The 55,974-nt window shown below is 66.9% G+C and carries 55 protein-coding genes and 4 tRNA genes (1 of these 59 only partly in view); 36 read left to right on the plus strand and 23 right to left on the minus strand.

The annotated features are described in order from the left end of the window. Positions 1–197 (minus strand): DUF4287 domain-containing protein (locus V7082_RS05200; RefSeq protein ID WP_334146560.1); only part of this gene is annotated, 197 nt, incomplete at its 3' end. Between the two features lie 13 nt (positions 198–210). Continuing rightward, positions 211–699, minus strand: coding sequence for a methyltransferase family protein (locus V7082_RS05205; protein WP_334146561.1), 489 nt, complete (start codon positions 697–699; stop codon positions 211–213). 185 nt (positions 700–884) lie between these two features. Here V7082_RS05205 and V7082_RS05210 point away from each other — a divergent pair, with 185 nt between their 5' ends. Continuing rightward, positions 885–1,181: an SH3 domain-containing protein gene (locus tag V7082_RS05210; RefSeq protein WP_334146562.1), complete on the plus strand. Its 297-nt coding sequence runs from the start codon at positions 885–887 to the stop codon at positions 1,179–1,181. Positions 1,182–1,211: 30 nt separating this feature from the next. After that, the gene (locus V7082_RS05215; RefSeq protein ID WP_334146563.1) at positions 1,212–2,015 is read left to right on the plus strand and encodes a YdcF family protein; all 804 of its coding nucleotides are present in this window, start codon (positions 1,212–1,214) and stop codon (positions 2,013–2,015) included. Between the two features lie 32 nt (positions 2,016–2,047). Here V7082_RS05215 and V7082_RS05220 read toward each other — a convergent pair whose 3' ends face one another. Then, the gene (locus V7082_RS05220; protein ID WP_334146564.1) at positions 2,048–2,518 is read right to left on the minus strand and encodes a hypothetical protein; all 471 of its coding nucleotides are present in this window, start codon (positions 2,516–2,518) and stop codon (positions 2,048–2,050) included. Positions 2,519–2,631: 113 nt separating this feature from the next. On the opposite strand from V7082_RS05220, the gene V7082_RS05225 reads away from it, so the two are divergent. From V7082_RS05225 to V7082_RS05240, 4 genes are all read left to right on the plus strand, one after another. Next, positions 2,632–3,213: a hypothetical protein gene (locus V7082_RS05225; RefSeq protein ID WP_334146565.1), complete on the plus strand. Its 582-nt coding sequence runs from the start codon at positions 2,632–2,634 to the stop codon at positions 3,211–3,213. Positions 3,214–3,228: 15 nt separating this feature from the next. Continuing rightward, positions 3,229–3,663 carry a DUF1489 family protein gene (locus V7082_RS05230; protein ID WP_334146566.1) on the plus strand — a complete coding sequence of 145 codons (435 nt, stop codon included), beginning with the start codon at positions 3,229–3,231 and terminating at the stop codon, positions 3,661–3,663. A 123-nt stretch (positions 3,664–3,786) separates the two neighbouring features. Then, positions 3,787–4,911 carry a pyridoxal phosphate-dependent aminotransferase gene (locus V7082_RS05235; protein ID WP_334146567.1) on the plus strand — a complete coding sequence of 375 codons (1,125 nt, stop codon included), beginning with the start codon at positions 3,787–3,789 and terminating at the stop codon, positions 4,909–4,911. A gap of 78 nt (positions 4,912–4,989) precedes the next feature. Next, positions 4,990–5,403, plus strand: coding sequence for a hypothetical protein (locus V7082_RS05240; RefSeq protein WP_334146568.1), 414 nt, complete (start codon positions 4,990–4,992; stop codon positions 5,401–5,403). 174 nt (positions 5,404–5,577) lie between these two features. On the opposite strand, the gene V7082_RS05245 is transcribed toward V7082_RS05240, so the two are convergent. Beyond that, complete coding sequence (locus V7082_RS05245) at positions 5,578–6,087, minus strand: hypothetical protein (protein ID WP_334146569.1); 510 nt, start codon at positions 6,085–6,087, stop codon at positions 5,578–5,580. A gap of 172 nt (positions 6,088–6,259) precedes the next feature. Next, positions 6,260–6,619 (minus strand): YkgJ family cysteine cluster protein, encoded by a 360-nt coding sequence (locus tag V7082_RS05250; RefSeq protein ID WP_334146570.1) that lies wholly within the window; start codon positions 6,617–6,619, stop codon positions 6,260–6,262. A 355-nt stretch (positions 6,620–6,974) separates the two neighbouring features. Between V7082_RS05250 and V7082_RS05255 the strand changes: the two genes are divergently transcribed. Together V7082_RS05255 and V7082_RS05260 are read left to right on the plus strand one after the other, a co-directional pair. Then, a complete protein-coding gene (locus tag V7082_RS05255; protein WP_334146571.1) occupies positions 6,975–9,026 on the plus strand; it encodes a pentapeptide repeat-containing protein in 2,052 nt (683 codons plus the stop codon). Positions 9,027–9,416: 390 nt separating this feature from the next. Continuing rightward, the gene (locus V7082_RS05260; RefSeq protein ID WP_334146572.1) at positions 9,417–9,932 is read left to right on the plus strand and encodes a single-stranded DNA-binding protein; all 516 of its coding nucleotides are present in this window, start codon (positions 9,417–9,419) and stop codon (positions 9,930–9,932) included. A gap of 43 nt (positions 9,933–9,975) precedes the next feature. Here the strand turns inward: V7082_RS05260 and V7082_RS05265 are convergent, their stop codons facing one another. Then, positions 9,976–11,139 carry a cation diffusion facilitator family transporter gene (locus V7082_RS05265; protein ID WP_334146573.1) on the minus strand — a complete coding sequence of 388 codons (1,164 nt, stop codon included), beginning with the start codon at positions 11,137–11,139 and terminating at the stop codon, positions 9,976–9,978. Positions 11,140–11,276: 137 nt separating this feature from the next. Beyond that, on the minus strand, positions 11,277–11,921 hold the full coding sequence (locus V7082_RS05270; RefSeq protein ID WP_334146574.1) for a PRC-barrel domain-containing protein: 645 nt from the start codon (positions 11,919–11,921) through the stop codon (positions 11,277–11,279). A gap of 364 nt (positions 11,922–12,285) precedes the next feature. Here V7082_RS05270 and gyrA point away from each other — a divergent pair, with 364 nt between their 5' ends. From gyrA to V7082_RS05290, 4 genes are all read left to right on the plus strand, one after another. Next, on the plus strand, positions 12,286–15,051 hold the full coding sequence (gyrA, locus tag V7082_RS05275) for a DNA gyrase subunit A (protein WP_334146575.1): 2,766 nt from the start codon (positions 12,286–12,288) through the stop codon (positions 15,049–15,051). Between the two features lie 616 nt (positions 15,052–15,667). Further along, on the plus strand, positions 15,668–18,010 hold the full coding sequence (locus V7082_RS05280) for a TonB-dependent receptor (RefSeq protein ID WP_334146576.1): 2,343 nt from the start codon (positions 15,668–15,670) through the stop codon (positions 18,008–18,010). Positions 18,011–18,188: 178 nt separating this feature from the next. Next, complete coding sequence (locus V7082_RS05285) at positions 18,189–18,872, plus strand: Fe2+-dependent dioxygenase (RefSeq protein ID WP_334146577.1); 684 nt, start codon at positions 18,189–18,191, stop codon at positions 18,870–18,872. 4 nt (positions 18,873–18,876) lie between these two features. Next, complete coding sequence (locus tag V7082_RS05290; RefSeq protein ID WP_334146578.1) at positions 18,877–19,980, plus strand: alpha-hydroxy acid oxidase; 1,104 nt, start codon at positions 18,877–18,879, stop codon at positions 19,978–19,980. On the opposite strand, the gene V7082_RS05295 is transcribed toward V7082_RS05290, so the two are convergent. Further along, positions 19,966–20,673, minus strand: coding sequence for a Crp/Fnr family transcriptional regulator (locus V7082_RS05295; protein WP_334146579.1), 708 nt, complete (start codon positions 20,671–20,673; stop codon positions 19,966–19,968). The two genes, V7082_RS05290 and V7082_RS05295, sit on opposite strands and share 15 nt — an antisense overlap. 267 nt (positions 20,674–20,940) lie before the next feature. Here V7082_RS05295 and coaD point away from each other — a divergent pair, with 267 nt between their 5' ends. The 8 genes from coaD to tgt all read left to right on the plus strand — a co-directional run bounded on the left by coaD (position 20,941) and on the right by tgt (position 26,179). Then, positions 20,941–21,447 (plus strand): pantetheine-phosphate adenylyltransferase, encoded by a 507-nt coding sequence (gene coaD, locus V7082_RS05300; protein ID WP_334146580.1) that lies wholly within the window; start codon positions 20,941–20,943, stop codon positions 21,445–21,447. A gap of 252 nt (positions 21,448–21,699) precedes the next feature. Then, on the plus strand, positions 21,700–22,140 hold the full coding sequence (locus V7082_RS05305) for a peptidylprolyl isomerase (protein ID WP_334146625.1): 441 nt from the start codon (positions 21,700–21,702) through the stop codon (positions 22,138–22,140). Positions 22,141–22,224: 84 nt separating this feature from the next. Next, positions 22,225–22,701 carry a peptidylprolyl isomerase gene (locus V7082_RS05310; RefSeq protein ID WP_334146581.1) on the plus strand — a complete coding sequence of 159 codons (477 nt, stop codon included), beginning with the start codon at positions 22,225–22,227 and terminating at the stop codon, positions 22,699–22,701. An 11-nt stretch (positions 22,702–22,712) separates the two neighbouring features. Further along, positions 22,713–23,165: a DMT family transporter gene (locus V7082_RS05315; RefSeq protein WP_334146582.1), complete on the plus strand. Its 453-nt coding sequence runs from the start codon at positions 22,713–22,715 to the stop codon at positions 23,163–23,165. Between the two features lie 42 nt (positions 23,166–23,207). Next, positions 23,208–23,591 carry a DUF423 domain-containing protein gene (locus tag V7082_RS05320; protein ID WP_334146583.1) on the plus strand — a complete coding sequence of 128 codons (384 nt, stop codon included), beginning with the start codon at positions 23,208–23,210 and terminating at the stop codon, positions 23,589–23,591. Positions 23,592–23,657: 66 nt separating this feature from the next. Next, on the plus strand, positions 23,658–24,767 hold the full coding sequence (queA, locus tag V7082_RS05325) for a tRNA preQ1(34) S-adenosylmethionine ribosyltransferase-isomerase QueA (RefSeq protein WP_334146584.1): 1,110 nt from the start codon (positions 23,658–23,660) through the stop codon (positions 24,765–24,767). Further along, entirely contained in the window at positions 24,760–25,029 is a 270-nt protein-coding gene (locus V7082_RS05330) for a hypothetical protein (RefSeq protein WP_334146585.1), read from the plus strand. The genes queA and V7082_RS05330 overlap by 8 nt, the downstream gene beginning before the upstream one ends. Then, a complete protein-coding gene (tgt, locus tag V7082_RS05335) occupies positions 25,022–26,179 on the plus strand; it encodes a tRNA guanosine(34) transglycosylase Tgt (RefSeq protein ID WP_334146586.1) in 1,158 nt (385 codons plus the stop codon). Before V7082_RS05330 ends, tgt begins: the two co-directional genes overlap by 8 nt. A 13-nt stretch (positions 26,180–26,192) precedes the next feature. On the opposite strand, the gene V7082_RS05340 is transcribed toward tgt, so the two are convergent. After that, on the minus strand, positions 26,193–27,125 hold the full coding sequence (locus tag V7082_RS05340) for a DMT family transporter (RefSeq protein ID WP_334146587.1): 933 nt from the start codon (positions 27,123–27,125) through the stop codon (positions 26,193–26,195). A gap of 208 nt (positions 27,126–27,333) precedes the next feature. Here V7082_RS05340 and V7082_RS05345 point away from each other — a divergent pair. Further along, positions 27,334–27,408, plus strand: a tRNA-Lys gene (locus V7082_RS05345). A gap of 80 nt (positions 27,409–27,488) precedes the next feature. Here V7082_RS05345 and V7082_RS05350 read toward each other — a convergent pair. The 9 genes from V7082_RS05350 to V7082_RS05390 all read right to left on the minus strand — a co-directional run bounded on the left by V7082_RS05350 (position 27,489) and on the right by V7082_RS05390 (position 37,495). Continuing rightward, positions 27,489–28,715: an acyl-CoA reductase gene (locus V7082_RS05350; protein ID WP_334146588.1), complete on the minus strand. Its 1,227-nt coding sequence runs from the start codon at positions 28,713–28,715 to the stop codon at positions 27,489–27,491. A gap of 14 nt (positions 28,716–28,729) precedes the next feature. Further along, positions 28,730–29,794 carry a LuxE/PaaK family acyltransferase gene (locus tag V7082_RS05355; RefSeq protein ID WP_334146589.1) on the minus strand — a complete coding sequence of 355 codons (1,065 nt, stop codon included), beginning with the start codon at positions 29,792–29,794 and terminating at the stop codon, positions 28,730–28,732. Continuing rightward, positions 29,787–31,250 (minus strand): AMP-binding protein, encoded by a 1,464-nt coding sequence (locus V7082_RS05360; RefSeq protein ID WP_334146590.1) that lies wholly within the window; start codon positions 31,248–31,250, stop codon positions 29,787–29,789. Before V7082_RS05360 ends, V7082_RS05355 begins: the two co-directional genes overlap by 8 nt. Positions 31,251–31,283: 33 nt before the next feature. Further along, entirely contained in the window at positions 31,284–32,027 is a 744-nt protein-coding gene (locus V7082_RS05365) for a glucose 1-dehydrogenase (RefSeq protein ID WP_334146591.1), read from the minus strand. Further along, entirely contained in the window at positions 32,014–32,250 is a 237-nt protein-coding gene (locus V7082_RS05370; protein WP_334146592.1) for an acyl carrier protein, read from the minus strand. Before V7082_RS05370 ends, V7082_RS05365 begins: the two co-directional genes overlap by 14 nt. A 17-nt stretch (positions 32,251–32,267) precedes the next feature. Further along, positions 32,268–32,792 carry a GNAT family N-acetyltransferase gene (locus tag V7082_RS05375; protein WP_334146593.1) on the minus strand — a complete coding sequence of 175 codons (525 nt, stop codon included), beginning with the start codon at positions 32,790–32,792 and terminating at the stop codon, positions 32,268–32,270. 180 nt (positions 32,793–32,972) lie between these two features. Then, positions 32,973–33,875: a universal stress protein gene (locus V7082_RS05380; RefSeq protein ID WP_334146594.1), complete on the minus strand. Its 903-nt coding sequence runs from the start codon at positions 33,873–33,875 to the stop codon at positions 32,973–32,975. A gap of 13 nt (positions 33,876–33,888) precedes the next feature. Then, positions 33,889–36,621 (minus strand): cation-transporting P-type ATPase, encoded by a 2,733-nt coding sequence (locus tag V7082_RS05385; RefSeq protein ID WP_334146595.1) that lies wholly within the window; start codon positions 36,619–36,621, stop codon positions 33,889–33,891. 106 nt (positions 36,622–36,727) lie between these two features. Then, positions 36,728–37,495 carry a hypothetical protein gene (locus V7082_RS05390; RefSeq protein ID WP_334146596.1) on the minus strand — a complete coding sequence of 256 codons (768 nt, stop codon included), beginning with the start codon at positions 37,493–37,495 and terminating at the stop codon, positions 36,728–36,730. Positions 37,496–37,859: 364 nt separating this feature from the next. Here V7082_RS05390 and sseA point away from each other — a divergent pair, with 364 nt between their 5' ends. Then, positions 37,860–38,726: a 3-mercaptopyruvate sulfurtransferase gene (sseA, locus tag V7082_RS05395; protein WP_334146597.1), complete on the plus strand. Its 867-nt coding sequence runs from the start codon at positions 37,860–37,862 to the stop codon at positions 38,724–38,726. A 21-nt stretch (positions 38,727–38,747) separates the two neighbouring features. On the opposite strand, the gene V7082_RS05400 is transcribed toward sseA, so the two are convergent. Next, complete coding sequence (locus tag V7082_RS05400) at positions 38,748–40,358, minus strand: glucan biosynthesis protein (protein WP_334146598.1); 1,611 nt, start codon at positions 40,356–40,358, stop codon at positions 38,748–38,750. A 500-nt stretch (positions 40,359–40,858) separates the two neighbouring features. Between V7082_RS05400 and V7082_RS05405 the strand changes: the two genes are divergently transcribed. The 13 genes from V7082_RS05405 to V7082_RS05465 all read left to right on the plus strand — a co-directional run bounded on the left by V7082_RS05405 (position 40,859) and on the right by V7082_RS05465 (position 52,582). After that, positions 40,859–40,943 (plus strand) — tRNA-Leu (locus V7082_RS05405). Between the two features lie 82 nt (positions 40,944–41,025). Beyond that, positions 41,026–42,381 carry a trigger factor gene (gene tig, locus V7082_RS05410; RefSeq protein ID WP_334146599.1) on the plus strand — a complete coding sequence of 452 codons (1,356 nt, stop codon included), beginning with the start codon at positions 41,026–41,028 and terminating at the stop codon, positions 42,379–42,381. Between the two features lie 252 nt (positions 42,382–42,633). Further along, positions 42,634–43,281: an ATP-dependent Clp protease proteolytic subunit gene (locus V7082_RS05415; protein WP_334146600.1), complete on the plus strand. Its 648-nt coding sequence runs from the start codon at positions 42,634–42,636 to the stop codon at positions 43,279–43,281. Between the two features lie 399 nt (positions 43,282–43,680). Further along, positions 43,681–44,934, plus strand: a complete 1,254-nt coding sequence (gene clpX, locus V7082_RS05420) for an ATP-dependent Clp protease ATP-binding subunit ClpX (protein WP_334146601.1) — start codon at positions 43,681–43,683, stop codon at positions 44,932–44,934. Positions 44,935–45,220: 286 nt separating this feature from the next. Further along, the gene (gene lon / locus V7082_RS05425) at positions 45,221–47,647 is read left to right on the plus strand and encodes an endopeptidase La (RefSeq protein ID WP_334146602.1); all 2,427 of its coding nucleotides are present in this window, start codon (positions 45,221–45,223) and stop codon (positions 47,645–47,647) included. Between the two features lie 318 nt (positions 47,648–47,965). Beyond that, the gene (locus V7082_RS05430; RefSeq protein WP_334146626.1) at positions 47,966–48,265 is read left to right on the plus strand and encodes an HU family DNA-binding protein; all 300 of its coding nucleotides are present in this window, start codon (positions 47,966–47,968) and stop codon (positions 48,263–48,265) included. A gap of 197 nt (positions 48,266–48,462) precedes the next feature. Beyond that, positions 48,463–48,537: transfer RNA gene (locus tag V7082_RS05435), tRNA-Val, on the plus strand. A gap of 209 nt (positions 48,538–48,746) precedes the next feature. After that, positions 48,747–48,823 (plus strand) — tRNA-Asp (locus V7082_RS05440). 420 nt (positions 48,824–49,243) lie between these two features. Continuing rightward, positions 49,244–49,609 carry an NADH-quinone oxidoreductase subunit A gene (locus tag V7082_RS05445; RefSeq protein ID WP_334146603.1) on the plus strand — a complete coding sequence of 122 codons (366 nt, stop codon included), beginning with the start codon at positions 49,244–49,246 and terminating at the stop codon, positions 49,607–49,609. Then, positions 49,600–50,181, plus strand: coding sequence for a NuoB/complex I 20 kDa subunit family protein (locus V7082_RS05450; RefSeq protein WP_334146604.1), 582 nt, complete (start codon positions 49,600–49,602; stop codon positions 50,179–50,181). The genes V7082_RS05445 and V7082_RS05450 overlap by 10 nt, the downstream gene beginning before the upstream one ends. Before the next feature lie 79 nt (positions 50,182–50,260). After that, complete coding sequence (locus V7082_RS05455) at positions 50,261–50,854, plus strand: NADH-quinone oxidoreductase subunit C (RefSeq protein WP_334146605.1); 594 nt, start codon at positions 50,261–50,263, stop codon at positions 50,852–50,854. Continuing rightward, a complete protein-coding gene (locus V7082_RS05460; protein WP_334146606.1) occupies positions 50,851–51,306 on the plus strand; it encodes a thioesterase family protein in 456 nt (151 codons plus the stop codon). Before V7082_RS05455 ends, V7082_RS05460 begins: the two co-directional genes overlap by 4 nt. Before the next feature lie 85 nt (positions 51,307–51,391). Next, positions 51,392–52,582, plus strand: a complete 1,191-nt coding sequence (locus V7082_RS05465; protein WP_334146607.1) for an NADH-quinone oxidoreductase subunit D — start codon at positions 51,392–51,394, stop codon at positions 52,580–52,582. On the opposite strand, the gene V7082_RS05470 is transcribed toward V7082_RS05465, so the two are convergent. Next, positions 52,583–52,933: a DUF6968 family protein gene (locus V7082_RS05470; protein WP_334146608.1), complete on the minus strand. Its 351-nt coding sequence runs from the start codon at positions 52,931–52,933 to the stop codon at positions 52,583–52,585. Between the two features lie 18 nt (positions 52,934–52,951). Beyond that, a complete protein-coding gene (locus V7082_RS05475; protein ID WP_334146609.1) occupies positions 52,952–53,713 on the minus strand; it encodes a glycerophosphodiester phosphodiesterase family protein in 762 nt (253 codons plus the stop codon). A gap of 231 nt (positions 53,714–53,944) precedes the next feature. Between V7082_RS05475 and V7082_RS05480 the strand changes: the two genes are divergently transcribed. Then, positions 53,945–54,829 carry a cell envelope integrity EipB family protein gene (locus V7082_RS05480; RefSeq protein ID WP_334146610.1) on the plus strand — a complete coding sequence of 295 codons (885 nt, stop codon included), beginning with the start codon at positions 53,945–53,947 and terminating at the stop codon, positions 54,827–54,829. Positions 54,830–54,836: 7 nt separating this feature from the next. On the opposite strand, the gene V7082_RS05485 is transcribed toward V7082_RS05480, so the two are convergent. Further along, entirely contained in the window at positions 54,837–55,760 is a 924-nt protein-coding gene (locus tag V7082_RS05485; RefSeq protein WP_334146611.1) for an ROK family protein, read from the minus strand. Then, positions 55,757–55,974, minus strand: partial view of a DUF3572 family protein gene (locus tag V7082_RS05490; protein WP_334146612.1) — the 3' portion only. Its footprint extends 85 nt past the window's final position; only the last 218 of its 303 coding nucleotides appear in the window; its start codon lies off the right edge, out of view — the gene reads right to left on this strand; it ends in the stop codon at positions 55,757–55,759. The genes V7082_RS05485 and V7082_RS05490 overlap by 4 nt, the downstream gene beginning before the upstream one ends.

A 55,974-nucleotide genomic window follows, 5' to 3' on the forward strand; every position in this document is an offset into this window, starting at 1 on the left:
CCGTTGTTGTGGATGCGCTCGATCCAGGATGCCTTCGAGAACATGAAGCCCTCGCGGCGCAGCCAGTCGATGATGTCGTTCCTCTGCGTCAGGCCCTCGGCGGCGATGGCGGTCATCCACTCGTCGAGCGCGCGGCCGGTATCGCTCTTCAACGTCTCGAGGAACTGGCGTTCCCGCTCGCCGTAGTCGATGCTCACGGCCGCTCCCTCGTCAGATCCATCGGCGTGTCTGCGCCTTGTAGCCGCGATAGGCGTCGCCGAAGCGTGCCTCGAGGTGGCGCTCCTCCGGCAGGACGGCAAGCCAGGTGACGAGGGGGATATAGGCCGCGGCGAGGATGACGAACCAGATGTTGTGCGTGATCTCGGCAAGGCCGAGCAGGATCAGGGCGTGAGCGAGGTAGATCGGGTTGCGGCGGAAGCGGTACGGGCCATCTGTGACCAGCACGTCGGCCGCCGCGTCGGGCCGGATGGTGGTGCCGTGGCGCTTGAGCGTCCAGGCCGCCCAGGCCATGAGCACTAGTCCTGCAGCTCCGAGGCTCAGCCCTGCGACATGGGCCATCGGGTCGTCCTGGCCGGGCCAGGAGAGCGGGGCCAGATAGCTTGCGGCGACAGCGGCCGCGACGATGGCGGCCAGCAGGATGGGCGGCCACGGGCGTGCAGCGGGCGGGGCGAGGGGACCGGGTTCAGAGGCGCTGGTCATGGCTCGATCTCGGCAAGGGTTCGCGACCGGTGATAACGGGCTCGGGTCCGCCAGGCAAATTCGTGTGCGGCAAAGCCATACTTTTATCCGTAAGCGGCATTACGAGTGCGCGGGGATCAGCGGTTCATCGGCAGTTCAGGCCGGGCGCGCTATCTGCGGTCCGGTGCATCAGGAGGGGAAACATCATGACGACCAAGTCCATGTTCGCGCTTGCCGTCGCCGCTGCGCTCGCCGTCGGGGCCGGAGCTCCGGGCGAGGTGCAGGCCGCCAGCTACGGCTGCTTCAAGGTCACCGCAAGCCATCTCAACATCCGCGACCGTCCGTACAGCTCGGCCGAGGTGATCGGCGTCGTCAACCGTGGCGACATCCTCGAGCAGCGCAAGCTCATCTGCACGCCGCGCGGCTTCTGGTGCGCGGTTCGAAAGGGGTCGCTCGAAGGCTACGCGGACAAGGCGAACATGCGGAAGATCGCGTGTCCGTAACCGCGTTGCGCGCGCCTTGAGCCTATAGGGATGCCGTTCACGCTCGCCAAGATCCTGGCGCTCCTCGTGCAGCCGTCGTCGCTCGCCATTCTCGCGATCGTCGCGGGTCTCGTGATGATGCGCGGCGGGCGGGCGAGCCGGCTCGGACGCGGGCTCGCCTGGGGCGGCGTGCTGGTCTTGACCGTGGGCGGGCTCACGTCCGTCGGCAACCTCCTGGTCCTGCCGCTCGAGCAGCGCTTCGCCTCCGTGGCGCCGCCGGCCGCCTCGGAGCGTGTCGACGGGATCATCCTGCTCGGCGGTTTCGAGGACGGATGGGTCTCATCGGGGCGCGGCGGGCTCGGCCTCAACGAGGCGGCGGAGCGGGTGAGCGAAGGCTTGCGGCTCGCGCTACGCCACCCCGAGGCCAGAGTAGTTTTCACCGGCGGCGCCGGCACGCTCCTGGCTCCCGGCGTCGAAGCGACCGGGCCGGTTGCCGATTTTCTGGCGGAGGCGGGCGTCGCGCGCGAGCGGCTGATCCTGGAGGGCCGCTCGCGCACGACATTCGAGAACGCGATCTTCACGCGCGATCTCGTCGCGCCCCGGGCGGGCGAACGCTGGTATCTGGTGACGAGCGCCTATCATATGCCGCGTGCGATGGGGCTCTTCCGCAAGGCCGGGTTCGACGTGATCGCCTATCCGGTCGACTATCGCACCCGCGGGCCCGAGGACGCGCTGCGGCTCTTCGAGCGCATTCCGCAGGGACTCATGCGGCTCGACCTTGGCGTCAACGAGTGGGTCGGGTTGCTCGCCTATCGCGCGCTCGGCAGGACCGACGCGCTCTTTCCCGCGCCCTAGACTCGTGACCTCACAGCGTTCGCTCCGGCACGTCAGGATTTCTTGAGCGGGCGCGTGTGCGGCGGGTCCTTGGCGCCGGGGGCCAGCTCGGCCTCCAGGTCGAAGTTGGGGCAGTTCTTCTCGGCCAGGCGCTGGTTGTAGGCTTCGAGCTGGGCGCGGTCGCGGGCATAGCGCGCGTAAGGGTCGCTGCCTTCTCCGGAGCCGCCGTAGACCGGCTTGGCCGCAACCTGAAGATTGCGTGACAGGCTCGTCGCCTGCGTGCGTGTCTGGAAGTCGCGGATCTGCACGATGCGCACGGCCATGCGCCCCGTGAGCTTGCGGCAATCGAGGGCCTGCTCCTCGGGGCTCAGCGTGTAGCCGCCGGCGGACGGGAGTCGCGCCACGGTCTCCGCGGCAGGTGTGACCGAGGACGTCGGCGGTGCGATGCTGGCGGTCTGCGAGGCGCAGGCGCCGAGCAGCGCCGTTGCGACGGCCAGGCCGAGAGCTCTCGATGGGCGTATCATTCAGGGCCGGATATCGTTGTGTGGCCGTAGTCTATAAAGGTTCACCCGCTGGGTGGCGACATTTCGGACCCGGTCCGGCAAAAAGGCGGCGTTACGAAGTTTTTTCCGACGGCGTGGCGTGGACGACAAAGCCGCTCCAGTTGACCCCGATCCGTCCGGCGGGCTACGCCTCGTCTCTCCTGATGTCGGGTGCGGCCCTTCCGGCGGCGACCCTGTGGAAAGAGGCGCGCATGAAGCTTGGCTCGGTTCTCCGCGATGGTTGGGGGCGCGCCGCCGCCCCGCTGGTTGGAGCGGCCCTGGTCCTCGGCGTCGCCGTCTTGCCGGCCGGCGCGGAAGAGGCTCCGAAGAACCTGTCCTGCTCGTTCGAGGAGGGTGCAGCGTGGACCTACGATGCGGGCAAGTTCCAGTCCAAGCCGTCCACCCCGCTGAGCTTCGGCATCGCCGACATCGATCTCGAAACGCAGACGGCGACGATCAAGGCGGCGCCCGACGCCAAGCCCGGAAAGCTCAGCGTCGTGCGCGCCATCAACGCCAACCACTTTATCGAGGCGGTCAACGAGGGATTCCTCAACCTCACGACGGTCTACGACAAGGACGCAGCGAGCGGACGCTATCCGGCCGTGCATTCGCGTCACGGCGGCGTTCTCGGAAGCCCCGTGTTCGGCCAGTATACGGGCTTCTGCACGGATGAGTGAGGCGCGTGCCCTCGCATGAAATTGCACATCGTCAAACTCTGCGTCGGAGCCACCTCGATCGAGGATCTTGCCCAATGGCAGGAGGAGCGCTTCCGCGCGCGGACGGCGCGGGGCGAGGCGGCGCGCATCTATCACGCCACGCTGCAGACGCCGAAGCGCCAGGCGGAGCTCGAGGGCGGCTCGCTCTACTGGGTGATCAAGGGGGTCATGCAGGTGCGCCAGAAGCTTCTCGGCTTCGAGGAGGGCACGAAGGAGGACGGCTCGCCCTGCTGCCTGATCCTGCTCGACCGGACGCTCGTGCCCGTGCGTCCCGTTCCGCGGCGCGCGTTCCAGGGTTGGCGCTATCTTACCGAAGACGATGCGCCGGAGGATCTCGGCAAGGCAGGCGGGGATTTCACCGACCTGCCACCCGAAATGCGCCGCGCGCTGATCGAGCTCGGCTTGATTTAGGCGCGGCATTCAGGGCGCGTCGGGTTCCGAGGGAATCGGTGCGCGCCCGGGGTTCCGGTGAGACTCATCAACCTCGGGCTGACAGGAGCCCGGTGCGACCACGATCCGGAGGTACCCCGATCCATGACACGGCCCCCTCTCACGCGCATCATTCGCGAGCTTCCGAAGCTCGTCCCGTTCGTCGGGCCGGAGGCGCAGGAACGAGCACGCGGGCGGCCGTTCAAGGCCCGGCTCGGCGCCAACGAGAGCCTGTTCGGGCCGAGCCCGGCGGCGGTCCGCGCGATGGCCGGGGCAGCGGCGGAAAGCTGGATGTATGCGGACCCCGAAAGCCATGATCTGCGCGCGGCGCTGGCGCGCCATCACGGCATCGGGGCGGACAACGTGGTGATCGGCGAAGGGATCGACGGGCTCCTGGGGCTTGCGGTGCGAGCGGCCGCCGAGCCCGGATCCGTCGTCGTCACGTCGGACGGGGCGTACCCGACCTTCAATTTCCACGTTGCGGCCCAAGGCGCGACGCTGGTCAAGGTCCCCTACCGCGGCGACCGGGAGGACCTCGAGGCCCTGGCGGAGGCGGCGCGACGGCATGGCGCATCGATCCTCTACGTTTCCAATCCCGACAACCCGATGGGCTCGTGGTGGGAGGCCGGCGACATCGCCCGTCTGATTGCTGCGCTTCCTGGCGGCGTGCTGCTGCTGCTCGATGAAGCCTATTGCGATACCGCGCCGCCCGGCGCCGTCCCGCCGGTCGACGTGTCCAACCCGCAGGTGCTGCGGCTCAGGACATTCTCCAAAGCCTACGGGCTCGCGGGCGCGCGGATCGGGTACGCCATGGGGGAGGCGGATCTGATCGCCGTGTTCGACAAGGTGCGGAACCATTACGGGATCAACCGCGCCGGACAGATCGGGGCCCTGGCGGCGCTCAACGACCAACCCTATCTAACGCAAGTGGTCGGCAGGATTGGCCGCGCGCGCGACAGGATCGCCGACATCGCCCGGCGCCACGGGCTTGCGCCGCTTCCGTCGGCGGCCAATTTCGTGACCATCGACTGCGGTGCGGACAGCGCCTTTGCGCGCGCCGTGCTGGACGAGCTTCTGGCGCGGGACGTGTTCGCCCGCAAGCCGGGCGTGGCGCCACTCGACCGGTGCATCCGGGTTTCCTGTGGGCGCGATGAGGATCTTGCGATCTTCGAAAGCGTTCTATCGGAGGCGCTCCCGGCGGCCCGGGAGAAGGTGCACAGAAATAGTTGAGCCGGCCTCGGTCCGGCGCATGAATTCGGCCGTATACCTAGGGAACTGCCGGCCGAGGCCGGTGTGCGAGGAGAGGAAATGGGGAGACCGATGCAGAAAGCCACACGTAGCATGCTTCTCTCTTCAGGATTGGCCGGTCTCTTGGCCGCCCTCACGCTGACGCCGGCTGCCGCCGATACGGATCTGGCCGGATCGTGGAAGGGTGGCGGAACGGTGACGTTCAGCTCGGGTGCGAAGGAGCAGGCCCGCTGCCGCGCGCGGTTCAGCCCCAGCGGCGTACGTGCCTACGACGTCAGTGCAACGTGCGCCACGCAATCGGGCACTGTCTCCCAAACGGCGTTCGTGCGCGGACGGGGCGGCTCCTACCGGGGCACGTTCTACAATCCCGAGTTCGACACCTCGGGTAAGATCCAGATCTCGGTCAGCGGGCAGAGCCAGGTCGTGCGACTGACCAGCAGCAAGGGCTCGGCGGTCATCCGGCTTTCGCGGTAGCCGGCCCTTTCATCCTGTCCATGCGAGGCATGTCTTCGCCTCTCCCTGCGCAGCGCGGCACTTCCATGGCCGTGACGCGGAAAAGGTCGCGCGGGGGAGCAGGATTGGGCTCCGCCTCGGTTGAGCGGCTTCAGGGAGCGCGCACCTTTTCGGGCACGCTCCCTTTGGGCCGACTTATTTGCCGGGCCCTTCGAACAACAACTGGAACGAGCCGGCGGAAGGAGTCTTCTTGTTCGCCTGCCGCTGAGCCGGGCGGCGCGGCCGGGACGTGCGCTTGGCCCGCTCGGGCCGTGCGGCGGGCGCGGCTGCCGGCTTGACCGGCTCTGCAGCGTCGGCGGTCTCGCCGGCGGGGTTTTGCGGGACGAGGCCCTGGGTCTTGGCGGCCTGAGCCGGGGCAGGGAGACCGGCGGTCACGAGCGAGCTGCCGTCCGTCTCGATGGTGGCGTTCTGTGCGACGAGGCGCGAATAGCCCCACGGGCCGGTGACCGCGCAGTCGGCAGTGCAATCCTGTGTTACCTCGACTGAGCCGCCGGCCGGGATCTTGTAAACGGCCTCCTCGGTGCCGGTATCGACGCCGATCGACACCTCGTCGGACGACGTGTTGTGGACGGTCAGGGCGGCCACCGGAATGGCCGCCACGGACAGCAGGGCGCAGGCGGCGATGGCGCGCGTCATCAGGCTCATGGTCGTCTCCCTCGAGTCTCGGATCATGGCTGCGGCTCGCGACGCGCCTCGCCACGTGTGGGGTACATGGCAATCAGCATAAATAATGTATGCTTAATAATTTACTTAAAATTACTGCGTTTGCAACTTAGATATACAATTTATGTAGCTGATTTGCCTTATTTTTCCCAGATCACCGATGCGTGGTGACGGCGACCCACTCCGGATCCTCCTGCGCTCGCCGCTCGAACGACAGGAAGTCGTAGTAGCCGCACCGGCCCTTGCCGGGGAACGAGCGGCAGACGGCGGGGCGCGCCTTGTAGATCGTGCAGCAGCGCTTCTCGGTATCGAAGAAGCGGCAGATGGCGCCGAAGTGGCGGTCACGCTTGCGTTTCATGGCGTATTTGCGGCCGTGGGCCTCCCGCGTGAAGGCGCGCCGCGCCTCCTCGAACGCCATGCCGTGATGGCGGGCGAGGCGCTCGACGTCGCGCTTGTCGAGGGCGATCAGCGGATAGGAGCAGCAGTAACCGGGACACTTCTTGCAATCGTACACGCAGGCAAACCCGTCTCGAGGATATGGCTCAGAGCCTGAGCTCGCGGCGGCGCCGCGGTGTGGCTCGCAGCGGTGTCCGCCGTGGTGCGGAGAGGCTCGCGCGCGGTCCGTCGGCAATCCCGCCGTCCGCGCGTCTCCCTCGGCTTCTGTTAGCTTCCATTGCCGCCGGGGGCAATGCCAAAGCCTGTGCTTTGGTCAAGGATAGGGGCGACGTGCGACAAGGCCCTGGGCGAGGCAGGGCGCGGACAAAGGGCGGGTGCGGTGAGATACGCCCCCGCGCCTCTCCGCGCGACACACTTTCTCCTTTAATGTCGGCGCATGTCAGGGCGCTCTGATCGTGTCGAGGGATCCCGAAATGACGGAATTGGCCCGTGGCGCGCCCGAGGGGGAAACGCCCGTCAACCCGTATAGTCTGCTCGAAGCCGTCAACCGTTCGAGCGACACGGCGCATACGAGCTGGCTCATCTTCCTCGCCATCATGGCCTATTTCGTCATTGCGGTGGCGGGGGTCACGCACAAGGACCTGCTGCTCGAGACGCCGGTCTCGCTGCCGATCCTCCAGGTCGACATCCCGCTTGCGCAGTTCTTCCGCTTCGCGCCCATCGTGCTCGTGCTGCTGCACGTGGGCGTCGTGTCGCAGCTTGCGCTGCTCGCGCGCGAGACGCTCGAGTTCGACCATGCCATCCGGCTGCTCGAGGCGACCGACAAGCGCACGCATCCGCTCCGCCTCGAGCTCAATACCTTCTTCTTCGTGCAGGCGATCGCCGGGCCCTCCCGCAGCCGCGTGATGAGCGTGCTCCTGTACGGCATGAGCTGGCTGACGCTCGTCGTGCTGCCGGTGTTCCTGCTCATCTACATCCAGGTCGTGTTCCTGCCCTATCACGATGTGCGCATCACGTGGACGCATCGCTTGGCGCTCCTCGTCGACATCGCCATGCTGGTATCCATCGGGCTCTTCCTCATACGCGCCGAGACGAGCTTCAGGCAGGCGTTCCTGCGTGCCACGTCGGCGTATCCGGGGAGTTTCCTCGCCACCGTTCTCGTGCTCCTGGCCGTGTGGGTGGCTTCGTTCTTCGTCGCGACCATTCCCGGCGAGATGGCCGACCGCTTCACGCAACGCGCGCTCGGGTTCGACAACGATGACGAGACCGGGCAGCCGCGCTTCGTTTCCGGCTTTGCGGTTCCGTTCCTGACGTTCGGCTCGGACGGATCGCTGCTCGGACTCTTCAAGCGCAACCTCGAGGTGGTCGATGCCGATCTCGTGCCGGACAAGGACCTGACGCCCGGCGAAACTTCGATCAGCCTGCGCGACCGGGATTTGCGGTTCGCGACGCTCGACCGTTCGGATCTGCATCAGGCGGACTTCACGGGCAGCGATTTGCGCGGGGCCTCGTTTGTCGGTGCGGACCTGCGCGGCGCCTCGTTGCAGTGCTCGGACATCACGCAGCTTGTCCTGACGGACGATCGCGACGCGCTCAATTGCACGACGGCGCGGCGTGCGCGGTTCACGCGCGCACGCCTCGACGGGGCGCGCCTCACGGGCACGGACCTGCGCGGAGCCAGGCTCGACGAGGCCAGGCTCGAAGACGCCGATCTCAGCTACGCTCTGCTCTACGGCGCCAACTTCGCGTCCGCGCGCCTCGACAAGGCCGATCTCACGGGCGGCGTCGCGGCGCAGGGCGCGAACTTCATCGTCGCCAACCTGGAGGGCGCCGATCTGACGGGCGCGGCGCTCACGGGGGCGGACCTCTCGAACGCCGATCTCACGGGTGCCGTGCTGGCCCATGCGCAGCTCGACGCGGCCAACCTCAGCGATGCCAAGCTCGACGGGGCTTCGCTCTATCGCGCATCGCTGCGGGGCGCGGCGCTCGGCGGGGCCAGCGTGGCCGGCGCCGACCTCAGGGACGCAAAGGTCTGGCGGACGGTTGCGCCGCTTCCGGATCCGGACGCGGTCGCCGATCTCAGCGGCCTCCGCATCGTTGCCATGACCGAAGCCGACGCCGGCGATCTCAAGGCCGCGGTCGCGCGCATCCCCGGCCGCCGCACGAGGGCGCGCGTGGGGGAAGCGATCGCGCCGCTAATCGAGGCTTCCGAAAGTGCGGCCTGGGAAGGATCGGCGGACGACGCGGCCTGGCGCGACCTCGCCGTGGCCGGCGCGCAGACCTCCCCGGACCTCTACAAGTCGCGGCTTACCGACTATCTCGTGCGCCAGTCGTGCCGTCCGCGGTGGAGCAACGGGTCGGTGGCGACGGGGCTTGCGCGACGCGCGCAGCGGCCGGAGTTCCAGGGCGATCTCGTGGCTGTCTACGATCGGCTCGTCGATCGATCGTGTCCGGCGTCTGGGACGATCGCGCCGAAAGTGCTCAAGGATCTCTCTGTGGCGGCCGACATCGCGCGGGGCGGGTAGCCTCGTCGTTCGCGCTTGCTTGCGTTGCTGTATGGCTGTAGAACATAACACGAACATTACGTGCGCCTGCAGCCGTGTCGAGAGGTTTGCATGTCCGTGAGACGTATGAGCCACGCTGGCCAAGCCGGTGCAGATGCGCCGGAATTTTGAGAAAGCTTGGGACAACGATGGCGCTGGGCACCGGCCCCGTTCGCGTCCGGGGGCCGATGCGGGTAGGGTGCTGCAACTTGAGTCGCCCGGCCGGCGGAGCCGCGCCGGGCAGATCTCCATCGCCACGGCCGTCGGGCCTGTCGCCAGCCGACGTGCGGACGCCGGACAGGCGCGGACACGGGCGCAGGGGCCAGACGCGGATGCCAGACAGGGCGCGAATACCAGACAGGGAGTGAAGACATGGCCGGATCGGTCAACAAGGTGATCCTGGTCGGAAACCTCGGGCGCGATCCCGAGATCCGCCGCACGCAGGACGGGCGTCCAATCGCCAACCTGCGCATTGCCACGAGCGAGTCGTGGAAGGACCGCAACAGCGGCGAGCGCCGCGAGAAGACCGAGTGGCATTCGGTCGTGATCTTCAACGAGAACCTGTGCAAGGTCGCAGAGCAGTATCTGCGCAAAGGCTCGAAGGTCTACGTCGAGGGGCAGCTCCAGACCCGCAAGTGGCAGGACCAGCAGGGTCAGGATCGCTACTCGACCGAGGTCGTGCTGCAGGGGTTCAACGGTCAGCTCACGATGCTCGACGGCCGGTCTGGCGCGGGCGGCGGGCTCGGAGAAGGCGGGCAGTCCGATTACGAGAGCGATAGCGGCGGGTTCGGCGGCGGCGAGCCGAAGCGGGCTCCGCGCAGCGGTGGCGGCGGCTCCAAGGGCGGCGGTGGCCTCGACAAGCCCTTCGACGACGAGATCCCGTTCTAAGTAGTCGGCAGTAGGCAGGGTGACCGGCAGGTCGCGCGTGCTATCAGCGGTGCTTGTGTTTGGCGCGCTTGCGGCCTTTGCGGCTCGATCGTAGAGCCGGGGGCGGCGTGCGCGGCGGCTCGGTCGGTTCGGGCGGCGGCACCGGCGTGTTTGTGACCAGCGGCGAGGCCGGGGTCTCCTCAACCGATGCAGCGTCGGGTGTCGGCACGTGGGCCGGCTCGGGTGTAGGGGGCGCCGGGGCTATCCTCGGCGGGCGGCCTGCCAGCACGTCCTCGGCGCGGGCGTGATCGCGCGCCGATTGCCCCTCGATGAAAATGTGGCGCACGGCCGGCGTGTGCGTGTGGATGGTCGCCTCGATGCGCGCGACGGCGGCCTCGATGGCCGCGGCCGTCACCGCGTCGTCGAAATCGACGCTCGCGGCGACCAGGATGTCCGACGGCCCGAGTTGCATGGTGCGGATCTCGTTGACGGCGCGGATCGGCCGGCCGGGCCCCATCTCCGCGACGATGGCCTCCTGGATGTCTCGGCGCACGCTCGGGGCCGCCGCCTCGCCGACGATCAGGCTGCGAATCTCGACGCTCATGAAGGCAGCGACGGCGCCGAGCAGAAGACCGATCAGGATCGCGGCGTAGGCGTCCGGCGTCGACGAGCCCGTGAGGTCCGAGAGCGCGATGCCGGCGGCGGCGATGAGGATGCCGGCCAGCGCGGCGACGGTCTCGACCAGTACGGTGAAGAGGGCGGGGTCCTGCGAGGCGCGTAGGGTGGCGAGGGCAGGAGCCACGCCGTGCCGCCGTTTGAACGTGCCGATGGCCTTCGCCGCCGCCATGGTTTCGAGCGCGAATGCGACCGCGAGCACGGCGTAGTTGACGAAATGATCGGTGACGGGACGCGGATCGATCAGCTTCTGGACGCCCGCGTAGAGGGCGACGCCGGCGCCGAGCGAGTACAGCAGCACGGCTGCGGCGAAGCCCCAGAAGTGGAGCTCCCTGGCGTAGCCGAAGGGACGGACGGCGTCCGCCGGCTGCCCGGCACGGCGGAGGCCGAGCAGGACCAGCGCCCGGTGGCCCGCGTCGACGAGCGAGTGCACCGCCTCGGACAGCATGGCGGAGGAGCCGGTCCAGGCAGCGGCGACGAACTTCGCGGCGGCGAGGCTGAGATTCGCAGCCAGCGCCACCACGACGACGCTTGTCGAACCGCCCGCTGCCACGCCCTGCTCCCGCCAGATCCCTAGATGAGGTCCCGTATCTACGCGACTTTCCGAACCGCAGAAAGAAAAACCCCGCCGCAGGGTTGCTGCGGCGGGGCCTCGTTCGATGGCGACCGTCGGGATGATCGCCGCTTCGCTTACGGATTGGCCGGAGCGGGCTCGGTTGCGGGCGGCGCGTCGGGTGCGGGGGCGGGCGCCGGCTCGGTGGACGAGCCGCCGACGGCTTCCTTCGCCGAATCGATGGCGCCGGAGACGGCCTCCTTTGCCTTATCGAGGGCGGGGCCTGCCGCCTCCTTCGCAGCGTCGAGCGCCTCCTGTGCCTTTTTCTTGGCCTCGTCGATCTTCGGCTTCGACTTGTCCGAGAACTCGTCGACCTTCTCCCGGGTGCGCTCGAAAAGCGATTTCGCCGGTTTCTTGCGCACGAACTCGGGCGCGGTGTCGATGGTGTCCTTGGTCAAGTCGGGAAGCGACACCACGAGCTTGCCGTCCTTCTCGTCGAACTGGAGGGAGGAGAGGGCGACGCCGATCTTCTTTTCGGCCCAGCCGAAGTAGCCGCCGGTGCCCATGACGACGCCCACGACCTGGTTCTGGTCGTTGACGATCAGGTCCTCGATGTCGGCGACGATGGTGCCCTCCTTGCCGTGGACCTTGGCCCCGATCAGGTGGTCCTTGGCCAGGTATTCGGTGTCGGACTGGGCGGGAATGAAGGTCGTGTCGGCCCACGCCGCTCCGACGGGGGCCGTGGCGAGCATGAGGGCGGCGAGAAGCGAAAGGCGTTTCATGTGGTTCGGTTCCTAAGGAGGCGATGATCCGCGCTGAACGTGAGGGTCGGCGCGGCCTCTTTCAAGCAGCGAAACATGATGAGCCAAGGGCGGGGCAGGCGAAAACGCGACTTTTTGACAAGCGGCTGGCTGCCAGGGGACGGGGAACGCGGAAAACGGGGCTTCGTTCCCGGGAAAGGGGGCAACAGGCAGCATGCAGGCTTTGGGGGGGGGCGATTCTGGGGAGGGGAGGTTGTGGCACCCCCGCCAGCATTGCGGTGGCGATGGCGGGTCGGGTACACTTCGGCAGTTCGAAATCCACCCTCGGCGGCGGACGGGCCGCATCTCTCTCGCCCGCCATGCGCCTGAACCCAGGACTTCCACATTGAACGACAGCAGCGACCAGCCGGGCGCGTCTGGCCCGAGCGATATTCGTCCCGTCCTCATCCAGGACGAGATGAAGCGCTCCTACCTCGAATACGCGATGAGCGTCATCATCAGCCGTGCGCTTCCCGATGTGCGCGATGGGTTGAAGCCCGTGCACCGGCGCATCCTTTACGCCATGCAGCGGCTCGGGCTCGACTGGAACAAGAAGCACATGAAGTCGTCCAAGGTGGTGGGCGACACGATGGGCGACTTCCATCCGCACGGCAACCTCGCGATCTATGACGCGCTCGTGCGTCTCGCGCAGGAGTTCTCGATGCGCGTGCCGCTGATCGACGGGCAGGGCAATTTCGGCTCCGTCGACGGCGATCCGCCGGCCGCCGAGCGCTACACGGAAGCACGCCTCTCCAAGATCGCGCAGTTCCTGCTCGACGATCTCGACAAGGAGACGGTCGACTTCAAGCCGAACTACGACGACCGGCTCGAGGAGCCCGTCGTGCTGCCGGCGAAGTTCCCGAACCTGCTCGTCAACGGAGCGGGCGGCATCGCCGTCGGCATGGCGACCAACATCCCGCCGCATAACCTCGGCGAGGTGATCGATGCCTGCATGCTCATGCTCGATCATCCCGAGACGACCGTCGACGACCTCACGCAGATCATTCCTGGCCCGGATTTTCCGACAGGCGGCCTGATCCTGGGGCGGGCCGGCGCGCTCGCGGCCTATCACAAGGGCCGCGGCTCGATCATCATGCGCGCCAAAGTCGAGGTGGAGGAGATCCGCAAGGACCGCGAGGCTCTGGTCGTTACCGCAATTCCTTACCAGGTGAACAAGAAGACGCTGATCGAGAAGATCGCCGATCTCGTGCGCGAGAAGCGGGTCGAGGGCATCTCCGACATCTGGGACGAGACCAACCGCGAGGGCATGCGCATCGTCATCGAGCTCAAGCGCGACGCGATCGCCGACGTCGTGCTGAACCAGCTCTGGCGCTACTCGGATCTGCAGACGACGTTCGGCGCCAACATGCTGGCGCTCAACGGCGGCAAGCCCGAGCAGCTCAACCTGCGTGACTTCATCGAGGCGTTCACGACGTTCCGTCAGGAAGTCGTGACGCGGCGCACGCGCTACCTGCTGTTCAAGGCCCGCGAGCGTGCGCACGTGCTGGTCGGTCTCGCCATCGCCGTCGCCAATATCGACGAGGTGATCAAGCTCATCCGCTTCTCGCCGTCACCGGCGGAGGCCAAGGCACAGCTCATGGCGCGCGACTGGCCGGCCAAGGATATGGCGCCGCTGATCGAGCTCATCGCCGATCCGCGGCACGGCATTTCTGCGGACGGCACCTACAGGCTCTCCGAGGAGCAGGCGAAAGCGATCCTGGAGCTGCGCCTCGCCCGTCTGACGGCACTCGGACGCGACGAGATCGGCGACGAGCTCAAGAAGATCGCCGAGGAGATCAAGGACTATCTGGCGATCCTGTCGTCCAGGCTCCGCATCATCGATATCGTCAAGGGCGAGCTTCAGGCGATCAGGGACGAGTTTGCGACGCCGCGCAAGACGGAGATCGTCGACATCGAGGGCGAGGTCGAGGACGAGGACCTGATCGCGCGCGAGGACGTGGTCGTTACCGTCTCGCATAAGGGCTACATCAAGCGCGTGCCGCTCTCCACTTATCGCTCCCAGCGGCGCGGCGGCAAGGGCCGCTCGGGGATGTCGACGCGCGACGAGGATTTCGTCACCCAGATCTTTATCACCTCCACGCATACGCCGGTGTTGTTCTTCTCCTCGCGCGGCATGTGCTACCGCATGAAGGTGTGGCGGCTGCCGGCCGCGACCCCGCAGGCCGCCGGCAAGGCGCTGATCAACCTTTTGCCGCTCGTGCAGGGCGAGGTCATCACGTCGATCCTGCCGCTGCCCGAGGACCAGGAGACCTGGTCGCGGCTCGAGCTGATGTTCGCCACCCGGAGCGGCGGCGTGCGCCGCAACGCGCTCTCCGATTTCGAGAACATCAACCGCAACGGCAAGATCGCCATGAAGCTCGATCACGAGGAGGGCGGCGAGGCCGACCGCATCGTGTCGGTCGCCATCTGCTCACCCGAGGACGACGTGGTGTTGACGACGGCGCAGGGCCGCTGCATCCGCTTCCTGATCAAGGACGGCGTGCGCCTCTTCAAGGGGCGCGATTCTTCGGGCGTGCGCGGTATCCGGCTCGACGACGGGGACGAGGTGATCTCGATGGCGATCCTGACGCATGTCGAGGCGTCGCCCGCGGAGCGCGCCGCCTACCTCAAACAGGCGTCGCAGATCCGGCGCAGCGAGGGCGGCGAGGAGCCCGAGACAGTGGAGGTCGACGCCGATGCCGAGGACGGCGAGGAAGCTGGCGCGACCGAGCTCACGCCCGAGCGCTACGCGGAGCTTTCCGCCAAGGAGCAGTTCGTGCTCACGGTCTCGGAGCGCGGCTTCGGCAAGCGCAGCTCATCCTACGAGTATCGGACGAGCGGGCGCGGCGGCAAAGGCATCGTCGCCATGGTCGTCAACGAGCGCAACGGCAACCTCGTGGCCTCGTTCGCGATCGAGCATTCGGATCAGATCATGCTGGTGACGGACGGCGGGCAGCTCATCCGCTGTCCGGTGGACGATGTGCGCATCGCGGGGCGCAACACGCAGGGCGTGCGTATCTTCAAGACAGAGGATGAGGAGCGCGTCGTCTCGGTCGAGCGCATCTCCGACGACGGGTCGGACGGCGAGGAGGGTGACGGCGCGGAGGCGTAATGCCCCGCGCAAGGGCTTCGCATCTCGCGCGGCAGACGCGAGTTTCCGGCGTGGCCTTCTTTTGCGGAGAGCTATTCGCGCTTTCGCGAATTAAATGCGGCAATTCCAACTCTACCGCAGATGAATGTATCCGTATTTATACTGACGCATTTATGCGGGTGCGTTTGTGCTGAGGCATACAATCGGACTTTTCTCTTTACTTTCGTTAGAAAGTATTGATTAAGAGATCGTCAACCCCTTCCTTCCCATAGAAAAATCGTTTTATATCAATGAATTGTAGAATTTGTTGATGGGCTGCTCTTGTGGCCGTGCTGCAACCTGAGGGGACGGCGGAGCATCCAAAACCCCTGCCATTTGTTGACTTGAAATGTTGAGTATATTTTTCTCGATCCTGCATGGGATTGGCGGACGCTTCTCAGAATTCGCCCCCTGCGTTTTTTCAGGGCGTCCCTAGGGGTAGGGATTTTGGGTGGGGAATATCATGACATCAGCTCGCGAGCCGGCGAACGCGCCGCATTGCGTGATGCTTGGCGCACAAATTTCCGAAGGGAGCCTTTCCGCGGGAGCGGATGGGCGCAAGGACCCGTCGTCGGCGAAGCTGTTCACGGCCTTTGCCGTGCTGGCGGCCAGCCCGGCGACCGTGGCGCAGGCCCAGCAGGCGGCCGAGCCGGCTGACGACCTCCCTCCGCTCGTCGTCGAGACCACCGCCAAAAAGAAGAGCCAGGCCGTCGCCAAGAAGAAGGCTGCGCCGGCGAGCCCGGTGCCGCAGGCGCCGCCCGCCGTCGCGCCAGTGACCGAGCGTCCTACGACGCCGCCGCTGCCGGGACAGGCCGGGCCCGTGGCGCCCGGACAGTTCAACGCCGAATTCGTCACCTCGCCGAAGGTAACGGGCCCGCTGCTCAATACGCCTCAGACCGTGACGGTCGTACCCGGCACGATCATCCAGCAGCGCAAGACGACGAGTCTGATCCAGACGCTGAAGCAGACACCGGGCATCACGATCGATGCGGGCGAGAATGGGTTCGCATCCGGCGGCCTGCAGTTCGGTATCCGCGGGTTCAATTCGATTGGCAACGTGTTCGTCGACGGTACGCGCGATAACGGCGCTTTCCCGCGCGATATGTTCAACGTCGCGCAGGTCGAGATTTTCAAGGGCCCCGCTGCCGATAACGGGCGCGGCGGAGCGGGCGGCTATGTCAACATCGTCACCAAGACCCCAGGGCTCGAGGATTTTGTCGAAGTTCAAGCCGGCATCGGTTTCGACGAATATGATTCCGAGATGCGTCGTCGTGCTTCGACCGACGTGAACCAAAGCTCGGGGAGCACCGCAGTTCGGCTGAACGCGTTCATCGAGGACGGCGGTGTCGCCGGGCGCGACCTCGCCGAGGCAAACGCCTATGGCGTCGCGCCGTCGTTGGCATTCGGTCTCGGCACCGAAACACGTGCGATCTTCTCCTATGAGCATGTCGAGCGGTATGACGTGCCGGACGCGGGTGTTGCGTTCAACCGCCATCCGTCGACGCACGCAACGCGTATCTATGGTGTCGGCGTCAAGGGGGCGGGACCGAGGCCCTATATCAGGAACCTGCCTCGCGATACGGCCTTCGGCATGTCGTCCGATTTCGACGATGTGACTGCCGATGCGGTCATGGCTCGCTTCGAGCATGATTTGTCGGACAGCGTGACAATCACCAACCAGACCCGTTGGGCCAAGGTGGATCGTGAGGCTGAGTATCGCATCCCGGGTCAGGGTGACCAGCTTCCCGTGCAGGCCCTCAACTACTACGATCGTCAAAACGAGACCTTCACAAACCAGACCAATCTGGCGGCCAGGTTCTCTACGGGGCCGTTCCGTCACACGCTGTCGACGGGCGTGGAATATTCGCACGAGGAGTCTGACGGTTTCCGCTTTTCCCCGACGGATCCGAGCCGAACCAACGTCGATATCGACACCATCGCCGGCTATCTTTACGACACGATCGAATTGAGCCGGCACTGGCAGTTGGTTGGTGGTCTGCGCGTCGAGCACTACGATGCTGACATCACCGCGAGATTCGACGATGGCACTCCGGGCGACTTCGACGGTGTCGAAGAGACCGATACCACTGTCGGCGGAAAGATCGGCATCGTCTACAAGCCTGTCCGCGAAGGCAGTCTCTATGCTTCGTACGGTACGTCGGTTCTTCCTCCCGGCGCGTATCTGTCGAACCCCGACGTCTCGCGTCCCGGAAACCCCGCTGACGACACAGCTTCGTTTCCCGGCTTTATTCCGGGTGCCGATCCCGTGCGGATGCACAACTACGAAGTCGGCGTGAAGTGGGATTGGCTGGGCGGCAAGCTGTCGACGACGGCGGCACTCTTCCACACCGTCAAGGAGAACGTTGCGTTCGGAGATCCTACGAACATCGTCTATGGCGAGCAGGAGGTTCAGGGCATCGAACTGGGTATTGCCGGAAACCTGACCGATCGGTGGAAGGTGTTTGGCGGTCTCACGGTGCTGGATAGCGAACGCAAACACGGCAGTGAGGTCGATGCCGTGCTCGCCGGCGACTACACCGGTCAGGGCGGTGCAGATACGCATCCCGATTGGAGAAACGTAACGACCACGAATGGCGACGAGCTGGCCTTCACGCCGAACGTCTTCGCAACGCTCTGGACGACGTACGACGTGACCGATGCCTTTACTGTCGGCGGCGGTTTCCAATACGTGGGTGAATCCTGGATCGGCCGGCCGGACGACGCAACCCGCGTCATTCCGAACGGAAAATTCGGCAAGCTGCCGGATTACTTTCTGGTCAACCTGTATGCCTCCTACGACATCACCGAGAACATCGAGCTCTCGCTCAACGTCGACAACGTGTTCGATGAACTCTACCTGACGTCGACCAACTGGAACGGCCGCTGGGGCTATCTCGGCCCGCCGCGCACGTACTGGCTCAACGCCAACGTTAAATTCTGACTTTAGTCGGAAACAATATCTCGACATCGCCGGCCCGGGCGTGCTTGTTACGCCCCGGCGGCACGGCTTTTTACCGAGACCTATGATTCACGCTTCGGACGGATAGGATCCAAGCGGTCATGGCCTAAAGACAGGATTGCCGGGCTTGCCCGGCAATTTGCGTTTTCTGGAGTCGACGATGCTGGTCACCATCCCCGATGTGCTCAAGCCCCAGGAAGTGGCGCATATCCGCCGCGTGCTCGAGGAGACCGACTGGGTGGACGGGCGCGTCACGGCGGGTGACCAGGCCGGGACGGTCAAGCGGAACCTGCAGGTGCCGGTCGACTCGCCGGTCGCGCGCGAGCTCGGAGAGATCGTCCTGCGGGCGCTCGGCACCAATTCCGGGTTCATGACGGCGGCGCTGCCGTTGCGCGTGCTGCCGCCGATGTTCAACCGCTATGACGAAGGGATGACGTTCGGGGCGCATGTGGACGGCTCGATTCGCGCCGTGCCGGGCAGCGGACAGCGTCTCAGGACTGATGTGTCGTCGACGCTCTTTCTCACGCCGCCCGAAGACTACGACGGTGGCGAGCTGGTCGTGCACGACACGTACGGCACGCATACCGTGAAGCTGCCCGCGGGGCACATGGTCGTCTATCCGGCAACCAGCATGCACAGCGTGACCCCGGTCACGCGTGGCAGCCGGTGGGCGTCGTTCTTCTGGACGCAGTCCATGATCCGGGACGACTGGCGGCGTCATATGCTCTACGAGCTCGACAAGTCAATCATGAGCATCCGCGCGCGGATGGCGGACGACGATCTGGCGGTGGTGGGGCTCACGGCGCATTATCACAACCTGATCCGCCACTGGGCGGAGACCTGACGCTGTGACGGCCCGCGCGCCCGCCCCGGTGTGTCTCGCGGACTACGAGCGTCTCGCCGCCGGGCGCCTCGATGCCAATGCGTGGGCCTATTTCTCCGGTGGTGCGGCCGACGAGATCACCGCGCGGTGGAACCGCGAAGCCTTTGACCGGCTCGCCATCATGCCCCGCGTTTTGGCCGGCGGTCCGGGCGGCACGACGGGCCTGACGCTGCTCGGCCACGCGTATGCGCATCCGATTTTCGTCGCGCCGGTCGCCTACCAGAAGCTCGCGCATCCGGAGGGCGAGCTCGCGGCGGCGGCGGCGGCGGCGGCGCAGGACGCGTGCATGGTGCTCTCGACGCTGGCGAGCGTGACGCTCGAGGCGGCCGCCGAGACCGGCGCCACGTGCCGCTGGTTCCAGCTCTATCTTCAGCCCGCGAGGGCGGCGACGCTCTCGCTCGTGCGCCGGGCGGAGGCGGCCGGATACACGGCTCTTGTCGTGACGGTCGATGCGCCGGTCAACGGCGTGCGCAACCGGGAGCACCGGGCGGGCTTCGCACTGCCGCCGGGGATCGCGGCGGAAAACCTCACGGGAGCCGCGCCTCCGCCGCCGCTCGCGCCCGGCGCGAGCGCGGTGTTCGACCGCTTCATGGCGGCGGCGCCGACGTGGGAGGACGTGGCGTGGCTCCGCTCCGAGACGACGCTGCCGATCGTCATCAAGGGCGTCCTGTCGGCAGAAGATGCCGTGCGCGCGATCGAAGCCGGGGCGGCTGCGATCGTCGTCTCGAACCACGGCGGGCGCACGCTCGACACGCTGCCGGCCACGATCGACGTGCTGCCGGAGGTCGCGCGTGCTGTCGCGGGACGCGTGCCGCTGCTGCTCGACGGCGGGATCCGGCGTGGTACGGACGTGCTCAAGGCGCTGGCGCTCGGTGCGTCGGCGGTCCTCGTCGGGCGGCCGGTGGTGTATGGCCTCGCGGCGGGCGGGGCCTACGGCGTGGCGCACGTGCTCCGTCTTCTGCGCGACGAGCTCGAGATCGCGATGGCGCTTTCAGGCTGCCGCACGCTTGCGGACATCGGCTCCGATCTCATCTGGCGGGCGTCCGCTCCGCCGTCAGCCGAGCGCTGAGACCGCTGCCGTCTCGGCAGGCGCGTGCATGCGGGCAATGGCGGAGGCGAGCGGGCAGGTGCGCACCAGCGCATCGAACCTGGCGCAGAGGAGCCGGTTGCGACCGGCGGGGCTGTAGAGCCCCTTCGCACGCATCCGCGAGACGATGCGCGAGACCGTGTCGGCGTTGAGAGCCAGGTGCTCGGCTATGTCCACGCGCGACAGCGGCATTTCGAACAGCAGGCCTGATGGAGTCTCCCTGCCGGTGCGGAGGGCGAGCTCGATCATCAGCGCGGCCACGCGCTCGTCACCCGTCAGCCCGGCGACGACCGCGTTGTGAAGCGTCGTCCGCGCCGCCTGATCGGCGAGGCGATCGGCGATCCCGTGTGCGAAATAGCCCCTTTCGTCCAGCAGGCTCTTGACGGCCGGCCAACGCAGGCGCCAGACCTCGCCGGTCTCGGAGGCGGCCGTGATCTCCAAGCCTTCGATCGGCGGCAGCGCGCTCGCGCGCACGAAGTCGTCGGGATAGAGGAGGCTCAGCACCTGATGGCGCGTGTGCGGGATTGGCGCGCGCGTCAGAAAAACGCCTTTGCGGATCAGGTACACGCTTTCGTCGGGCTCGAATGCGAGCGCCAGCCTCTGGCGCTTGCGCGTAGCGACGCGAACTGCATGCGCTTCGAGCGGCCCGGAGACGACGTCTGCGACGTTTTTCATCATGCGGATGCGAGCGGCTTCGATCCCAAGAGTTTTAATTCTTCCGCGGGTCCGCGCCGAATCACCTTGACCAAGATCAAGAATGCCCGCGGCCGCCGGCCGCTGTAGATTCCGTGGTCATGCAACTTTCGCGCGATCTTGCGCGATGGCGGAGCTTTCTCCCCCGCCGCCGCCCGCGCGCCCACTTAGACGCGGAAAAGCGTCCGCCTGCGGTTTGCCGCTCCGGTGGCGGTTGAATTCTGCGTTGCGGCCCGGCTACATAGCATCATGAGCAGAACAGGCTTCTACTCGGGATCGTTCGATCCCGTCACCCTCGGTCATACCGACATCATCGCGCGCGCCGCCAGGCTCGTGGACCGGCTGGTGATCGGCATCGGCGTGCATCCCGCCAAAGCGCCCCTGTTTTCGGACGAGGAGCGCGTCGAGATGCTCGAGGCGGAGACGCGCGCCATCGCCGCGACGGCGGGCATCGAGATCGACGTCGTCACGTTCTCGGACCTTGCGGTTGCGGCCGCGCACCGGCTCGGGGCGGGCGTGATCTTCCGCGGGCTCCGGGACGGCACGGACTTCGACTACGAGATGCAGATGGCCAACATGAACGGGCAGATGGCGCCGTCGATCGAGACCGTGTTCGTCGCCGCTTCGCCCGAGGTCCGGCATATCGCGGCCAACCTTGTTCGCCAGATCGCGTTGATGGGCGGCGACGTGACGCCGTTCGTCTCCAAGGGGGTTGCGCTCAGGCTGGCGACCACGGCCCGGGCCAGGAAGGCCTAGCCGCAAGGGCGCGGTTGCCGGGACCGGCACAAAAGGCGATAACGTCCACGCCGCCCCGGCCGAGCCGGGCAACGGCCAAAGCTTCAGGGGGCGCCCATGCAGGGTTTCAAGGTTCTGGCCGCGCTGGCGTTGGTGCTCGGCTTTGCCGCGTGCAGCTCGTCCAACGGACAGATCGCCGTGCCCGCGCCTCAGGGCCAGAGCGGCGCAGTGACCACGGGGGCGATCGCGGACGACCCGGCGAATACCGTCATCATGGAGCTCCGGACCGGCAAGGTGACGATCCGCCTCCGTCCCGATCTTGCGCCCGGCCACGTCGAGCGCATCAAAAAGCTCGTCAACGAAGGGTTCTACGATGGCCTCAAGTTCCACCGCGTGATCCCGGGCTTCATGGCGCAGACGGGCGATCCCAAGGGAACGGGTGCCGGCGGCTCCAAGTATCCGGACCTCAAGGCCGAGTTCTCCGCCACCCCGTTCGAGCGCGGGACGCTCGGCGCGGCGCGCACCGGCGACCCCAACAGCGCCAACAGCCAGTTCTTCATCTGCTTCACGCACGTGCCGCATCTCAACGGCCAGTACACGGTGTTCGGGCAGGTGGTGGACGGCATGCAGCATGTGGATCAGATCGCCAAGGGCGAGCCGCCGCCGAAGCCCGATACGATCATCAAAATGTACATGGCGCCGGCAGCGCCCTGAACCCGTTCTCACACCCTGGCGTTGTGTGACGGCGCGGCCGCCGCGAAACGCCCGTTCGTTTGCATCTCATTGGAGCTCTCACTCATGGCCGACATCAAGGACCCCGAGAATACCCTCATCATCGAGACGACGCAGGGCCGGGTGGTCATCGCGTTGCGTCCGGATCTGGCGCCGAACCACGTGGCGCGCATCAAGCAGCTGGCCCGCGAAGGGTTCTACGACGGGATCGTGTTCCATCGCGTGATCGACGGCTTCATGGCGCAGACGGGTTGCCCCAACGGCAGCGGAACGGGCGGCTCGACGTATCCGAACCTCAAGGCCGAGTTCAACGCCGAGCCGCACGTGCGCGGCGTGTGCTCGATGGCGCGCGCGGCCTCGCCCGACAGCGCCAACAGCCAGTTCTTCATCTGCTTCGACGACGCCACGTTCCTGGACCGGAAGTACACCGTGTGGGGACAGGTGATCGAGGGCATGGAGAACGTCGACAAGATCAAGCGCGGCGAGCCGGTGCAGAACCCCGACAGGATGGTCTCGGTCAAGGTCGCGGCCGACGCGGCATAAGGCGGCGTCCCATGTCGTTGCAGACCGCGACCTTCGGCGCCGTCGCCTTCCTGATCGGCGTTTTGCTCTCGGTTCAGGCTCCGATCAACACGATCGTCGGCGCGAGGCTCGGGCATCCGCTCGCGGGAGCGGTGTTCTCGTTCGTTGCGGGGACCATCTTCCTCGTCGCTGTGATGCTGCTCACGGTGCGTACCGAGATCGCCTGGTCCGAGATCCGGTCGTTTCCTCCGTGGCTTTGGCTCGGCGGGGTCTTGGGCGCGATCTACATCACGGCGGCCATTGTGCTGACGCCGCGGATCGGCGTCGGCGCGCTGATCGCGCTTGCGATCACCGGCCAGGTGGCGGCGAGCCTCGCCCTCGATCACCATGGCCTCCTCGGCCTGGACATCCGCGAGATCACGCCGGGGCGGGCCGGTGGCGCCGCGCTGGTCGTTCTCGGAGCGCTCATGGTGTGGATCTTCTAAGTCATTTGGTCCCGCGGCGCGGGGACGGTACGGGAGAGTGCGATGCCGGTCGGGTCGTGGGCGCTTTGGAACGTGGGGCTCGCGGGGTTCCTGGGCGCGGCGGGGGTAGCACTCTCCGCGGTTGCAGCGCACCGCGTCGCCGATCCTGGGCTGGCTACGGCCGCGCTGTTTCTCATCCTCCACGGCGCGGCGGTGGTCGGGCTCTCGGCGCTCGCCGGCGCGACGCCCTGGCCGGCGGTGTTCCTTGCCGCGGCCTCGCTCATGATTTTCGCCGTCACGCTCTTTTCCGGCGACGTGGTGGCGCGTGCGCTGCTCGGGGGGCGGCTCTTTCCCATGGCGGCGCCCATGGGCGGCTCGCTGCTCATTCTCTCGTGGAGCCTGGCCGGGCTCGCGGGGATCGTGGGCGCGATCCGGGGCGGGCCGTAGAGGGATTGACGCTGTCTTGTCGCAGGGGTTCCTCCCGGGGGCGACTTGCGGCTATGACAGGCGCCCATGCGCACCGATCTTTTCGACTTCGATCTCCCGGACGACCGCATCGCGCTTCGGCCCGCCGAGCCGCGCGATGCGGCGCGCCTGCTCGTGGTCGATCCGAACGCGGCCGGGCCAGCGCCGACGCTGTCCGACAAGGCCGTGCACGATCTCGCCTCCCTCCTGCGGCCGGGCGATGCGCTGGTGCTCAACGACACGCGCGTCATCCCGGCCGCGCTTTCGGGTGTGCGGGTGCGTGGCGACCTGCGCTCGGGCGTAAGCTTCAACCTCTTGAAGCGTGTCGGCGAGAGCCGCTGGCGGGCGCTGGCGCGTCCCGCAAAACGGCTCGCCGTGGGGGACCGGGTCCGGTTCGGCTCGGAGAGCGAGGGCATGGCGTGCCTCATGTCGGCGCTCGAGGCCACCGTCGCGTCGCGCCTCGAGGCAGGTGAGGTCGAGCTCGCGTTCGACCTCTCGGGGCCCGACCTCGATCTGGCGATCCAGGGCATCGGCGAGATGCCGCTGCCGCCCTACATCGCGGGGCGGCGGGCGGCGGACCTCAGCGACCGCGCCGCCTACCAGACGGTCTATGCGGCGCGGGACGGGGCCGTCGCGGCGCCCACCGCGGGGCTGCATTTCACGCCGGACCTCTTTGCGGCGCTCGAGGCGCGGGGGGTGGCGCGCCATTTCGTGACGCTGCACGTCGGCGCGGGCACGTTCCTGCCGGTCAAAACCGACGACACGGCCGACCACAAGATGCATGGCGAGTGGGGCGAGGTCACGGAGGCAACGGCCGATGCGCTCAATGCCGTGCGGGAGGCCGGCGGGCGCATCGTGGCGGTCGGTACGACGTCGTTGCGTATTCTCGAAAGCGCGGCTGCGGACGGGACCATCCGGCCGTTCGCGGGCGACACGTCGATCTTCATCACGCCGGGCTATCACTTCCGGGCGGCCGACGTGCTGATGACCAACTTCCACTTGCCGCGCTCGACGCTGTTCATGCTGGTGGCCGCGTTCTCGGGTCTCGAGACCATGAAGGCGGCCTATGCCCACGCGGTGGTGTCGGGGTACAGGTTCTATTCGTACGGCGATGCGTCGCTTCTTTTCAGGACCGGCAAGGAGGTCAGCCATGGATGAGGATCTGGAGGCGATGGACCGAGCGGGACTCGTCGAGGAGGTTCGCAAGCTGCGCGCCGGAATCCGCGCGCACCGCGACAGCACGGGGCACGACCTCTGCTGGCATCATCCGGCGCTGTGGGGGCTCTTGCCGGAGGCTCTCGATCCGGCCATTGCGGTGCCGCCGTGGGAGAAATTCATGCGCGGCTGCATCCACTACCGCGCCTCGCTCGACCGGCAGAAGCCCGACGCGCCCATCCACGACAAGGAATTCGATGGCTGACACCGACACGTTTCGCTACCGCCTCGCGGGGACGGACGGGGGCGCGCGCCGTGGCGAGATCGCGACGCCGCGCGGGACGATCCGCACGCCCGCGTTCATGCCGGTCGGAACGGTGGCGACCGTCAAGGCGCTCTATCCGGAGCAGGTGCGGGACGCGGGCGCGGATATCCTGCTCGGCAACACCTATCACCTGATGCTGAGGCCCGGTGCGGAGCGCGTCGCCAGGCTCGGCGGCCTGCACGCGTTCATGCGCTGGGAGAAGCCGATCCTCACCGATTCCGGCGGGTTCCAGGTCATGAGCCTGTCGAAGATCCGCAAGATCACCGAGGAGGGCGCGCTGTTCCAGTCGCATCTCGACGGATCGCGTCACATGCTGTCGCCGGAACGCTCGATCGAGATCCAGTGCCTGCTCGGCTCCGACATCCAGATGCAGTTCGACGAATGCATCGAGCTGCCGGCGGAGCGGCGCGAGGTCGAGCGCGCGATGGAGCTGTCGCTGCGCTGGGCCGAGCGCTCGCGGCGCGCGTTCGAGGCGCAGCGGGCGAGCGGTGGCGCCGGGCCCGGACAGGCGCTGTTCGGCATCGTGCAGGGCGGCACGGATGCGGCGCTGAGGCGCCGCTCCGCGGAAGCGCTCGTCGGCATGGATCTCGAGGGCTATGCGGTCGGCGGGCTCGCGGTCGGCGAGGGCCACGATCTCATGCTGGCGACGCTGGACGCGACGCTGCCGTTTCTGCCGGACGACAAGCCGCGCTATCTCATGGGCGTCGGCACGCCGCTCGATCTCATCGAGTCGGTGCGGCGCGGCATCGACATGTTCGATTGCGTGCTGCCGACGCGGAACGGCCGGCACGGCCTCGCCTACACCTGGGGCGGGCCGGTGAACCTGCGCAACGCCGTGCACGCCGACGATCCCCGCCCGCTCGACCCCGAGAGCTCGTGCCCGGCCGCGCGCGACTATTCGCGGGCCTACCTGCATCACCTGATGAGGTCCGGCGAGTATCTCGGCGCCATGATCCTGTCGTGGGTGAATACGGTGTTCTACCAGGACCTGATGGCGGCCATGCGGGCCGCGATCGAGGCCCGTCGCTTCGATGCGTGGGCGGAGGAGACCAAGGCGCGGATCACAGGCGGCCGATCGCCCGGCGCGTGAGCCTGCCGGTGCGTCACGACGGCGGAGCGGCGTCCACCATCTCGCGGGCAAGCCGGTGCTCGCGATGGACGAGATAGACGCCCGAGGCGACGATCAGCGACGCTCCGGCGAGCGTCCAGAAATCCGGGAGATCGCCGAACACCGCATAGCCGAAGGCGACCATCGTCAGGAGCTGCATATAGAGGAACGGGGCGATGGCGGACGCGGGCGCCAGGCGGTAGGCGTGCAGGAACAGCCAGTGGCCGAGGCCGCCGAGAACCCCGAGCGCGCCGAGAAGCGCCCAGGAGAGCATGTCAGGCGGGGCGTGCCAGTCGGCGATCGCGAAAGGGATGCCGGCAAACGTTCCCACGAACATCGAATAGAAGAGCGTGACGAGCGGCGGGTCGAACTCCGCCATGTGCCGCGTCAGCAGCATGAAGAGGGCGTAGACCAGCATGGCGGCGAAGGCGTAGAGCACGGCCGGGTGCATGACGCCGAGGCCCGGCCTCACGGCGACGAGCACGCCCACGAAGCCGACCAGGACGGCGGCGATGCGGCGGCGGCCGACCCATTCGCCGAGCAGGGGCCCCGCGAGCAAGGCCACCACGAGCGGCGCCAGAAAGATGATGGTGATGGTCTGGTCGAGGCGCATGTACTGGAGCGCGAGGAAGTTGAAGGCTGTCGTTCCAACCATCAGGACCGAGCGCACGAGCTGAAGCCCGGGGCGGTTGGCCGTGAACAGGGCTTTCGCGCTCATGATGCCGAAGGCCGGGACCAGGACGAGCAACAGCAGGAACTGGACGATGAAGCGCGACCAGACGATCTGCCCCATGCCGAGCCCCGCCCGCGTTGCGAGGAACTTGGCGGATGCGTCGAGCCCCGAGAACAGAGCGACCGCCATCAGCATGAAGCCGATGGCCCGGAGGCGCTGGCGGGCCGGATCTAGGGACTGGACGGGCTTGTGCATGGGGCTCGGGCGCGTTTCGTGCGCCTCTCTTACTGCATGACGCGGGGAAAGCGACGCGGCATTTTCCCGGAGCCGTTCTGCAGCGCCGCGCGTAGCTTTCCCGTGACACGTCCACCGCCGACCCAACCGCCTTGACCCGGCCTCCGCGCCCTCCTAGAAAGCGCTCTCTTCAACGGTGTCGTCCCCCGCTACTCCGCAGGACGGCTTCGGGCCGGTAGCTCAGCGGTAGAGCACGTGACTTTTAATCATGGGGTCGAGGGTTCGATTCCCTCCCGGCTCACCATCTGTCTGGAATGCATAGCGTTCTCAATGCGTTAAGCGCCCTGTCCATCGGTGGAGTGGCCCGCATTCTGCCGGCCGATGTCAGGTGACGCGGATGAAGCGCGTCAGCTCGGAGAGCAGATCGTAGCCGTCCCAGACAGGGTCGAAGTCGAGCGCGGAGCCGATCGGTGTCCAGCGCGCAACGCCGAGCGTGGTGTTCGCCGCGGCGACCTTGCGAATGTCCTCGGTCCGAAACCCGAAATGCGTCACGGTCTGGTCGCGGGCGCGGAGGTGTCCGGTGAGGGCCTCGAGGGTGGGGATGAAAACCACGGTCAGGAAGCCGCCGCCGACTGTTTGCTCAGCCCGCTCTTCCCGCGTCGCGATGGCGCTGGTGAGCGCGCCGTTGCGCCAGGCCACCTCGGACGACGCGCCGGCTGCGGCAGAGGAGAAGGCGTGCACCATCTTCGTCATCTGATGTCCGGCCGGCGCGGCATGGCCGCGATCGAGGGCGATGCGGGCCAGCGTCTCGAGCAGCGCCTTGACGGCGGCGAGATGGCGGGACGCTTCACCGGTGACATAGAGACCGTGCGGCGAGGAGCAGGCCATCTGATCGAACACGAAGATGTCGTTGCAGAGCCGATGCGCGAGATCCTGGCGCCCGGATTCGTTTAGGCCGGCAAGCGCGTCGCCATCAAGAACGCAGAGGGAGACGCGGTCGCCGAACCAGATCGATTTCCCGCTGTTGCGGAGCGGCAGGCTTTCGAAGGCTTCGATCTTCGCATCACCGCCCCAGACGATCCGTGCGTCGCTCTGAGCGGAAATGAGGCGTCCGAGGTCGCTCGTGGACGGATAGTGGATGAACATCTGCGAGCGGTCGTCTGCCCTATCGAGAGCGGCCAGGATGAGATCGCAGATCCCGCGCAACTCGGGGCTGATCTCGCGCGGCAGGCGCACGACGTTGGCGTTGCCGGCAAGGAAGGACAGCAGCCAGGAATAGAGGAACACCGTCTCGACGTTCTTCGGCGGCAGGTGGAAGACGAGGCCGCGCGGCCGCGAGATCGTTTGGGCGGGATGCCTGAGAGCGAAATCCGTCTCCAGACGGTTGAGGGCGGCGCGGCGGATCCAGAAGCCGAAGTGCTTGACGGAGGCAGAGGCCGGCGCCTTGCGCGCGAGGATCGCGTCGCTGACGGAGGCGACGAGAGCGACCCGCTCGGCAGCGAACGGCACGACCAGTCGGGAGCGGCAGGACTCGAGACGCTCGCAAAGCGCCGTCGCGTCGATCTCCGCCTCCTCGCCGCCGGTGCCGAACACTGTGATGAGCGCGCTCACGCCGTTTCGCATCCTTAGGCCGCGCTGGCGGCAATCACGTCGCTGCAGCCACGCAACTCGGTCTTCGCGACCCGGCCGGCGATGGCAACGGCCTTGCCGAAGCGGTTCTCTATTCCCGTGTCGACGGCAAGGATCGCGCCCCGGTCCTCGGTCAGCACGCTGTGGCCGGGATAAGACCTCGGCAGCAGCGAGACCACCTGCACTACGCCCTCCTCACCCGGCTCCGCCGGCTCCCAGCTTCCGGGGCGGCGCACGATCACGTCGGTGAAATTCGGAGGGTAGAGCAGTCCGCCGGGCCCTTCCACGAACATCGAGCCGATCTGCTCCACGAAGCCGTAGAAATTATAGATCCGGGAGAGATTGAAGCGGGCGCGGAGCGCCGCGCGGAAGCTCGCATTGGACACCTTTCGGGCTTCGAGATTCTTCCATCCGCCCGAATGGATGAGGATGGCGTTGGTGAGGTCGAGTTCGCCATCGCGAAACCGCTCGTAGAGCTTCGTCCAGACCAGGTAGGTGAAGCCGAAGACGAGGAACGGCTGGCTGCCGTTGGCACCCACGAAACTGCGAACACGCTCCAAGTCGGTTTCGAGCGCGGAATCGAGCGCGAACGTTGCCCTGGCGCCGAACTTCATCATGCCCAGCACGCCCGCGCCGCGCGCCGTCATATCGGTCGGCTGGAGAACGTCCTTGGTGTCGATGGCGAGGAACGGCAGGCGCCGATCGCCGAGAATCGGACGGAAGGTGGCGATCAAGGCGCGCGATTGGCGCGTCGCCGTTTCGGGATCGACGACGATGCGGCTCGGCGTCTGGCCGGTGGTGCCGCTGGACCGGAGAACGAGGGAGGGCGTGGCGGTCGAGGACAGCTCGCGCTTCTTAAACAGGCCGACGGGAAGGAACGGCACCTCCTCGATCGCACGGTAGATCCGCGGGCCGCCCCAGGCCGCGTCGACGATGCGCGCGTAGTCGCGGCAGGTTTCATAGTGGAATTGCGCGAGCTCGTTGAGCCCGGGGAGAAGGAGCGCTTCCTTCTCCGCCTGGCGCAGCGAATAAGGCGGGGCCGCGAGCAGGCGCTCAAACATCCGCCATCTCCTTCAGCCGTGCGTAGTCGATCTTGCCGCTCGGCTTGCGCGGCATGTCGGGCACGGCGCGCACCGCGAAGCTGGCCGCCGGAATTCCGCAGGCCAGCGCGATGGACTTGAGCCGCGCCTTGGCGCCGTCCGGAATGGCTCCTTCGAAGCCCACGACGATGCGCTCTCCACGGTCGATGCAGGCTGCGGGGCCAAGCGGCGCAATCTCCTTCTCGATGTCGTCGAGGCTAAGCCGGAGCCCGGCGATCTTCGCGAACCGCGCCGCGCGCCCCGAAAGGAACAGATACCCGTCCCGGTCCAGCCATCCGAGATCGCCGGTCTCGAGGCGCCCGCCCAGGAGATCGCCCGCCGCGAGATCGTTCCGCCCCTCGGCGTAGCCCATCATGACGTTGGGGCCCTCGTAGACGAGGGCGCCAACCGTGCCGGCCGGCACGGACCTGCCGTCTCTATCGACGATGGTGAGCTTGCCCTGGGGGAGCGCGATGCCGACCGATCCCAGCTTCTCCTGCCATCGCGCATGCGGCAGCGTGGTCATGCGCGGTGCGGCTTCCGTCTGCCCGTACATGATGAAGACCCGTGCTCCCCGCGCCGCGGTGTGCCCGAGGATCGCCTTCTGGAGTCGCGTGTCGAGGTGTCCGCCGGCCTGGGTGAAGGTGTCGACCGAGGCCGGAACGGCGTCGAAGCCGAGGCGTGCGAGCACGGAGTAGTGAAACGGGACGCCGGGGAAGTGCGTGCCGCCGCACGCCTTCACCTTGCCCCAGAAGCTCGCGGACGTCACCGTGTCATCGAGCATGGCGATGCGCCCGCCGGACACGAGATGGGAGGTGACGACGGAGAAGCCATAGGAGTAATGCAGCGGCAGGTGAGCGATGGCCACGCTCCCCGTGTCGAGCGCGAGGCTCGAAGCGATCTGCTTTGCGTTGGTGGTGACCGCCGTGCCGGAGAGGCGGACGAACCTGGCGCTGCCCGTCGTCCCCGACGTGAGCAGGAGCACCTGCAGATCCGGCGCGATCATGGAGCCGGGGCCTCGTGCCTTGCGGCTCGCGAGGATGAGGCCCTGCGCGGGGCTGGTCGCGATCTCCCAATCCTCGGGATGGCCGCTTGCGCGGCGGATCCATTCCGCCTCATCGAGGCCGGCAACGATGTCCGGACGGTAGAGCGCGCAGAGGCTGTCGAGCCGGTCGGCCGGCAGGCCGGGATCGATCAGTGCGACCGTATGTCCCGCCGCGGCGGCCGCAAGAAACGCCACGAGAACGGCCGGGCGATTGTGCGCCAGCAGAAACACGAGCGTTTTGCCGGGCCGTTCGAAGCGGGCGGCGACGGCCATGCATTGCGCCCGCAGCGCGTCTTCCGTCTGCCAGCGCCCGGTCGTGTGGTCCCATAGGAGCGGCCGGTCCGGCCCGTGGGTCCGGAGAGGAAAGAAACCTCTGCAGCTCGCATCGATCATGGGGTGCTGCCTGTGCTCAAAGGAACCATGTGCTCAAAGGACCATGCCGCCGTCGACCCCGAGCACCTGGCCCGTCACGTAGCGCGACAGATCGGAGGCGAGGAAGAGCACGGCATCGGCAACATCTTCCACGGTTCCGGCGCGCGCGAGGCCGATCGATCCGAGCGCCTCGTGTCTCACCTCCGCGCTGAGCGCGGCGGTCAAGCCGGTTTCGATGAAGCCGGGTGCGACGGCGTTGACGCGGATGCCTTTGGGGGCCAGCTCCTTGGCGGCGGCGAGCGTGGCGCCGACGATCCCGGCCTTGGAGGCTGCGTAGGCGAGTTGGCCCGTTGCGCCTTTCAGGCCGACGATGGACGACAGGTTGACGATGCTGCCGCCGGTGCGCGCCATGAGCCGGGCTGCGGATTGAATGAGGCGGATCGCGCCGGCGAGGTTGATGGCGAGCGTGCGGTCGATCTCGTCGTCGGAGATCATGCCGATAGGGGCTGGGCGCATGATCCCGGCGTTGTTGACGAGAATGTCGAGGCGCTTGTGATGCGTGAAGATCGCCCGCGTCATCTGCCCTGCCGCCTCGGGTGCGCCGACATCGCCGGGCAGAACGGAGATCCGCTGCGCCTCATCCTTTCCGAAGGCCTCGAGGATGCCGTCGTCGATCGCCCGGGCATTGACCGCGACGCTGGCGCCGGCCGCGGCCAGGCGCTGCGCGATCGCGAGCCCGATGCCGCGGGATGCGCCGGTCACCAGGGCCACCCGCCCGGAGAGATCAATTCGCGGCATATTTGCCCATGATCTCGACGGCCTTGTCGAAGCTGCTCATGTCCAGGATGTCATTGGCGTCGAGCATCGTATCGAACTCGCTCTCGAGCGCGGCGACGAGTGTCATATGGCCAAGGGACGTCCATTCGGCATAATCCCTGTAGACGAGGCTCGACCGGTCGATCCCGTCGTCGATCTCCAGCGCCTCCTTGAAGGCCGAGAAGACCCTGTCGTGCACGCTCATCGGTATGTCCCATCCAATTACGATTTCGCAGCCTGGAATTCGTCGGGATCGAGCCGCCGCTCGAGAAGCAGCACATCGTGCGCTCTGCCGGCTGCGTCGATGAAATGCGCCGCGAGCGTTCCGACGATGCGGTAGCCCGCCATCAGGTTCATCTGGATCGCCGCGAAATTATCGATGCGGATCTCGGCCAGGAGCTTCCGGAGGCCGAGGTCGCAACAGGCGGCGCGCATGAGCTCGCGCATCGCGATCTGGCCGACGCCGGGCCGTCGCGCGCGCGCCGAGACCGCCACGGCGCCGTAACCGTTCCTGTTGCGCCGGTTGACCTGGCTCACCTGTATGAAGCCCACGGCATCGTTCGCATCGCCGTCGGCGATCACGCGGAAGAGGCCTCCCGGCTCGCGCGTGCGCCGATCGATCCATTGCCTGACGGCGTCGTCGTCGGTCGCCTCCGGGATCGCCATGAGCATGGCTTGCATGGAGACGTCGCGACGCATGGCCGCCAGCGCGCGGAAGTCTCCCTCGGTTGGAGGTCTGAAGATCACGATCCATGCTCCAGGGCGTGGCTGCCCGTTTGGAGCGAAAAATAAGCGATTCTCCGCGTCCTCCGCAGACCCGCGAGGGGTGGCGGCGGGCATGGCGCGATCCGTTCGGTCGCAACCGGTCCGCCGATGCAAGGGAGACGCGCTAGGTCGCTGGAATCAAAGGAAGATGGGTCGGGTCCTTCAGTCCGAGGGCTTGGTCTCGGGATTGCGGACGACGAGGACATCGCACGGCAGGGTCTCGACGAGACTTTGGGCGACGCTGCCGATCAGGATGTGGAACATGGCGCTGCGGCCGTGGGTGCCGAGCGCCACGAGGTCGATCCCCTTCGTGTCCACATACTCGGTGAGAAGCCGGTCCGGATCGCCGTATTCCAACACCAGCTCCGGCCTGGCGCCGGGCTGGCCCGCGAGGCCGGATGCTTCGAGGAACGCCTCCGCGTCGCGGTGCGCGGCTTCGTGGAATTGCGCGCGGTGGGACGCCGCGTCGGAGGCCATCAGCGCCAGCGGCGCGTCGTAGGCATGGAACAGCGTGAGCCCCTGGCGCGGGAAGAAGCACCGGGTGGCCTCGAGTGCATGGCGCGAGGACTCAGAGAAATCCGTCGCCACGACGATACGGGCGTAGGGACGGCGGGCGCGCTTGCGGACGACGAGCACGGGGCGCTCGGAGCGTCTCGCGAGGCGCGCGGTCGTGCCGCCGAGCACGAGGCGGCCCAGAAGCTCGTTGCGCGCCACGCCGGTCACGATGAGGCCGCAGTCGTGCGTGCGCGCGGTCCTGAGGATGGCCTCGGCCGGGTCTCCGCTTTCGATGACGACCGTCGCATCCCCCGCGATGTCGCTCATATCGGCGCGGGCCCGCATCTCGGCCAGGCTCCGCGCGTTCGGGGGGCGGCGCCAGGACGGTTGTGCGTCACTTTCGTCGGCGACGGGGCTCGCGTCCTCCAGGACGTGGACCACGACGAGCCCGGCCTCCCATTCGCCGGCGAGCGCAAGGGCGCGGTCGAGGGCGCGGTCGCAGCGGGCGCTGAGATCGGTGGCGAGCAGGATCTTCTTCGGCGGGCCTTGCATCCAGCGTCCGGCAACCATGGTCACCCTCCTTTCATGCATAGACTTTCAGTACGCCCAGCCGGCGCATGACATGCTTCTCGACTTCGAGGATCACCATGGCGAGCGCGCCGACGGCGATGATCAGAAGTCCATCCGTGAGGCCGATGGGGCGGGTCGCGAACAGCCTGTGCATGAGCGGCAGATAGGTGAAGGCGAGTTGGGCCGCGATGACGACGGCAATGGCGATCAGGACCGGCGGCGTTCCAAGCGCGCCGCGCCAGGTGAACGATGTCATGTGCAGGTAGCGCACGTTGAAGAGGTAGAAGATCTCGAGCACGACGATGGTGTTGACGACCATGGTGCGCGCGGTCTCGACGTCGTAGCCGCGGCCGAGCGCGTAGAAGAAGATAGTGAGCGCGCCGGCGAGGAAGATCAGCGACACGAACACGATGCGCCAGACGAGGAACGGCGAGAGAAGCCCGGCGCCGGCCGGCCGCGGCGGGCGGCGCATCACGTTCGGCTCGGGCGGCTCGAAGGCCAGCACGAGGCCGAGCGTGACGGTGAGGATCATGTTGATCCAGAGGATCTGCACGGGCGTCATCGGCATGGTGAAGCCGACCAGGATCGCCGCGATGACCGTCAACGCCTCGCCGCCGTTGGTGGGGATGGTCCAGGCCGTGACCTTCTGGATGTTGTCGTAGACGGTGCGCCCCTCGTGCACGGCGGAAACGATCGAGGCGAAGTTGTCGTCGAGCAGCACCATCTGCGAGGCATCCTTTGCGGCCTCGGTGCCTTTGTGCCCCATGGCGATGCCGACGTCGGCCTGCTTGAGGGACGGCGCATCGTTGACGCCGTCGCCCGTCATGGCCACCACGGCGCCGTCGGCCTGGAGCGCGCGCACGATGCGTAGCTTGTGCTCGGGGCTGGTGCGCGCAAAGACGGCCGTTTCTCCGACCGTCTCGCGCAGTGCCTCGTCAGGGATCCGGTCGAGGTCGTGGCCCGTCAGCACGCGAGGGTGCTCTCCGAGGCCGAGCTCATGGGCGATGGCGGCGGCGGTCGCGGCGTGGTCGCCGGTGATCATCTTCACGGCGATGCCGGCGGAGCGGCATTCGGCGATGGCGGCCACCGCCTCCTCGCGCGGCGGATCGATGAAGCCGACGATGCCGAGGAAGACCAGGCCGTGCTCGACGTCGGAAAAGGCGAGGCGCGCGGCCGTCTCGGGCGCGGCCTTCCTGGCGAAGCCGAGGACGCGCTCTCCCTCGGAGGCGGCGGCCGCGATGCGCTCCGTCCAGTAGGCGTGGTCGAGCGGGGCTTCGGCGGAGCCGTCGGCCTCTACGGCGCACATCTCGAGCACGCGCTCGGGCGCGCCCTTCACGAGGATGACCTTCGCGCCTGAAGGGTCGTCGCACAGCGTCGCCATGAAACGGTGCTGAGAATCGAAGGGAATCTCGTCCGCCCGCACCCATTCGGCGCGGACGGTCTCGGCGTCGAACCCCGCCTTGACGGCGAGGGCGACGAGGGCGCCCTCCATCGGGTCGCCGTTCACCGCCCATCCCTTGGCGCCGTGGTGCAGGTGCGCGTCGTTGCAGAGGAGGCCTGCGCGGATGAGGGCGCGGGCGGCCGCACGTCCGTCCTCCCTTTCTGCGCTGCCGGTGTAGGTCAGCGCACCTTCGGGGGCGTAGCCGGAGCCGGCGACCAGGACCTCGCCGCGGGCCACGACCACGCGGCGGGCCGTCATCTCGTTGCGCGTCAGCGTGCCGGTCTTGTCCGAGCAGATGACGGAGGTGGCTCCCAGCGTCTCGACGGCCGGCAGCTGGCGGATCACCGCATTGCGCGCCGCCATGCGCCGCACGCCGATGGCGAGCGTGATCGTGATCACGGCCGGGAGGCCTTCCGGCACCACGCCCACCGCGAGCGCGACGACGGCGATCAGGGCGTCGGGCCAGGTGAAGCCGCGGGCCAGCACGGCGAAGGCGAACAGCAGCCCGGCCGCGCCGATGGTCACCCACGTGAAGCGCCGCCCGAATCTGTTGATCTGCCGCAGCAGCGGCGTCGTGATCTGCTCGACGCCGCTCAACAGCGTGCTGATCCGGCCGATCTCGGTCTCAAGGCCGGTGGCCACCACGACGCCGGTGCCCTGGCCCGCCGCCACCATGGTTCCCGAATAGGCCATGCACCTGCGGTCTCCGAGGGCGGCGTTCTGCTCGACGGGCGCCTCGGTCTTGGAGGCCGCGACCGATTCGCCCGTGAGGGCTGCCTCGTCGATCAGGAGCGCGCGGGCCTTGAGCAGCCGGAGATCGGCGGGGACGCGGTCTCCGGCTTCGATGAGGACAATGTCGCCGGGCACGATCTCGCCGGCGGGGATGCTCGCGCGGCGCCCGTCGCGCAGCACGTTGGCGCGCGGCGAGATCATGCTGCGGATGGCGTTGAGCGCGTCCTCGGCCTTGCCCTCCTGGATGAAGCCGACAATGGCATTGACGAGGACCACGGCGACGATGACGGACGCATCGATGAAGTGTCCGAGGCTCCAGGCCGCCACCGCGCTCGCCAGGAGGAAGTAGATCAGCGCGTTGTTGAACTGGGCGAGGAAGCGGAGCAGCGGCCGGCGGGCGGCCGGGGGCGGAAGCTCGTTGCGGCCGTGGCGTGCAAGGCGCTCCGCCGCTTCGCCGGAGGCCAGTCCGGCCGCGGTGCCGGCGAGGCGGGCGAGAACTTCGGCCGTGTCGCTGGCGTGGTCGGGTGAGCGGGTCGGGGCCGGCGCGCTGGCTGGGTCGGCTCGATCATCCATCCGCCTGAAGCTCCTTTCGTTTCCGCACCATAACAGGTGCGTCCGCGAAAGCGGCCATTGAGCCGGATCAAATTTAGGCGGGCTCGATTTTCTTACCCCGCCTCCGTCAGGAGTGCGGAGGCCGTGCCAGCCCTGACGTCATTCTCCCTCGGTGCGTCTCTCGCGTTGCGTGCCTGCGGCGTGCGCCATAGCCCGGGTCGACCGAGCCGAGCGCGACCTGGGGCTCGTCGATGCCGTTCATGGTGCGGATGCAGACATCCTTCCATAGCGGCCGGGTCATGTGAACGGACGGCTCCCAGAGCGACATGCAATCGGCGAGTGTGGGGCCGCCGCCCACGGCGACCGCCACGCCGCTGGCGCCGCTGCTCTGCTCGAAATTCTGTTCCGCGGCGTCTTGCGGCTCGACGATAGGGTCGGTGGGCGGCGTCGGCGGCACAGCCGTCGGGACCGGCGCGCTCCAGATGGGGTCGAGGTCACCGTTCGAGACGGTGTTGCGCGAGCGGGCGGTGGCCTCGCAGTTGACGCTGACCTCTCCCTCGCATTGCGTGGCGACGCTGGGCGGCAGCGTGGAGATCGTCGGTCCCGTCGCCGGCAGCGTATCGCCGGCGCTGCCAGTGCCGGGCGTTGCGTTCGCTGCCATCCCGGCCGGGCGCCCCGGCGACGTTGCCGTGCCCGCCGTGTAGGCTGGTGAAGCCACCATGCCGGCTGAGTGGGCCGGCGACGTCGCCCTCGACGCTTGTGCCTGCAGTGACGCCGGAGCGGCCATGTGCGACAGGCCGCCGGCACCGTGTGCGGAGGCTGGTCCCGCCGCCGCCGCCAGGAGAACGCCCGCTGCAAGGCGGGCCACTATCACTGTCCGGTCGCGGGTGGCCATGGTGCACCCTCCTTATCGAGGCAGTTCATAAGAATGACATGAGGATGCGCCATGTCTGTTGCCCAGGGGGCGGGCTGCGGCATGTGGGGTCCGATCGCTTACAATTGCGTAAGGGGCGGCATGCCCAGCGGCGCAAGGCCGCTGTCGCCGCGTCCGGGCGGCGGCCGTGCGCACCTTGCGGTCGCCACGGGTCGCCTTTAGGGTACGGCCGACGCGAGGCTCAGGCGTAACGCCCAGAGGCCGGCCTTTCCGAGCCCGCATCATCTCCCGTCGCTCTCGGGCTTGCGCCCCCGCAGCCGAGCTTTCGCGGTTGGGGGACAGGTCTGCGGGCCCGGACGCCCGATATCAGCCATGGAGGATTTTCGTGCCCGCGAGCGCCAAGACCTGGATCGTCGAGACGGAGTGGCTTGCCGAGCATCTCGATGCGCCCGACCTCATCGTCTTCGACGGCTCGTGGCATCTGCCGAACTCGGGGCGGGACGCCAAGGCGGAGTATCTGGCGGAGCATATTCCCGGCGCGCTGTTCTTCGATATCGAAGATCTCGTCGACGAGACGTCGCCGCTGCCGCACATGCTGCCGCCGACTCCGAAGTTCGCCTCCCGCATGAAAAAGATCGGTGTCGGCGACGGCATGCGCATCGTCGTCTACGATACGTACGGCCTGTTCTCGGCGGCGCGCGTGTGGTGGACGTTCCGGGCCATGGGGCATCAGGACGTCGCGGTCTTGAACGGCGGCCTCAGGAAATGGAAGTCCGAGGGGCGGCCGCTCGAGGACATGCCGCCGGTGACGCGGACGGCGCGCCATTTCACGCCGCTGCTCAACAACTCGCTGGTGCGCGACATCGACGACGTGAAGGGCTATGTGGCGCGCGGCGACATGCAGATCGTCGATGCCCGGCCGAAAGTCCGCTTCGAAGGCACCGAGGCCGAGCCGCGTCCGGGCCTGCGCGCCGGGCATATCCCAGGCTCGAGGAGCGTGCCGTCGGCCACCATCGTCAACGCGGACGGGACGCTCAAGTCCAAGGACGAGCTCGAGCGGATCTTCCGCGAGGCCGGCATCGACCCGCAGAAGCCCGTCGTCACCACGTGCGGATCGGGCGTCACCGCCTCGATGCTGTCGCTCGCGCTCAGCGTGATCGGGCAGACCAACGCGGCCGTCTACGATGGGTCGTGGGCCGAGTGGGGGCAGGAGAGCCTCGATACGCCGGTCGAGACCGGACCCCCCAAGTAACGGGCCGCTCGAAGGTCCGGGTCAGGTTTCCGGGAAATACTGGAAGACCCAGGTCTCGGTGAGCGCGCGGTCGCCCTTGCGCAGGTACATGCGGATGTCGACGGGCTCGGGGCCCGTGGCCTCGAGGTCGAAGAGCGCGCGCCAGCGGCCGCGCTGATCGACGACGGGGTGGCAATAGTCGTTGCTCAGGATGCCGCGGGACGGCGTGACCATGATCTCGACGCCGTCGTCGCGCCCGAGGTCGGCCAGCACCTTGCCCTGGAAGTCGACCACGAACTTGCGAACGCCTTCGGGCCGCTTGTGGCCGGGCCGTCCGCCGACGCCAGTCCACGTGCCGATGGTTCTTGCGAGCGAGCTCGGGAACGGGATGTCGTCGAGCCAGCGCAGCCGGTACCGGTAGGTCCGGGTGGCGCCGGCCTTGAACGGCTCCTTGGGCCACCAGTAGGCGGCGACGTTGTCGTGGATCTCGTCGTCCGTCGGGATCTCGAGCAGATGCACCTCGCCCTCGCCGAAGGGGTCGAGGGGCTCGACCCACACCGATGCGCGGCGCTCGTAGAAGACGCTGTCGTCCAGGTAGTGGACGAAGTCGCGGTCGCGCTGGAGCAGGCCGAAGCCGCGGATGTCGTTATCCACGAAGGCGTTGCTCATGACGCGGGGCGGGTTGTTGAGCGGGCGCCAGATGCGCTCGCCGGAGCCCGTCCACATGGCGAGGCCGTCGGAGTCGTGGATCTCGGGGCGCCAGTCGACGATCTGGCGGCGGCTCGTCTCGCCATACCAATACATGCTCGAGAACGGCGCGATGCCGAGACGGGCGATGTCGCGGCGCGCGAACAGGCGGGCCTCGATCTCCATGTCGATGCGCGCCACGTTGCGGGCATCCACCACGCGCCGGGCCGTCATGCGGTAGGCGCCGGTTGCGCTCTGGCTGTCGAGGAGGGCGTAGATGACGACGGTGTCGCCCTTCGTCCGGTCGCTGTCGAGCCAGAACTCCGTGAAGCGCGGAAACTCCTCCGGGGTCGGCGCACCGGTGTCGATGGCGAGCCCCCGCGCCGACAATCCATACTGATTGTAGGGGCCGGAGGTGCGGAAGTAGGAGGCGCCGAGAAAGGCCAGCCAGTCGGTCTTGAGGTCCGGCGCCATGACGCGGAAGCCGGCGAAGCCCACGCCTTGCGGCAATTCGCGGGCCGGGTGGTCGTCCGGGATCTCGAACAGGCCGGTGTCGTAAAGCACCTCGTGGGCCACGTCCGCCTTCACGAGATGGATCTTGATGGGCTCGCGGGAGAATTTCCCGAGGTGGAAGAGCTGGACCGGGAGCTGGCGGCGCGAGTCCAGCATCAGGCTCATCTCGGGGCGGTAGCGGATCTTCTGGTAGGCATCGTAATCGATGCGGTCGAGAACGTCGGGAGCGACCGGGGGGGCGGGCTCCCAGGGGTGCCCGGCGGCCGTGGCGGCGCGCTCGGCCAGGAGGTCGAACGTGAACGGCTCGGCCGGGCCCAACGCGGCGCCGGGCGGAGCGAAGGTGTGGCCGTCGGATGTGCCGGCGGTCACGGAGCCGATGCCGTTCCATGTTGCCGCCAGCCCGGCGGCCGCTCCGGTCAGGATCTGCCGGCGGTCGAGATGAGAGCCCGTCACAATCGTTCTTTCTTCTGTCGTTGTGGCGTGTTTTCGCCCTGTCCCCTAGCGCAGATCATCGGGTCTGGCCAGCCGCCCGCCGTGACGGGCGGGTCCGCCGGATCGGAAAAAGAGGCATGGGAGAAGGGCATGAGGAGGGCTACGGTCCAGGCGCCGGGTGCCTGGGTACGCTTGGCGCACGCCGGCGGCATGCCTCATGTGTGCCGTACCGCGCATAGTGCAAGGGCCTCCCGCGCCGGCCGCCGGCCGGGACCGTGCCGGCTCCGTCGCCGGTCCCCGGCACCTCGGGCGAATACTCGGGCCGGCGGGGAGCGAGAGGCGCCATGGCGCGTTAGTGAAGCGCACATCTTCGATTGATCTTCGGGGGCAGGCGCTAGTATATGTGCCCGTCCTGGCGCGGCCTTCCGGCTCCGAGTGGGCCGGCTTCCCTGATTCTGCTGGTCCAACGGGGCTGGGACGCAAGGTTCCCGGCGCACGGCCGATGTGCCCAGGCCCTGATCGCGGGCGTGGCGGAATTGGTAGACGCGCTGGATTTAGGTTCCAGTGGCGAAAGTCGTGGGGGTTCGAGTCCCTCCGCCCGCACCAGGGCCTACCTGAGGGATCGGATAAGGTTTTCTTGCCCCTGGCGGGGCGATGAGCATTCAGAGCGAAGCGAAGGCAGCACGTCATGCAGGTTACGGAAACGAGTTCGGAAGGCTTGAAGCGCAAGCTCAAAGTCGTGGTCGGAGCGGACGAGCTCAGCGAACGCTTCTCGCAGCACCTCGACCGCATCAAGGATCAGGTGCAACTCAAGGGCTTCCGCAAGGGCAAGGTGCCGGTCGCGCACATCAAGAAGGTGTTCGGCCGCTCGGTCATGACCGACGTGCTCCAGGAGACGATCCGCGAGACGTCGAGCAAGGCCATCTCCGATCGCAAGGAGCGCCCGGCGATGATGCCGGACATCGCGCTCACCGAGAACGCGGCCGAGATCGAGAACGTGGTCGCCGGCAAGGCCGACCTCGCCTACGAGATGAGCTTCGAGGTGCTGCCCGAGGTGACGCTCGCGGACTTCGCGTCGCTCAAGCTCGAGAAACTTATCGCCGACGTGGACGACGAGCAGCTCGACAAGGCGCTGGCCGAGCTCGCCGAGCGCAATCAGGTGTTCACCGCCGAGGACGGCCGTGCGGCGGAGGAGGGCGACCGCGTTACGATCGACTTCAAGGGGACCATCGACGGCGTGGCGTTCGAGCGCGGCTCGGGCGAGAATCTGCAGCTCGTGATCGGCAACGCCGGTTTCATTCCCGGCTTCGAGGAGGGGATCAAGGGCGCGAAGAAAGGCGAGAGCCGCGACGTCAAGGCGACGTTCCCGGCCGAGTACCCGGTTGCGGACCTCGCGGGCAAGGACGCCGTGTTCGCGATCACCGTCAAGGAGGTCGAGAAGCCGGTCAAGGCCGAGATCAACGACGAGTTCGCCAAGTCGCTCGGCACGGAAGGGCTCGACAGCCTGAAGGGCCTCATCTCGGCGCAGATCAAGCAGGAGCTCGATCAGGCGTCGCGCATGAAGCTCAAGCGCGAGCTTCTCGACGTGCTCGAGCAGACGCATTCCTTCGAGCTGCCGCCGACGCTGGTCGAGCGCGAGTTCGATGCCATCTGGCGGCAGGTGACGGAGGGCCTCACGCGCGAGGGCAAGTCGTTCGCGGACGAGGGCAAGACCGAGGACGAGGCCAAGGCCGAGTATCGCGCCATCGCCGAGCGGCGCGTGCGGCTCGGGCTCGTGGTCGGCGAGATCGGCGATAAGAACAAGATCGAGGTCACGCAGGACGAGATGCGCCGCGCGCTCATGGAGCACGCCCGTCGCTTCCCCGGCCAGGAGAAGAATGTCTACGAGTACTTCGAAAAGACACCGGGCGCGCTGCAGGAGCTGAGGGCGCCGATCTTCGAGGACAAGGTGATCGATTTCGTGCTCGAGGTGGCGAAGCCCGCGGAGAAGAAGGTCTCGCGGCAGGAGCTGATCGACAGCCTGGAGAAGGTCACGGACGCGTAGGACAGCCGCGCGGGGTATGGGAGGCGGCGTTTTTCCGGCGCCACGACAGGCCTCCCCATGCCGGGGGACTTGAAGTCACGCGCTGCTATGCTGATCTGATGTCTCTGCTGCCCAATCCGATTCGGCGGTTCGAGGTCCCGGCTCATGCCGGAGCGGGACCGATTGATTGATTGATCGTGCTTCTTCGTCGGATGACCACTTCGCCTGCACTGGGAATGGCCTTCTGGAAGCACACTGAGGAGCAAAGACCCCATGCGCGATCCCGTCGCCACTCTCACCGGTTCCTTCTGGCCCATGGTCGTCGAGCAGACGGCGCGCGGCGAGCGGGGGTACGATCTGCCGTCGCGGCTTCTGAAGGAGCGCATCATCTTCGTGACCGGCCCGGTCGAGGACCACATGGCCGCGTCGATCTGCATGCAGCTTCTCTTCCTCGAGGCGGAAAACCCGAAGAAAGAGATCTCCATGTACATCAACTCGCCCGGCGGCGTAGTGACGGCCGGCATGGCGATCTACGACACCATGCAATTCGTGAGGCCGCCGATCGCGACGCTGTGCATCGGGCAAGCGGCCTCCATGGGCTCGCTCCTGCTGTGCGCCGGGCACAAGGACATGCGCTACGCGCTGCCGAACGCCCGCATCATGGTTCACCAGCCCTCGGGCGGGTTCTCGGGGCAGGCGTCCGACATCGAGCGGCATGCCGAAGACATCATTAAGATGAAGCGCCGCCTGAACGAGGTCTATGTCAAGCATACCGGGCAGTCGTACGAGATGATCGAGAAGACGCTCGACCGCGATTATTTCATGACGGCGGACCAGGCGAAGGATTTCGGCATCATCGACCGGGTGCTCAACAAGCGCGATGACGTCGATCCGGGGACCGGAGAGGCTAAGACCTCGTAATTCCGGCTTTTTCAGGCGGCGGTGTGCCCCACCGTCGCACCTCGGCGTCAATCCCGGCCATTTCCGCCCGGGGCTTGTATGCTGCCCGCGCGGCCGGTTTACCGTCAAAGGCGTGCGGCACTGCACAAGAAGCGCTGCACAACGGCGCGCCTAAGTACTTAACCGCATACCGGCAGGCGCCCTGGGCTGGCAACACTGTGGTAATCAGGTTCAAGGGTTCTGCTGGCACGGGAGAAGCTTTAATCGAATCTTGATCTCGGAGACCCTAGCGTGTTGAGATCAAATACGACGGTTTCGTACCTCGCGGCGGGCTTGGCCGTAGATGCTCCCAAAGGCCCGGTCGGGCCGTTCGTTCCGGATCTGCCGGGCGCATTTTCCGACTGCGGGTGAGAGAACAGAATGGCTCAGGAAAAGAACACTCTTTACTGCTCTTTCTGCGGAAAAAGCCAGCACGAGGTCAGGAAGCTGATCGCCGGGCCGACGGTGTTCATCTGCGATGAATGCGTCGAGCTGTGCATGGACATCATCCGCGAGGAGAACAAGAACACGCTCGTCAAGTCGCGGGACGGTGTGCCGACCCCGCAGGAGATCTGCACCGTTCTCGATTCCTACGTGATCGGTCAGTTCCATGCGAAGCGCGTGCTCTCGGTCGCGGTCCACAATCACTACAAGCGGCTCAACCACGCGGCGAAGAACAACGACGTCGAGCTCGCCAAGTCGAACATCCTGCTGGTTGGCCCCACGGGCTGCGGCAAGACGCTGCTCGCGCAGACGCTGGCGCGCATCCTCGACGTGCCCTTCACGATGGCGGATGCGACGACGCTCACGGAAGCCGGCTACGTCGGCGAGGACGTCGAGAACATCATTCTCAAGCTCCTCCAGAACGCCGACTACAACGTCGAGCGGGCGCAGCGCGGCATCGTCTACATCGACGAGATCGACAAGATTAGCCGCAAGTCCGACAATCCGTCGATCACGCGCGACGTGTCGGGCGAGGGCGTTCAGCAGGCGCTGCTCAAGATCATGGAAGGCACGGTCGCTTCCGTTCCGCCGCAGGGCGGACGCAAGCATCCGCAGCAGGAGTTCCTGCAGGTCGACACGTCGAACATCCTGTTCATCTGCGGCGGCGCGTTCGCCGGTCTCGAGAAGATCATCGCGCGGCGCGGCAAGGGCACGTCGATCGGCTTCGGCGCCCGTGTCATGGGCCCCGACGAGCGGCGCACGGGCGAGGTGCTGCGCGAGGTCGAGCCCGAGGATCTCCTGAAGTTCGGCCTGATCCCCGAGTTCATCGGCCGTCTGCCGGTGATCGCGACGCTCGAGGACCTCGACGAGGCGGCACTGGTGCAGATCCTCTCCGAGCCCAAGAACGCGCTCATCAAGCAGTACCAGCGGCTGTTCGAGATGGAGGACGTGAAGCTCACGCTGACACAGGACGCGTTGCGCGCCATCGCCCGCAAGGCGATCGAGCGCAAGACAGGCGCACGCGGTCTGCGCTCCATCATGGAAGGCATCCTGCTCGACACCATGTTCGATCTGCCGGCGCTCAAGGGCGTCGAGGAGGTCGTGATCGGACCGGAGGTCGTGGAGGGCGGTGCGCGGCCGCTCAGGATCTACACCGAGCGCGCCGAGGAGAAGGGCTCGACCGCCTCCTAGGCGCGGCCGCTTCCGCGTAGCGGACCGCGGGGCTCCCTGCGGCACCGTGCGGTGGCGGGGCACGTTATTGATAAGATCCGGGGCCATCCCCATCTTTTGCCAATGACGTGCCCTTCGAGATTGCGGCCCTCGGGTTTCCCAATGAAAGTTGCGACGTGCTTTTCCCGGATTCGGCCATAATGAAGCGGCTTCCGGGGCCTAAAGTAGCCTTTGCATGCGCCGGGGCCGGCAGGCGTCCGGACGGCCTTTCCCGAAGCGCGGCATCCAGTTGATCAAGGTGACGGCGATGAGCGAAGAGAAGCAGACGAAAGACAAGACGGCCGGCAAGGACCATTATCCGGTTCTCCCGCTGCGCGATATCGTCGTGTTCCCGTACATGATCGTGCCGCTGTTCGTCGGCCGGGAAAAGTCGATCAACGCGCTCGAAGAGGTGATGCGCGCCGACAAGCACATCCTGCTCGCGGCGCAGAAGAACGCGGGCGATGACGACCCGGCGACGGATGCCATCTATCAGGTTGGCACGCTCGCTTCCGTGCTGCAGCTCCTCAAGCTGCCGGACGGCACCGTCAAGGTGCTCGTCGAGGGCACCGCGCGTGCGCGCGTGCTGCGCTACACCGACAACGCCAACTATTTCGAGGCCGAGGTCGAGCGGATCCCGGAGACGATCGGCACCAAGACCGAGATCGAGGCGCTGGCGCGTTCGGCCGTCTCCCAGTTCGAGAACTACGTCAAGCTCAACAAGAAGATCTCGCCCGAGGTCCTGGGCACTGTGGCGCAGATCGAGGACTACTCGAAGCTCGCCGACACCATCGCCTCGCACCTCGCGGTCAAGATCGCCGACAAGCAGGACGTGCTCGAGACGACGGTCGTCTCGGACCGGCTCGAGAAGGTCTACACGCTCATGGAGAGCGAGATCTCCGTGCTGCAGGTGGAGCGCAAGATCCGCTCGCGCGTGAAGCGCCAGATGGAGAAGACGCAGCGCGAGTACTATCTGAATGAGCAGATGAAGGCCATTCAGAAGGAGCTCGGCGACACCGAAGAGCGCGACGACATCGCGGAGTTCGAGGAGAAGATCGACAACACCAAGCTGTCGAAGGAGGCCAAGGACAAGGCGACCGCGGAGCTCAAGAAGCTCAAGCAGATGAGCCCGATGTCGGCCGAGGCGACGGTGGTGCGCAACTACCTCGACTGGCTGCTCTCGATCCCGTGGGGCATCAAGGGCAAGGTCAAGAAGGACCTCGAAGAGGCTCAGCAGGTGCTCGACGCCGAGCACTACGGGCTGGAGAAGGTCAAGGAGCGCATCCTCGAGTATCTCGCGGTGCAGGCGCGCACCAACAAGCTCAAGGGGCCGATCCTGTGCCTCGTCGGACCGCCCGGCGTGGGCAAGACCTCGCTCGGCAAGTCGATCGCCAACGCCACGGGCCGCGAGTTCGTGCGCATGAGCCTCGGCGGCGTGCGTGACGAGGCGGAGATCCGCGGGCATCGCCGCACCTACATCGGCTCCATGCCGGGCAAGGTGATCCAGTCGATGAAGAAGGCCAAGCGGACCAATCCGCTGTTCCTGCTCGACGAGATCGACAAGATGGGTCAGGACTTCCGCGGCGATCCCGCGGCGGCCCTGCTCGAGGTTCTCGATCCGGAGCAGAACGCCACCTTCAACGACCACTATCTCGAGGTCGATTACGATCTCTCGAACGTGATGTTCGTCACCACGGCGAACACGCTCAACATTCCTCCCGCCCTCATGGACCGCATGGAGATCATCCGGCTCGCGGGGTACACGGAGGACGAGAAGGTCGAGATCGCCAAGCGCCATCTGCTCACCGAGCAGCGCCAGGCACACGGTCTGGAAGAGGGCGAGTGGGTGGTCGAGGACGGCGCCCTTATGGAGCTGATCCGCCGCTATACGCGGGAAGCCGGCGTGCGCTCGCTCGAGCGCGAAGTCGCCAAGCTCGCGCGCAAGGCGGTGAAGGAGATCCTGACGTCGCCCGAGAAGAAGACGGTGACGGTGACGGCTGCGAATGTGCACGAGTATCTCGGCGTGCCGAAGTATCGCTACGGCGAGGCGGAGCTCGAGGATCAGGTCGGCATCGTCACGGGCTTGGCCTGGACGGAGGTCGGCGGCGAGCTGCTCACCATCGAAGGCGTCATGATGCCGGGCCGAGGCAAGATGACGGTCACCGGCAACCTGCGCGACGTGATGAAGGAGAGCATCCAGGCCGCGAATGCGTACGTCAGGTCGCGCTCGGTCGAGTTCGGCATTCCCCCGAGCCTGTTCGAGAAGCGGGACATCCACGTGCACGTGCCGGAAGGCGCGACGCCGAAGGACGGCCCGTCGGCAGGCGTGGCGATGGCGACGGCGATCATCTCGGTGCTCACCGGAATCCCGGTCCGCAAGGATGTGGCGATGACGGGTGAGATCACGCTGCGCGGCCGCGTGCTGCCGATCGGCGGCTTGAAGGAGAAGCTGCTCGCGGCGCTGCGCGGCGGCATCAAGACCGTTCTGATCCCCGAGGACAACGTCAAGGATCTCGCCGAGATCCCCGAGGAGGTGAAGAAGAAGCTCGAGCTCGTGCCCGTGGCGCGTATGGAGGATGTCGTCAAGACGGCCCTCGTGCGTGTTCCGGAGGCGATCCAGTGGGAGGAGCCAAGGGATGCCGCGGCGGTGCCGGCCGACGGCAAGGAACCCGACTCGCGGGTGACGGCGCACTAGGCCGTCGCTCGACGCAGCGTGATCCTTCGTGAGGTCGTGATTGCGCTTGCCCGATCATAAAAGATCATCCTTGGGCGGGCCTTCGGTTGATGTCCGAAGGCCCGCTTTTCGTTGGTTAATCCCATGTCCCTGAAGCGAACGCCCGGAGGCGCGGAAAGCCCGTTTTTTAAGGCTTGTGGGGACTTTTTGCCCCTTGACGGCGCCCGGCATTAAAGGCTTTTGTCGCCCACACTCCTTGCCGATGCAGCGATCGCGCGAAGGGCGGATCGATCGGCACGCGCCAGCAGCGCGGTCTCAGCCGGTCTGGGCATCTCCAGAATTCATTCCAGTCACGAGGACGGAACAATGAGCAAGAAAGATCTGATCGACGCCGTTGCCAGGGAATGCGATCTCACCAAGGAGAAGGCTGGAGTTGCCGTCGACGCCGCGCTGGCGCACATCCGCAACTCGCTCAAGGCCGGTGAGGAAGTGCGCATTCCGGATTTCGGCACGTTCAAGGTTGCCAAGCGCAAGGCGCGCGAGGGCCGCAATCCCGCGACGGGCGCCACGATCAAGATCCCGGCCTCGCGCGTTCCGAAGTTCAGCCCGTCGAAGGGGCTGAAGGACGCGTTGAACTGAGGACGACGGACGAGGGTTCGGGTTACAGAACGCGCTCCGGGAGACTGGGGCGCGTTGTTGTTTGGGGGAATGGCAGGGAGTGAGGCAGTAGGCAGTAGGCAGTAGGCAGTAGGCAGTAGGCAGTAGGCAGTAGGCAGTAGGGGTGAATGCCTGGCTGTTGCCTGTTGCGCGTACGACAGCTAAGGAGTGCTAAGACAGGGCGGTTAGCTCAGTGGTAGAGCGCTTCGTTTACACCGAAGATGTCGGGAGTTCGACCCTCTCACCGCCCACCATTGTTTGCCTCACGCGCACCGATCCGATCGCTGGCGCGATCGTGCGCACTCCGGCGGGGCGCCGCTCGCGACGGGGCGCCTTGCTCCCCGACCCTTCGGGTCGAAGGGATCCAAGAAGGTCTGTGGGGCGTCTTGACTTGGGGACCGCGAACACGTATCTCGTCGCTTCGCTTTGCGTTTCCGGCCTTCGAGCTGCTGGGACGCGGATTGCGGGAGTAGCTCAGTTGGTTAGAGCGCCGCCCTGTCACGGCGGAGGCCGCGGGTTCAAGTCCCGTCTCTCGCGCCATTTTTTCCAGCGACACAAGCTGAAAGAAGCATCGTCCAAGAGCCGCGATGCTCTGTGGATGGCCGACAGTCCATGCGGAGCATGGCTCTGCCATGACCGCGGGTCGCCTTGCTCCCCGTCCCTGCGGGCCGACGGGTAGCGCCGCCGGGCGCCTTTGGCGCCGGCGCGCTGCGTGGGCGTGAAGGGCTTACGTGACCCAGGTCAGGGTGTAACCTGTGCCTGCGGCAGAGAGACGGGTTGCGTGTTGATCGCAGGCGCCTAAGTCTAGTTGGTGAGTGCGAATTCAGGGAGCACGGAGAACCGGGATCGGCCCTCGGTAGATGTTGCGCGCAAGGGGGGCGATGGGTTAACACCGATGGCCAAATTCAGGGCGCGAAGCGTCCCGACTGTCGGCGTCCGAACCTCGGAAGGGCGACACTGATGACAGATCTCTGGACCGAATACCTGCCGCTCGCGGTGTTCATCGCCGTGGCCCTCGTCATCGCGGTGGCGCTCATGGTTGCGCCCTTCCTGGTGGCCTACCGCAATCCCGATCCCGAGAAGGTCTCCGCGTACGAATGCGGCTTCAACGCCTTCGACGACGCGCGCATGAAGTTCGATGTCCGGTTCTATCTCGTGTCGATCCTGTTCATCATCTTCGACCTCGAGATCGCGTTCATCTTTCCCTGGGCGGTGGCGTTCGGCGACATGGCCGCGCTCGGGTTCTGGTCGATGATGCTGTTCCTTGGCGTGCTCACGGTGGGCTTTATCTACGAGTGGAAGATGGGAGCGCTCGAATGGGATTGATCGTTCCATCGGAATTCAGTTTCGACAAGGCCAGGGAAGGCGCCACGGGCGGAGCCGCAGGCGCGCTCGTCAAGCCCGGCGATCCGTTCTTCAGCGAGATTTCGAACGAGCTCGGCGACAAGGGCTTCCTCGTCACTTCGACCGACGACCTCATCAACTGGGCGCGCACCGGCTCGCTCATGTGGATGACGTTCGGGCTCGCCTGCTGCGCGGTCGAGATGATGCAGGCGTCGATGCCGCGCTACGATCTCGAGCGGTTCGGCTTCGCGCCGCGCGCCTCGCCCCGCCAGTCGGACGTGATGATCGTCGCCGGCACGCTCACCAACAAGATGGCGCCCGCGCTGCGCAAGGTCTACGACCAGATGCCCGAGCCGCGGTACGTGATCTCCATGGGATCGTGCGCCAACGGCGGCGGCTACTATCATTATTCCTATGCCGTCGTGCGCGGCTGCGACCGCATCGTGCCGGTCGACGTCTACGTGCCCGGCTGCCCGCCGACGGCCGAGGCGCTCGTCTACGGCGTGCTGCTGCTCCAGCGCAAGATCCGCCGTACGGGAACGATCGAAAGGTAGGCGGGGCAGCAGGCACCAGGCAGGAAGATGCCGCCATGACCTGCCTGTTGCCGGCTGTCCGTTGCCAGGAACCCTGTCCATGCTGACCGAACTTGAAGCGCACATCTCCTCGAAGCTCGGCGCGGCCGTGCTGGACACGCGGATCGCCGTCGGAGAGCTGACGATCACCGTTCCTGCGCAGGACATCATCCGCGCGCTCACGCTCCTGCGCGACGATCCGGCCTGCCGGTTCGAGGTGCTGATCGACATCTGCGGGGTCGATTGGCCGGAGCGGGCGCTGCGCTTCGACGTCGTCTATCATCTGCTGTCGCCGCGCCTCAACCAGCGCATCCGCGTCAAGGTCCACACCGACGAGGAGACGCCGGTGCCGAGCGTCATCGAAGTGTTTCCGGCAGCCAACTGGTACGAGCGGGAAGCCTACGATATGTACGGCATCCTGTTCACGGGCCACCCCGACCTCAGGCGCCTGCTGACCGACTACGGCTTCCAGGGCTATCCTCTGCGGAAGGACTTCCCGCTCACGGGATACGTGGAGGTGCGCTACGACGACGAGGCCAAGCGCGTGGTCTACGAGCCCGTGAAGCTCGTGCAGGAGTTCCGCTCGTTCGATTTCGAGAGCCCGTGGGAAGGCGCAGACCACGTGCTGCCGGGCGACGAGAAAGCCTCCTCATGAAAGGCACGCTCCAGGTCGGCGACCGCGCGCGGCTCGCGTTCAAGGTGCCGTTACAGAAGACGGTGCCGCATCTCTATCCGGAATCGGCGGACTTCCAGGCCATGCCGGCCGTTTTCGCAACGGGCTTCATGGTCGGGCTCATGGAGTGGTGCTGCCTCGAGGTGCTGAAGCCGCATCTCGACGCGGGCGAAGGCTCGCTCGGCATTCATGTCGACGTGTCGCACAGCGCGGCGACGGTGCCGGGGCAGACGGTGACGGTGGATGCGGAGTGCACCCGCGTCGACGGGCGGCGCATCGGCTTCAAGGTTACGGCGCACGACGGCGTCGAGGTGATCGGCGCCGGCGCCCACGAGCGCATGGTGGTGCCGTGGAGGCGGTTCGTCGGGCGCGTGAATGAAAAAGCAGCGTCTGCAGGTGCGGATCCGATTGCGGCTCCGGGTGCGGAGGCGTAACGGCGTGGACGCGGCAGAAACAGGATCAGAGCGCGGCGTGGGGCCTTGCGGCCTCCGCGGCCGAGGCGACTGAGCGAGGCAGGGCATGGCTGAAACCGAGATCCGTCCGTTCAACATCAACTTCGGCCCGCAGCATCCGGCGGCGCACGGCGTGCTGCGCCTCGTGCTCGAGCTCGACGGCGAGGTCGTGGAGCGCGTCGATCCGCATGTCGGGCTTCTGCATCGCGGCACGGAGAAGCTGATCGAGGCCAAGACCTACCTGCAGGCGATCGGCTATTTCGACCGGCTCGACTACGTGGCGCCGATGAACCAGGAGCACGCGTTCTGCCTCGCGGCGGAGCGGCTGCTCGGCATTGCCGTGCCCCGGCGCGGGCAACTCATCCGCGTGCTCTATTCCGAGATCGGGCGGCATCTCTCGCATCTTCTCAACGTCACGACGCAGGCCATGGACGTGGGCGCGCTGACGCCTCCGCTGTGGGGCTTCGAGGAGCGCGAGAAGCTGATGGTGTTCTACGAGCGGGCATCGGGCAGCCGGATGCACGCCAAGTATTTCCGCATTGGCGGCGTGCATCAGGACCTGCCCGCGGCCCTCATCGACGACATCTACGCCTGGTGCGAGACGTTCCCCAAGGTTCTCGACGACATCGAGGGGCTCCTGACCGAGAACCGGATCTTCAAGCAGCGCAACGTCGATATCGGCGTCGTCAGCCTCGAGGACGCGTTCGCGTGGGGCTTCTCGGGCGTGATGGTCCGCGGCTCGGGCGCAGCGTGGGATCTCAGGAAGTCGCAGCCCTACGAGTGCTACTCGGAGTTCGATTTCGACATTCCGATCGGCAAGAACGGCGACTGCTACGACCGCTATCTGATCCGCATGATCGAAATGCGCGAGGCGGTGAAGATCATGAAGCAGGCGTGCGAGAAGCTGCAGAGTGCGGACGGCGCGGGGCCCGTATCGGCGCCGAACCCGCGCGTCGTGCCGCCGAAGCGGGGCGAAATGAAGCGCTCGATGGAAGCGCTCATCAATCACTTCAAGCTCTACACCGAAGGCTTCCACGTGCCGCCCGGCGAGGCCTACGCGGCGGTCGAGGCGCCCAAGGGTGAGTTCGGCGTCTATCTCGTGGCCGACGGCTCCAACAAGCCGTATCGCTGCAAGATCCGCGCGCCGGGCTTCCCGCATCTTGCGGCCATGGATTTCCTGAACCGCGGCCATATGCTGGCCGACGTCTCCGCCATTATCGGCTCGCTCGACATCGTGTTCGGGGAAATTGATCGCTAGCTACTGATAGACGGAATCCCAAACGCGCTTTGCGTGGATGAACCCAAAACCCGTCTGATCGTCGATGTCGAACACCATCTCTTTGAACGGAGACATATGTTGCAGATCTATCTCGACCTTCCACAGGGCGAGCAGTAGGGCTTGAACGCCGTCGTTTCCGAGAGCATAGCTTTTTCGCTCAAACATATCGTCTACAAATATTTCGTACGTGCAGATATGTGTATTCTCGTCATCCCTCTTGGGAGCGAAGATCCTGACTTCAACTGTCTTGCGCACCTCTCCGAGTAGCGCGCTCAACTTAGAAGTCGCGAACGACAAGTCGGAACTGTCAATTCCTGGGTCGGATGGCATGTTTCTCCTTCTGGGCGCCTAGGGTTCAAGCCCCTCAAAAATCGGGGCGTCGGCGTGCTGTGCGGCGACGCGGCGGTCTTGCTCTGTGCGGACGGTCCAGGTGAAAAGCGGGAGGCCGAGGTCGTCGCGGATGCGCTTTGCGACAGGCGAGGGCAGCGCGCGCACGTCGTAGGCATAGAAATACGGGTCGGCCGGGACGCTCTCCTCGAGATTGGCGAGGGCCGTGCGGCGGGCGTCGCTGAGCTCGTCCGGGTACCAGGGTTTGCCGTCCGGATAGCGATAGGAGCCGGTGACGATGCCGCGCGGCACGCCGGGCGCGAGGTTGCGCATGGCCGCCATGACGGCCGGATCGAAGGACATGAGGGCGAGAGGGCCGTCATACGATGTTGCAAGCATTGCAATGCCGGCCATGAAGGCCGGGTTGGGTGCGCTCCAATCGCTCTTGATTTCCGCGAGCACCGGCACGCGGCCGGCGACCAGGTCGAGCAGCCCGGCGAACGTCGGGATGCCGGTGACGCTCGCGCCCTTGAACGGCAGCCTGGCGGCGCAGCCGGGCTGCAACGCGTCGATACGGCCGCTGCCCGTGGTCAGGCGCTCGAGCTCAAAGTCGTGGAAGACGAGCGGTGTGCCGTCGGCCGCGGGCTGCAGGTCGCATTCGATGCCGTAGCCTTTCGCAATGGCCGCCTCGAACGCCGGGGCCGTGTTCTCCACGATGCCGCTCGCGGCATCGTGGAGGCCGCGGTGGGCGATGGGCCGGAGGAAAGCCTGGCGGTCGAGCATGGGGGCGGGATGTTCTTCGTGCCGATCGGGGAGGAGTGCGGGGGGCTCCCGGGGGGGTGCAGCGGACGGCGGACGCATCTTTTCGGTGCATCCAGCCGCAGAATGGTCCGGGTTTGTTGTTACCCGCCGGATCGGACTTTGCAATGGCCGCGGCTCTCCCCTAGATTCACGGACGGGCTGATGGGATCGGACAGGGAGGCGGTGGCCTCCCTTGGCAACAGGATGAGAAGAATGCGGGATCGTGCTCGAAAGCGGGCGTGGGGCGTTGTGGTGCCAGCCCTGATGGTGTTCGGCGCCCTTCTCGGGCCGGGTGCTGCGGGCGCGGAGCCTGCGCTCAAGGAGGTGGTGTTTGCCCCGCACCGGGCCGTCTACGATCTCTCGCTCGAGAGCGCACAGTCGGGATCGGGGGTGGTGGGCGTCAACGGCCGGATCGTCTACGAGCTCAGTGGAAATGCCTGCGAGGGGTATGCGCAGAGCATGCGCTTCGTCAGCCAGACCCTCAATCAGGACGGCGATACGCAGACGACCGACCTCAGGACGTCGAGCTGGGAGGAGGTGCCCGCACGGCGCCTGCGCTTCTCGACGAGCACGTTCCAGAACGAGATCGCGGCCGAGCAGACGCAGGGTGTCGCCAAGCGCGCGCAGGCGAGCGGGCCGGTGACCGTTGCGCTCGTGCGGCCGGAAAAGCGGGAGGTCAAGCTTTCCGGCGACATCTATTTCCCGATCCAGCACTCGATGGCGATCGTCCAGGCGGCGCGGGCCGGCCGGACCATCCTCGCGGCGGATCTGTTCGACGGATCCGAGACCGGCGACAAGGTCTACTCCACCTCCACGGCCATCGGCCGCCAGCTCAAGCCCGGTGCGGGGCCGGTGGTGTCGCTCGCCAAGGGCACCGCGGATCTCGACCGCGTGCCGTCGTGGCCGATCTCCGTCAGCTACTTCCCGGCGACGCAGGGGCCGGGGGATACGGTGCCGCTTTACGAGATGTCGTACCGGTTCCACGAGAACGGCGTCACCGCCTCGCTGCGCATCAACCACGGCGACTTCGCGATCAAGGGCGAGCTCAAGGAGCTCACCTATTTCGAGCCGTCGCCCTGCAAGAACCCGACGCCGTAGGCGGGCGTCAGGCGTTCCAGAGCCACGCCGCGCCGCGGACGCCGCTGGCGTCGCCCCACTTCGGCGGGCGGATGTCGATGTTCTTGACGTCGGAGAACACGTAAGGCGCGGCGAGGCGCGGCAGATCCTCGTAGAGGTGGGCGAGCTTCGAGAGCCCGCCGCCGAGCACGATCACCTCCGGGTCGAGGAGATTGATGACGTGCGCGATGCCGCGGGCGAGACGTGAGGCATGGCGCTCGAGGCTCGTCAGGGCGGCCGGCTCGCCGAGTGCGGCGCGTGCGACGATCTCGTGTCCCGAGACGAGCTCGCCGGTGCGGCGCTGGTAGTCGCCGGACAGCCCGGTGCCGGACGCCCACATCTCCATGCACCCCTTGCGGCCGCACCAGCACGTGGGACCCGGATGCTCGTCCGGCTCGCTCCAGGGCAGGGGATTGTGCCCCCACTCGCCGGCGATGCCGCGCGCGCCTTCCAGAACGCGGCCGTCGATCACGATGCCGCCGCCGCAGCCCGTGCCGACGATGATGCCGAACACGGAGCGGGCGCCGGCCGCGGCGCCGTCTGTCGCCTCGGAAAGCGCAAAGCAGTTGGCGTCGTTGGCCATGCGGATCGGATGGCCGAGTGCGTGCTCCAGGTCCTCGCGCAGCGGCCGGCCGTTGAGCCAGGTCGAGTTGGCGTTGCGGACGAGGCCGCTGGCCGGCGATAGCGATCCCGGCATGCCGATGCCGACGCTTGCCGTGCCGCCGACCTCCGCCTCGAGGGTGCGGACCATGTCGATCAGCGCTGCCAGCGTGCGCTCATAGTCGCCCTGCGGGGCGAGGACGCGCAGGCGGGCGGCCTCGTCGCCGTCCGGCGTCAGAACGCGGCCCTCGATCTTGGTGCCGCCGAGGTCGATCCCCATGCGCAGGCCGTTTGCGCCTGCCGGGGCGCTCATGCGGGCCCCTCGACGCCGAACGCGCGGGCGAGGGCGGCACGGGCCGGAGCGAGGCTCTCGGGCGGGATGCCCTTCGATGCTGCGAAGACGAGGAGCAGGGATTCGTCGCTCATCAAGTGCTCGAAGACCGCGAGCAGGGTGTCAGGCGCGTCGGCGACCGCCCGTAATCGGTCGGGGCCGATGCCGGTGAGGGCCAGAAAGCGGCCGAGCCGGG

This window comes from Hyphomicrobium sp., from assembly GCF_036833075.1.
Classification (GTDB): domain Bacteria; phylum Pseudomonadota; class Alphaproteobacteria; order Rhizobiales; family Hyphomicrobiaceae; genus Hyphomicrobium_C.

Excerpts from the sequence above, each read along its gene's own strand:
- V7082_RS05230 (WP_334146566.1), top strand. The coding sequence starts at position 3,229 with ATGAAATTGCACATCGTCAAACTCTGCGTCGGAGCCACCTCGATCGAG.
- V7082_RS05380 (WP_334146594.1), bottom strand. The coding sequence starts at position 33,875 with ATGGTTGCCGGACGCTGGATGCAAGGCCCGCCGAAGAAGATCCTGCTC.
- V7082_RS05210 (WP_334146562.1), top strand. The coding sequence starts at position 885 with ATGACGACCAAGTCCATGTTCGCGCTTGCCGTCGCCGCTGCGCTCGCC.
- V7082_RS05320 (WP_334146583.1), top strand. The coding sequence starts at position 23,208 with ATGCCGGTCGGGTCGTGGGCGCTTTGGAACGTGGGGCTCGCGGGGTTC.
- V7082_RS05340 (WP_334146587.1), bottom strand. The coding sequence starts at position 27,125 with ATGCACAAGCCCGTCCAGTCCCTAGATCCGGCCCGCCAGCGCCTCCGG.
- V7082_RS05470 (WP_334146608.1), bottom strand. The coding sequence starts at position 52,933 with ATGCCATCCGACCCAGGAATTGACAGTTCCGACTTGTCGTTCGCGACT.
- V7082_RS05205 (WP_334146561.1), bottom strand. The coding sequence starts at position 699 with ATGACCAGCGCCTCTGAACCCGGTCCCCTCGCCCCGCCCGCTGCACGC.
- V7082_RS05480 (WP_334146610.1), top strand. The coding sequence starts at position 53,945 with ATGCGGGATCGTGCTCGAAAGCGGGCGTGGGGCGTTGTGGTGCCAGCC.
- V7082_RS05485 (WP_334146611.1), bottom strand. The coding sequence starts at position 55,760 with ATGAGCGCCCCGGCAGGCGCAAACGGCCTGCGCATGGGGATCGACCTC.
- V7082_RS05365 (WP_334146591.1), bottom strand. The coding sequence starts at position 32,027 with ATGCCGCGAATTGATCTCTCCGGGCGGGTGGCCCTGGTGACCGGCGCA.
- V7082_RS05240 (WP_334146568.1), top strand. The coding sequence starts at position 4,990 with ATGGGGAGACCGATGCAGAAAGCCACACGTAGCATGCTTCTCTCTTCA.
- queA (WP_334146584.1), top strand. The coding sequence starts at position 23,658 with ATGCGCACCGATCTTTTCGACTTCGATCTCCCGGACGACCGCATCGCG.
- V7082_RS05310 (WP_334146581.1), top strand. The coding sequence starts at position 22,225 with ATGGCCGACATCAAGGACCCCGAGAATACCCTCATCATCGAGACGACG.
- V7082_RS05305 (WP_334146625.1), top strand. The coding sequence starts at position 21,700 with ATGGAGCTCCGGACCGGCAAGGTGACGATCCGCCTCCGTCCCGATCTT.
- coaD (WP_334146580.1), top strand. The coding sequence starts at position 20,941 with ATGAGCAGAACAGGCTTCTACTCGGGATCGTTCGATCCCGTCACCCTC.
- V7082_RS05270 (WP_334146574.1), bottom strand. The coding sequence starts at position 11,921 with ATGAAACGCCTTTCGCTTCTCGCCGCCCTCATGCTCGCCACGGCCCCC.
- V7082_RS05360 (WP_334146590.1), bottom strand. The coding sequence starts at position 31,250 with ATGATCGATGCGAGCTGCAGAGGTTTCTTTCCTCTCCGGACCCACGGG.
- V7082_RS05460 (WP_334146606.1), top strand. The coding sequence starts at position 50,851 with ATGAAAGGCACGCTCCAGGTCGGCGACCGCGCGCGGCTCGCGTTCAAG.
- V7082_RS05220 (WP_334146564.1), bottom strand. The coding sequence starts at position 2,518 with ATGATACGCCCATCGAGAGCTCTCGGCCTGGCCGTCGCAACGGCGCTG.
- tig (WP_334146599.1), top strand. The coding sequence starts at position 41,026 with ATGCAGGTTACGGAAACGAGTTCGGAAGGCTTGAAGCGCAAGCTCAAA.
- tgt (WP_334146586.1), top strand. The coding sequence starts at position 25,022 with ATGGCTGACACCGACACGTTTCGCTACCGCCTCGCGGGGACGGACGGG.
- V7082_RS05475 (WP_334146609.1), bottom strand. The coding sequence starts at position 53,713 with ATGCTCGACCGCCAGGCTTTCCTCCGGCCCATCGCCCACCGCGGCCTC.
- V7082_RS05330 (WP_334146585.1), top strand. The coding sequence starts at position 24,760 with ATGGATGAGGATCTGGAGGCGATGGACCGAGCGGGACTCGTCGAGGAG.
- V7082_RS05465 (WP_334146607.1), top strand. The coding sequence starts at position 51,392 with ATGGCTGAAACCGAGATCCGTCCGTTCAACATCAACTTCGGCCCGCAG.
- lon (WP_334146602.1), top strand. The coding sequence starts at position 45,221 with ATGAGCGAAGAGAAGCAGACGAAAGACAAGACGGCCGGCAAGGACCAT.
- V7082_RS05315 (WP_334146582.1), top strand. The coding sequence starts at position 22,713 with ATGTCGTTGCAGACCGCGACCTTCGGCGCCGTCGCCTTCCTGATCGGC.
- clpX (WP_334146601.1), top strand. The coding sequence starts at position 43,681 with ATGGCTCAGGAAAAGAACACTCTTTACTGCTCTTTCTGCGGAAAAAGC.
- V7082_RS05415 (WP_334146600.1), top strand. The coding sequence starts at position 42,634 with ATGCGCGATCCCGTCGCCACTCTCACCGGTTCCTTCTGGCCCATGGTC.
- V7082_RS05370 (WP_334146592.1), bottom strand. The coding sequence starts at position 32,250 with ATGAGCGTGCACGACAGGGTCTTCTCGGCCTTCAAGGAGGCGCTGGAG.
- V7082_RS05245 (WP_334146569.1), bottom strand. The coding sequence starts at position 6,087 with ATGAGCCTGATGACGCGCGCCATCGCCGCCTGCGCCCTGCTGTCCGTG.
- V7082_RS05255 (WP_334146571.1), top strand. The coding sequence starts at position 6,975 with ATGACGGAATTGGCCCGTGGCGCGCCCGAGGGGGAAACGCCCGTCAAC.
- V7082_RS05285 (WP_334146577.1), top strand. The coding sequence starts at position 18,189 with ATGCTGGTCACCATCCCCGATGTGCTCAAGCCCCAGGAAGTGGCGCAT.
- V7082_RS05295 (WP_334146579.1), bottom strand. The coding sequence starts at position 20,673 with ATGAAAAACGTCGCAGACGTCGTCTCCGGGCCGCTCGAAGCGCATGCA.
- V7082_RS05355 (WP_334146589.1), bottom strand. The coding sequence starts at position 29,794 with ATGTTTGAGCGCCTGCTCGCGGCCCCGCCTTATTCGCTGCGCCAGGCG.
- V7082_RS05390 (WP_334146596.1), bottom strand. The coding sequence starts at position 37,495 with ATGGCCACCCGCGACCGGACAGTGATAGTGGCCCGCCTTGCAGCGGGC.
- V7082_RS05215 (WP_334146563.1), top strand. The coding sequence starts at position 1,212 with ATGCCGTTCACGCTCGCCAAGATCCTGGCGCTCCTCGTGCAGCCGTCG.
- V7082_RS05235 (WP_334146567.1), top strand. The coding sequence starts at position 3,787 with ATGACACGGCCCCCTCTCACGCGCATCATTCGCGAGCTTCCGAAGCTC.
- V7082_RS05260 (WP_334146572.1), top strand. The coding sequence starts at position 9,417 with ATGGCCGGATCGGTCAACAAGGTGATCCTGGTCGGAAACCTCGGGCGC.
- V7082_RS05385 (WP_334146595.1), bottom strand. The coding sequence starts at position 36,621 with ATGGATGATCGAGCCGACCCAGCCAGCGCGCCGGCCCCGACCCGCTCA.
- V7082_RS05445 (WP_334146603.1), top strand. The coding sequence starts at position 49,244 with ATGACAGATCTCTGGACCGAATACCTGCCGCTCGCGGTGTTCATCGCC.
- V7082_RS05455 (WP_334146605.1), top strand. The coding sequence starts at position 50,261 with ATGCTGACCGAACTTGAAGCGCACATCTCCTCGAAGCTCGGCGCGGCC.
- V7082_RS05450 (WP_334146604.1), top strand. The coding sequence starts at position 49,600 with ATGGGATTGATCGTTCCATCGGAATTCAGTTTCGACAAGGCCAGGGAA.